Origin of the sequence: Bacillus sp. EKM202B (assembly GCF_011066025.1) — a bacterium.
GTDB classification, from domain to species: Bacteria; Bacillota; Bacilli; order Bacillales; family Bacillaceae_G; genus Bacillus_A; species Bacillus_A toyonensis.
In genome coordinates, this window is sequence record NZ_JAAMNK010000026.1 from 1 (window position 1) to 57671 (window position 57671).

Here is a 57671-nt window from a genome sequence, read left to right on the forward strand (position 1 = left end):
GCAAAATGGTACGGCAAACAAATCATTGTTGTGTCGAAAACATTTGCTTCCAGCCAATTATGTTCTTGTTGTGGATATCAAAACAAAGACGTTAAAAATCTAAACTTACGTAAATGGGACTGCCCTTCTTGTCTTACACACCATGATAGGGATATTAACGCAAGTATTAATCTAAAGAATGAAGCGATAAGGCTTCTAACCGTAAGGACTGTGGAGCTAGCCTAATAAATTAGAGTTCGATAGCACTCTTTACTTAGGAATCCCCCTCTTCTAAACGAAGTGAAAGTGGGGGTAGTTCAATTAGAGTATATTCTCGTTAAAATGTAGGTGATACGGCTTGTGTACTACCCAACACTTAGTATCCCTTACGAACTAACCCCCTTGTTCCAAAGGTTATTTCTTACGATTTATATCAATACTAATAACCGCATTGCTTCCTTTTTGATAGCTGCGTTATAGTCACGACTGACTGTGAGTCCACAGAAACACTCATTCGTGCGTTCAGATAATGACATTTCTTTTTTGTTTCCACAACGACAACACATCTTTGTAAAAGGAAACCATTTATATATCTTTACAAGCTGTTTTCCTTGTTCTTGTGGCTTATATGCTAAAAATGTCGTAAACATATCCTCCAACCGTTATCCGCTATACTCTTACCAAAGGGAAGTGCTCGTGACATTCCTTTCATATGCAAGTCTTCTATGGCTACAACGTCAAAATTCGCAGCTAATTCTCTTGACTTGTGATGAAGGAAATTTTTACGTTGATTGGCGACCTTTTCATGCAAATTCGCTACACGAATGCGTTGTTTATTCCAGCGCTCCTTCCTTTCACACGTTCAAGGAAGGAGGCTTCTTTCGGATAATACGTTAAATATGTAATAGCAAGGTTACGAATGGTTCCACCTGTTTCTCCCCTTTTTATACTGTCATAAAGTTTATTGAACTTTAAAGATACAACTTATTACTCAGAAAACCCCAAATACGAAAACTAAAATAAAAGATCATAAAGTGTATATATCATTAACAAAATTGTATTTTATGTAAATCCAAATTGTGCGGTTATATTATTACTATCGGCTTATTCTTAAATAAGAAAAAAATCATCTCGTTTTGTTTGTTTTTATCATTAACTTTAGATTTTACAATAATTTTTCTATTTTATTATATTTTATATTAATATTGTTATATATTTATATTCGAAATTATTATATATTGCATTTTAAAGGAGAATTTCGATGGATAACCTACTATTGAAAAAAGATTTAACAACAGATCAAATGGTTCTTGTTACTTCAGAGTTTGAGAAAAAGAAAAAATCAAAAGGACTTGCTTACCTAATTTGGTTTTTCCTAGGCGGACTTGGTGGACACCGCTACTACGCGCGTGATTTTGGTATGGCAATCGCTATGACACTGACTCTAGGCGGACTTGGTATTTGGGCTTTAATCGATGTTTTCTTTATTGGAAGCCGAATTGGTAAGAAAAATGAAATGTTAGAACGTGAAATTATTATGAAAGTTAAAAAGATGACTGCTTCAAAACGTTTATCTTCATAAAAAATCCTCCTTTGGGAGGTTTTTTTATACAAACACTTCAGTATATCCCTTAATTCCTTAGACTAATTTAACGTTTTTATTATCTAAATTTAAAAATAAAAGGTTGGGGGGATTAAATTTATATATATTTTTACTTTAAGTATATAAATTTCCTTAACCAAAACTAAGAAAGTATTAAATCATACTTGATTAAATAGAAAAACCACACTTATGAATAGAAATTTCATTCGTTACATTTGTACACTCGCGTTTTGATAACTATCCGTTGCATTTAGCTTTGTCCCTATTTTGGAATAAGTAAAAAAGTACCCATCCAATTGTGATACACATAAAAATTGGATGGGTACTTCATTACACATTCTCTATTCTGTTTTTATTGATATAGACGAATTTTATACATTTCATGGTGATACAAACTATAGTACCGAATTAAATAATTTTAGAATATTACTACGTAATTCACTCAATTTAAGAAAATAAAATTCCACAAACCTTTGATGATAGCTTCTTGGTTTATCGGATAGAACATATGTATGAAAAAACGCAGCATAATATCAGTTTTTCTAACCTTGTAAATGACTTAATATATATCTTTGCGTATTTATGTCTTGGCTTTTTAATGCCGTTACTAATTCTCGATTAACATCTGATACAGGTAATGGTTCTCCATATGTATCAAATAATCTTATACCCAACTTACTTAAAATCCGTATATTATTAAGATTCCTACTCTCTTGTGTATAACTAATAATATTGCGTAAATTAATCCCAAAACTTATCATAAACTAACGCTCCTTCTTCAATGTAAATAGATATGGATATACTTCTATTTATTTTCGAGGAATCCCTTGAAGCTTAATAAGCCCTACGTATTTCTCAATACCATAACAGTATAAGCTCTCTCTTTTTCTACTATAGTGCTACGCCACCTTTTATAAGAAGTATTCAATAGACAACAGTTAATAAATCAAAATCAAAAAAAGTATTAACAAAACTTGTACTGGCTTAACTATACTTTTTCAAATTTAAAAGCATGTACATTATTATAATTCAGAATATTCTGTATATTAGTGAAAAAAATCGTAGTTAAATTTAATTTATCTAATTCCTGTTATTATCAGAATAAGCCTTTACAGAGAAATGGGGGATATTATGACTGTTCAAGAAAAAAGTAATAAGCAATTGATGGAATTATTACATGAATGGTATGAAGAAATTCGTTTATATCATGTAAAAGAAGCAAAACAGACATATCTACAAGTAAAAGAACGTTTAAAGGAAATAGAAACAGACCAATATGTATCATTCTATTATTCCCTACTGAATTTTAGATATAAAGTCTTGGTAGATGGAATGAGTATTACAAAAGATTCTTTTAATCAAATAGAAAAACTCCCTAATATTAAAGAGGAATTTTCATTTTTAGCTTACTATTATTATTTCTTTAAGGCAATCCACTCTACAATTTTAGCAAATTATACTGAAGCGAAAACACACTATGAAAAGGCAAAAGAACTTTTAATTGATATACCTGATGAAGTAGAAAAAGCCGAGTTTGAGTATAGATTTTCAACTTACTGTTATCAATCTTATCAACCATTTGAAGCGATTCAACATGTAGTAAAATCCAAAGAAATATACCGGAATCATGTAGGCTATGAAATTAATATTGCTTTATGCGACAATGTATATGGACTGGCTTGTATAGATCTAAGAGAATTTGAAAGAGCGGAAGAATGTCTCAATACGGTTATTGATGTTTGTAAGAAGTATGATGAAGAACAATTATTATTACGAGTACGATCCAATTTAGGCTGGTTATATAATATTCAAGATTTATATCCATTGGCGATTAGACAGAGTTCTGAAATTATAAATATCATACCGAACCATTTTAAAGCATTATTTGTCTTAGCAAGAGCATATTATAAATTAGAAGGCGTTGAAACAGCAAAAGCATATATCGAGCAAGGAATAAAGTATACAAATGAATCAGGAAATGAGGAATATAAGCATCGTTTCGCAGTTTTAAATGAACTAATCACAGAACTACCTAGAATTAAACTAGAAAAAGTTGTTACTGATGCAATTTCTTATTTTGAAAAAGAGGACATGTGGGATTGTGTAAAAGAATATGCAGAGATTTTAGCACTCCAATTTTACGAGGCAAATAATCATGTTAAAGCGAGCAAATATTTCTATATTAGTAATAATGCTGATAAGAAACATTTGAGAAAAGGAGCGTTAAAGTAATGAAAAAAATAAAAAAAGTGTTATTGAGTATGGTAGTAGTAAGTGCATTAGCATGTAGCATGATTAGTTTAAATGTATCACAAAACTCTTCGTTTAATGGTGGAGATACGCCAGCACCAACAAAACCGATTGTCTCTAGCGGGGTATCTATTGATTAACGAAATACATTTTTCTCGCTTCGGAAATCAGAAAATTCAGCCTCTTAATCCTTAAAAAATGTTGAATAAAATGGATAAAATATCGAACCCCTAGTCCGAAACACATTTGTTTCGGACTATTCACGTTCTTCTATCAACTTTTCTATATAATTGTGAGCAGAATGAAAAATATCAAAAAGTTGATTGAGAAAAAGCATTGCTAAAATCTTCAGCAATGCTTTACGATTAGACGTACCATGATAATGAGGATCTACTTTCTTTTATTCATGAGTACTATAGGTTCATATATATTTACTTTAATTTCAAGATACGTTCTATTTCCTCTACACTCAACTTACTTGCTTTTGCAATAGTTTCAAGTGGTACGCCAATTTCATGCATTCCTCGGATCATTTGCATCTTACCTTGCTCAATGCCTTTTTCCATGCCCTTTTGTTCTGCATGCGCTAGCTTAGCCTGTTCATCTAGAAGTAATTTCTCTCGAGCTTCATATGCTGTTCGGAAAGAAGAGTCATGGCTCATATTTTCCCATTTATTTATTGCCTTTTGTAAGATTGGATCTTGATTCATTGCAATCTCCTCCAACGTTTGAGTTAAATGTTCATCTTCATGTGCTGGTAATAATAACATCCAACGAACAAATGTATTTTCCCAAAACTTTATTTTCGTTTATTCTTTTTCTGGCCAAATTTTCGTGTTTGGTTCTAATAACCACTTGTGGTCTTCCTCCATGATACGATCATTCCATGGGTTATTCTCAAGATGTCGAATCATCCAACAAAAATACATTGCATATCCAGGCGCAGTTGCTTGCGGATGGTCTAGTTCACCTGGAATTGTAATAAAACTATTATGTACAACGCGATAAGCATCCTCACCTACCATCGCACATCCAAATCCCTGTGGCTTGTTAAAGCGATAATAATATACCTCCGGTTGATCATGGTGATGCGGTGGATAACTGGACCATCTGCCTGGATAAGAAATAACTTCTCCTACAACCATGTTAGAATATGCTGCATTATTATAATCAAAAATTGTCCGAATAACACGCTGGGCTGTTCCCTCCCATACGCCTTCTCCAGCTACAACACTTTGACACTCATTTGGAGTATACAACTTAGACTCAAATTCTTGATTATTATCTGTTTTTTGAACAAGCACTTCACTATCTGAAAGAGCAGTAATTGTAACTTTCACATTTTTAGCCACATGTAAACACCAAGGGTTTTCTTCAAAAACAGACTGTCTTTGAATAACTTGTTCCATTCCTTCCCACTCTAGACGTATTGTCCCTTCTAGTAAAAGTACTGCCGTTTCATTCTTATTATCAAATAACAGCTCTTCTTTTCCATTAGACATCTTATATATGCCTATATCCATTAACATATCACTGCAATGACCGTTCATTTCTGTTAATACATTATATCCTTCATTTAATTCACCTAATTTACCTAACATGATGTTCTCCTCCTTTTTTAACGTATTCCCCGAAAGAATTCTCCTTCCTCAAGCGTGTGAAGGGCGTAGCCCTACGATAGGTGGGAGATGACTTTCGGTTTGGCATAGCCAAAAACTTTTGATAAACTTGCTATATGAAGTTCTTTGATAACTTGATATAGAAGGTTGCAGGAAGAAAATAGAGTGCGAAAACCAAGCCATTCGGTTCCTGTGTAAAATATCAACCGTACCAAAAGAGCATCCATGCGTTGGACATCTAGGGGTGGAACACCCCGAAGTAACGCTCAGGGAGACGAAAGGTTACTTTCGTCGTGGAACTGAGAAGCTCCCACTTCAAGCTTTGCTAAGTGGCGAGTAGTTCACTGGCTACTCTATCATTCTCTACCTTTGTCAGCTAACTAAATTATGAGTTCCTTCTATTATTTAATGAAGAAAGCTTTTCTGGTTGTGCTTTGTTTTCACTTCCGAAAATGAGCATATGATTTTTAACGTTTTCGTATGCGGCCTCAATTACATCTTGATGATACGTAAAGTAATCTGAATAAGGAGTATTTAGGACAGCAGTGTTAACCGTAGAAACTATATTCTGAAACGTCGCTGTTGCTACATTAATTTTTCGAACACCATGTTGAATACATTGCTTGAAATCCTCTGGGCTAATGCCAGACCCACCATGTAATACTAAAGGAATATCGACTATCCCATTAATCTCCTGCAAGCGGTCTAATCGTAAATCAGGGTCTCCATTGTACATCCCGTGCGCATTTCCAATCGCAACAGCTAACGCATCAACATCTGTTTCTTCTGCAAATCTTTTTGCTTCTTTAGTACTTGTCAGCATCATTTCAATATCTTCTGATCCGTCCTCACTACCACCTACTCTGCCAATCTCAGCCTCTACTGTCGCTCCGTACTGTTTCGCAAGCTCCACAACTTCTTTTGTCCTTTGGATATTCTCTTCTAACGGATAGTGAGAGCCATCAAACATAACCGAACTAAAACCAATTTCTAATGTCTCTTTAATTTTTTCAAACGTCATACCGTGATCAAAGTGAACTGCTACTGGAACAGTTGCTTTTTTCGCTGCAGCTACCATCAAAGGACCAATCATATGAATGGGCGAATGATTCAAACGAACTTCCGCAATTTGTAGAATGAGCGGGGAACGTAACTCTTCAGCTGCTTGAATAGCTCCCATTACCATTTCCATATTAGCGACACTAAAAGCTCCAACCCCATAATTCTCTTGATTTGCTTTAATTAAAATATCTTTCATTTGAACTAATGGCATTACATACTCCCCTATTTCAATATTATTTATTAAATGTAAAACCAACCGTCACGTCTTTTTACCCCTTTTGTAAGAAGACATGTTGATTACCGTACCATTTACTTAGGGATAATCTTAAAATGCTTAAATTACAAACCTGCTTTTTCTTGTATAAATTTTCGAGCTTTTAATGCGTATTCAAAAGGATTCGCTAAAGCTGGATCTTGCTCTGCTTCTACCACAAACCATCCTTTATAATCAGAGTTTGCAAGGATAGTAAACACTTCATCAAATCCAATTACGCCATCCCCAGGGACTGTAAATGCCCCATTCTTCACTGCCTGTAAGAAGCTCAATTCGTTTTCCTTTACAGCATCTACTACTTCCTGGCGAATATCTTTTAAATGTACATGTTTAATACGAGGTAAATATTTTTTCAAAACATAAAGCGGCTCTTCTCCTGAAAAAACAAGATGACCTGTATCAAAAAGTAGGGATACAAGATCTGGATTCGTCATATCCATTAACTTTTCAATTTCTGCCGTTGTTTGAACACCCGTACCCATATGGTGATGGTATACAATATGTAGCCCCTTTTCCTGAGCTAATTTACCGAGGTGATGTAACCCATCCGCTAGCTTTTCCCACTCTTCTTCTGTAAAAACAGGCTTATTTTTAAATAGTGGTACATCCATTAAACCTTGAATACTATGCCCTTGCTCTGAAACAACGATGACTTTTGCACCCATGTCATGCAAGAAATCCCTATGCTTAATAAATTCTTCTACCGTCTCTTCAATCGGCTTCGTTGTTAAAAACGTACTAAACCATGCACTAGCAATCTCCAAGTTTCGTAATTCCAAAGATTTTTTTAATACAACTGTATTTCTCGGGTATTTATTCCCTACTTCACTTCCATTAAATCCAGCTAGTGCCATCTCACTAATACATTGTTCAAACGTATTTTCTGCTCCTAGCTCCGGCATATCATCATTTGTCCAAGCAATTGGTGCAATTCCAAGCTTAATTGTATTTTCTTTGAACATCCCCTTGTCTCTCCTCTTTACAAAATGTTATAGAATCTTGCCAACTTCTCTTATCTGTTCGTTAAAAAGAGAGCTTCCTAGACAATATGCATGTAGATAAAAAGCTCTCTTTGTATCCTAATCTAATATGATCTTGCTTTTTGCAAGTTACTTACTTTACTCTCATACGAAGCTTGTACACTTGGACTATTAGATACTTCTGCAACACCTACATGCCACCATGAATCGTATCCATTTGTCATTGTTTTTGGTAATACTTTAATATCAAATAATGTAGAAACCGTTTGTTTTTTTGCATCCTTAAGTGCTTCCCGTAATTGTTCTATCGATGTAACGCGATATGTTTTTACACCATATCCAGCCGCACTTGCTGCAAAATCAATTTTCATAATAGCCCCGTTTAATTTACGAGTTTCCTGGTTTCGGTAGCGAAACTCTGTTCCAAAGCTCCCCATTCCATTGCCCATTTGTAAGTTATTAATGCAGCCAAATCCGGAGTTATCAAACAATAAGACGTTAATTTTTTTGTTTTCTTGAAGACTTGTGACAAGCTCAGAATGAAGCATTTGGTAACTGCCATCCCCTACCATTGCATATACTTCTTTCGATGGTTCAGCGAGCTTTGCACCCAGTGCGCCGGCAACCTCATAACCCATGCAAGAGTAACCATACTCCATGTGATATGTATTAGATTTATTTGTTGCCCACATTCTTTGTAAATCACCCGGAAGACTTCCTGCCGCACCAACAATAATTGCATCTTCATCAAGTAATGTATTGATTTGTCCAATGACTGCGGTCTGTGTTAATTGTGTACCAAGTGCGTCTACATACTCATTTAAATTCTCATCGAAATGACCTTCAACTTCTGGTTTAAAATCTTGATCTGTAAAGCGAACATTATGTAGACGTGCTAATTCTTTTTCCCAAGCCTCTTTTGCATCAGCGATTTCTACTGTGTAACTAGATTGATAATCAATTGCTTGCAGTTCATCTATTAGAGCAAGAAGCGCTTCTTTTGCATCTGCTATCACCTTCAATGCATCGAGCTTGTTCGCATGGAATTCCGAAATATTGATGTTTAAAAACTCAACCTCTTCATTCTGGAATAATTGCTTAGATGCCGTTGTAAAATCGGTAAATCTCGTCCCAATTCCAATAACAAGATCCGCTTCCTTTGCAATTGTATTGGCTGCTAAATTGCCAGTTACCCCAATGCCGCCAAGATTATATGGATGATTGCTTTCTATCGCGCTTTTCCCAGCTTGTGTTTCCCCAAATGGAATGCGGAATGCCTCAGCAAACTGTTTCAGTTCCTCTGCAGCTTCTGCGTACCTTACACCACCACCGCAAATGATAATTGGCTTTTTCTTTCTCTTAATCATTTCAACGGCTTCCGCTAAGCTGGCTTTTGTAGGTAGACGACGTTCAATTCGGTGAACACGTTTTTGGAAGAAGTAACTTGGAAAATCCCACGCTTCCCCTTGGACATCTTGTGGTAAACAAATTGTTACAGCTCCTGTATCTGCCGGATTCGTTAAAACACGCATGGCTTGAATCATAGCTGTCATCAATTGTTCCGGACGGTTCACCCGATCCCAATACTTACTTACCGCACGAAAAGCATCATTAGTAGAAATAGATAAGTCATGCGTTTGTTCAATTTGTTGAAGAACAGGATCAGGTTGTCTCGTTGCAAATACATCACCTGGAAGTAGTAAAACGGGAATATTATTTGCAGAAGCAGTTGCAGCAGAAGTAATCATATTTGCTGATCCAGGACCAACAGAAGAAGTACATGCCATAATTTGTTTTCTATGTCTTTGTTTTGCAAAGGCCATCGCAGCATTTGCCATTCCTTGTTCATTTCTCCCTTGATATACTTCTAATTCCCCTGCGTCTTCTTCTAAAGCTTGACCTAGGCCAACTACATTTCCATGACCAAAAATCGTAAAGATTCCTTTAATAAACTTTTGTTGCTTTCCATCAAACTCTACGTATTGCTGATTCAAAAATTTCACCAAAGCTTGCGCCGTCGTCATTCTAACAGTTTGCATATTGTTTGCTCCTTTCTAGTTCTATCAGTCATTCTGCATATGAAAAAGGAGTATCAGGAATTTGATAGACTCCTAATACTTCCTTCTTATGTTTTACTACTTCCGTTACTTTCGCTTACAAGCAACTAGAGAGATTCTACTTCTCTCTTAATGATTACTTTTCCCAACGAGATGTAAGCATTTTCTTTCTTGTATAAAACTCAACGCCGTCCGTACCGTTCGCATGAAGATCACCATAGAAAGAGTCTTTCCAGCCAGAAAACGGGAAGAATGCCATTGGCGCTGGTACCCCAACATTTACACCTAACATACCTGATTCAATTGTTTCACGGAATTGACGTACACTTGCCCCGCTATCTGTATAAATGCAAGCTCCATTTGCAAAGCGAGACTCATTCGCAATTTCAATCGCTTCATCTAATGATTTCACACGAACAATTGATAAAACAGGAGCAAAAATCTCATCTTGCCAGATTTTCATTTCTTTTGTAACATGGTCAAAAATTGTTGGGCCAACGAAGTAACCAGCTCCTTTTACAGCTTTATCTTCGCGTCCATCACGAACTAATGTAGCGCCCTGTTCTACACCTGAATCGATGTAACCAATTGTACGCTCTTTATGGTTATCACGAATAACTGGTCCTAAGAATACATCTTCATCAAGACCATTACCAATCACAATTTTATTTGCTTCTTCTACTAGTCTTCCAACTAGTTGATCAGCAATTTCTTCTTCTACTGTTACAACAGAAGCAGCCATACAACGCTCACCAGCTGAACCGAACGCAGCACTAATAATTTGCTTTGTTGCTAGTTCAAGATTCGCATCATGTAATACAATGGAATGGTTTTTTGCACCCGCTAATGCTTGAACGCGTTTTAAGTTTTCTGTTCCGTTTTTGTATACATATTCTGCAACTGGCTGAGAACCTACAAATGAAATTGCCTTCACTAATTTATGTTCCAGAAGACCGTTTACTACATCGTGTGCGCCATTTACGATATTTAATACGCCTTTAGGTACACCAGCCTCTTCAGCTAATTCCGCTAATTTCGCCGCTAGAAGTGGTGTACGCTCTGAAGGTTTTAACACAAATGTATTACCGCAAGCAATCGCAAGTGGGAACATCCAGCACGGAACCATCATCGGGAAGTTAAAAGGTGTAATTCCGCCTATAACACCAATTGGGTAACGATACATACCAGATTCTATACCTGTCGCAATATCAGGAAGCTGTTTTCCCATCATTAATGTAGGAGCACCCGCTGCAAACTCCACACACTCAATACCACGAAGAACTTCACCGTAAGCTTCGTTATAGCTTTTTCCGTTTTCAATCGTAATAAGTTTCGCTAACTCTTCCCAGTTATCTACTAATAATTGTTGATATTTAAATAGAATACGAGCACGTTTTGGCACAGCTGTTTTGGACCAAGATTTGAATGCTTCATTTGCTGCTAATACAGCTTGTTCAACATCTACTTTTGTTGAAAGTGGTACCTGGGCGATTACTTCTCCTGTTGCAGGATTATATACGGCTTCCATCTTCGTTGAAGAAGATTCTACCCATTCGCCGCCAATGTAGTTTTTTACAATTTGTGCTGTTTGTACTGTCATATTCATTCTCTCCCTTTTATGTAATGTAGAAGCGTACATAAGATACGCACTTACTTGATTACTCATTTATGATGTTTCTATACAATTTCCTCAGCCGTTTCCATGAATGCAGAAATCTCTGTCCTTGTTGGCATTGCATCCGAACAGCTATGTTTAGAAATAACGATTGAAGCAGAAGCGCCACCTAGTCGCATCGCTTGAGGAATCTCAAGCCCTTGCATTAGGCCATAAATAAACGCAGAAGCATACGAGTCACCAGCGCCAAACGTCTTTAATACCTTTGTTTTAAAGATACCGCCTCGGTGTGATTGACCGTCTCTCGTATAAGCGATTGAACCATCCCCGCCGTGCTTAATTACGACGATTTTCGCATGATGAGAAAACCATCTTTCAGCCGTAACTTGGTCATTAGATTGTTCATAGTTTAATAGTTTTTCCATCATATCGAATTCTTCACGCGTTCCAATAATGACATCAGATTTTTCAGCCGCTAGATTGTAATACACAGCCGTTTCAGCTTCTGACTGCCATGTATAAGGGCGGTAATCCACATCAAAAAATACGACTACATCGTGCTTACGCGCATATTCTAGCGCTAAAAATACTGCCTCGCGAGAAGGACTTTTCGCTAAAGCTGTTCCTGAAATTAAGAGAGCTTTTGATTGTTTAATATAGTCCTCAGATACTTCTGTTGGATCAAGATTTAAGTCTGCGACATTGTCGCGGTACATTAAAATGCTGCAATCTTCCGGGCTTTTAATTTCTGTAAAAGCTAGACCTGTCACTGCACCAGTGCGATCAATACATATCTGACCTGTATTAATATTGTTGTCCTTTAAGTACCCTGTAATAAAGCGGCCCATTTGATCATCGGACACTTTACCGATAAATCCTGTTTGTAAACCAAGACGTGCCGCACCAATCGCGATATTTGCAGGAGATCCCCCCACATATTTAGTAAATGTTCTCGTTTCTTCCATAGGACGTTGTGTTTCATTGGCATTTAAATCAACGCATAAACGTCCAACTGCAATTAGGTCTAATGGACAATCTTCTTTAAAAATAAGTGGATTCATTGTTTCTACCTCCCATGCTTTATGAAAGAGTGAATGATATGGTACATATTTTTATAAACCTACTATTCATTACTCTTTATCTACCTATAAGTAAGCGCTCTCTTTATTGATTTAATGCAGGCTGTTTATGTTCAATTTGAACAGGTTTTCCTGTTAGTAATGATTCCTTCGCAGCTTTCGCAATTCTTTCTGCCTGTAACCCATCATTACCACTGCAAATAACAGCTTGTCCTTCTATAATTGACTTTGTAAATTGTGTTACTTCCTCAATGTAAGCCTGCGTGTAGCGCTCTAAGAAGAAATAAAGTGGCTTATCTTTTACAACACCTTCTGTTTTTGACACTTGCACAGTTGTTGGGCAGCAATTATCCGCAGCGACCGCCCCTTTTTCACCAAACACTTCAACACGCTGGTCATATCCATAAACCGCTTGGCGGCTATTATCAATTACCCCTAAAGCTCCATTCGCAAATTTCAATGTGACAATTGCTGTATCAACATCATTTACTTCCTGAATGGACGGATCAATTAATGTTGTTCCATATGCAAATACTTCAACAACTTCACTATTCATCACATACCTAGCCATATCAAAATCATGAATCATCATATCCATAAACAAGCCACCTGAAGAACTAACATATTTTATACTCGGCGGTTGTGGATCTCTAGACGTAATTTTTAAAATATGTGGGTGTCCCACTTCTCCTTGTTGAATAAGATCATAGACTTTCCTGAAGTTAGGATCAAAACGGCGATTAAAACCTACTTGAAGAGATACCCCTTGTTCTTTTACCACTTCTAATGCATCTAATGTTTCTTCTACTGAGAAACTAACAGGCTTTTCGCAGAAAATATGTTTTTTCGCAAGTGCCGCTTCTTTAATAATTTGCGCATGTGTATTTGTTGGTGAACAAATGAATACAGCATCAATTTCTGGATCTTCTAATAAATCCTGATAGTTAGTTGTCAAAGTGGAAATTCCTTTGTCTGCAGCCCACTTTTCTAGATGACTTATCACTACATCTGAAACCGCTTTAATTTTTACTTGTGGCATAAGCTGCAAATTATCAACATGCAGTTTCCCTATTCGTCCAGCACCAATAATCCCAATCGTTAAAACATTCATATGATTTCTCCCTCTTTATTTAAATTTAAGAAACAAAATGAAAGTCTATAAGGTTTAGCACACCAAATTTAGTTAAGCGCTTTCCCTATTTTTCTTCATTATACACACTTGATTCTAAATTGAAAACATTTTTATTTTTTTGAATACTTTTCTTTTCATCCGAATTTCAAATTTCGTGAGTAATCGTAATCCATGCATCAACAAAGTAATAATAAGAAACAAATAATCTAAACAGCTACAAAAATACTCTTTTAAAATACTGATATAACAAAGGAAATTAAGCCTTTTAAATAGTAAACTCCCATCTATAATTTATTTCTTTCTTTTCATACTCACAATTATTTTAGTGTCCGATAAGTAAATAGATTGCACCCTATGAAAGAAAGTTGTAAATTGTCAAAAAATTTCATTGACGACCTCATAATGTAAGCGTATACTTTTTTTATCAAAAAGAATTAAGCGCTTAACCAAAAATAATTTATCGGTGGTGGGAGAATGAACGCAATTGGTTCAAACAAAACATTTATGGACAAGATTGGTATCCCTTCTAATTTAACTTGGGGATACATAGGGATTATTGTTTTTATGATTGGGGATGGTTTAGAACAAGGATGGTTATCCCCTTATCTCGTTGAGAATGGCTTAACGCTAGAACACGCTGCTTTTCTGTTTACGATTTACGGAATTACTGTATCTGCTTCTTCCTGGTTTTCGGGGGTATTTGTACAAATGTGGGGACCAAGAAAAGTAATGACGTTTGGTTTAGTCTCATTCATTTTAGGTTCCATTGGGTTCATCGGTATAGGAATTCAACATATGAATTATCCCGTAATATTACTTTGCTACGCTCTACGAGGATTTGGTTATCCCTTATTTGCTTATTCTTTCTTAGTTTGGGTATCTTACAGTACTCCGCAGCAAATGCTTTCAAGAGCAGTTGGCTGGTTCTGGTTCGTCTTCCAGCTTGGGCTTAGTGTTATTGGAGCCTTTTATTCTAGCTATATGGTTCCTAAGATTGGGGAAATCGCTACTTTATGGAGCGCCTTAATTTTTGTTGTCGTCGGGGGATTATTCTCAATTGTTGTAAATAAGGACAGATTTAAAGCACAAACCGTAAGCGCTAACAAATCAAGCGAACTACTAAAGGGCATTACCATCGCATTTGAAAATCCTAAAGTTGGGATAGGTGGTATTGTTAAAATTATAAATTCAGCCGCTCAGTTTGGATTTGTTGTTTTCCTGCCTACCTATATGATGAAATATAATTTTACGATGACTGAATGGCTTCAGATTTGGGGTACTCTATTCTTTGTAAATATGGTGTTTAATATTATTTTTGGTATTGTTGGGGACAAGTTTGGTTGGGTAAATACAATTAAATGGTTCGGAGGAGTTGGTTGCGGGATTGTAACTCTTGCACTCTATTATGTACCACAAATGGTAGGACATAATTATTGGGCAATATTATTTGTTGCCTGTTGCTACGGAGCAACTCTTGCCGGTTATGTACCTCTTACAGCATTAGTCCCATCTTTATCTCCTGAAAACAAAGGAGCGGCAATGTCTGTCTTAAATTTAGGTTCAGGATTATCGGCATTCGTTGGTCCATTAGTAGTAACTGCATTCATCGGTCCATTAGGGGTAGGCGGCGTGATGTGGATCTTTGCTGGCTTGTACTTCTTTGGCGCATTTTTAACTCATTTCCTTACTATTCCAAAGGAAAATGAGATGAAGCAGGATTTAAATACGAAAAGTGGAGAGCAATTCTCAGTATAAATTCTAAATAAAAAGAAGGTCATCATAACTGCACATGGTTACGATGACCTTCTTTTCTTTACATTCAAGTGGGCTATTAAAAAAGTTTTCATGTAATATCCTTTACTGAGGATCTCTCTACTAACTGAGGAATAATAGTAATTTTTTGCTTAGCATGCTCCTTCATTTCCATCGTTTTTAGCAGTTGTTCAAACGTACAGGTCGCCATTTGTGTAATTGGCTGTTCAATTGTTGTTAACCCTGGATCTGCAATCTCGGCATAGATTGTATTATCAAATCCGATAATTGATAAATCTTCCGGAATTGAAAACCCTTGTTTTCTTGCTTCATTCATAAGACATATAGCAATTAAATCTGTACACGCAAAAACCGCTGTAGGTCTGTTAGGCAAATTAAGTAGTTCTTTACTTGCACGTTTGCTATCTTCAACCGTCGAATAGCAGCTAATGATAGCATCATCAGCTAATGAAATCCCTGAATCCGTAAGAGCTTGTTTGAAACCATTCAGTCTCCCTAAGCTACTTTTTCTATCCTTCTCCATCATAATCGTTAATGATGTATGGCCTTTCTGCGTCAGATAATTCCCAGCTAAATAGCCTCCCCTCATATCATCCGTTGTTACAACATGAGTTGTGATGGAAGGATGATCTACAGTGAATAAAACAAGTGGCAAATCTCGGTTCACGATTTTTTTAACTAGTTTATAATCATTTAGCTCCGTCGCAATAATAATGCCATCTACTTGCTTTTTAAATAATAAATCAATGTATTCGTGCTCACGTTTTGTTTGATGGTCTGTACTACATAAAATGAGTGTATACCCTGATTCTCGCGCACTATTTTCAAAAGCTCTTGCTACTTCTGCAAAAAATGGGTTTGAGATATCTGGGACTAGTACCCCAATCGTATATGTTTTTTTACCTGTTAACGCTGCTGCTACACTACTTGGCTGGTAATCTAATTCATCCATTACTTTATTTACCTTGTTTATTGTTTTTTCACTAATACGCCCAGTTTGATTAATTACTTTGGATACAGTTGCTATTGATACACCTGCTTTTTCCGCAACATCATAAATTGTTGGTTTCACTTTGATTGTCCCTTCTTAATCATCTTTTTCTATATTTTATCATAAATATATTTTGCTTCTTGGTACACACAAGGAAATCTTTTAAAATTTGTAAGTACTTCTTTCGTTAGGCGTAGTTTCTCTCATTTACATAACTACTTGATCCAAGTGGATATGTAAATGAGAGAAACATCATAATGAATGAGAAAAATAAAAAAGCCTTAGAACCCTCTATCTAAGTCGGGATCCAAGGCTTTCTTTTGAAATGATATTGGATTTCTATTTATTTCTGCTCAGATGATAATTTCTATAAATGAATACTAACTAAAACGTTAATGATTATATAGTTTAGAGATAATCTTTTGTATCATTTAAGAGTTTTATATATTCTTTCATTTCAAATCGCTGTAATTCATAATTTATATGTTCATGTCCATGTTCAATGAAGTTCTTAGATTCAAAAAGATTTATTTCACCTAATATTTGATTTAAATCTTTTGTAAATTGCAAAGCTCCATTCAAATTTTTGGGGACATCTCTAGATGATACAATAATAAAATCATCGAATCTATAATGTGTAAACCTAATATTTTTATTGCACCTTTTCCAATTTACATTTGCTTCTGGGATATTTGTTAGTAGTAATGAAAAAGCAGTATACCAAATTTCTGTATTTCCACAATAATCGGTAATTTCGATATAACGATGATAACGTAACAACTTTTTTTCATATTTTCTCTTTTCTTCATCAAATTTCCCATTTGCAGAAAAATATGAATACCATGCTGTAGATGAAAAGTCGAGAGTGTTTTGATTAGCATATTTTTTGGGATGCTTATATTTATATTTAAATTTTTTAATAACAGGACCACTTCTATTTGTTCCTATGTATTCTCGTTTTCCAATATCATCAAAAATTTGGGACCGATATATCCCTCCTAACAAAGGAACTATTTTAAAATCATAATCTAATTTAATTTCTTCAGAAGATGCGGAGTTGTCTACTTTAACTGATATTCTGGAAGTAAACATATATCTTTTTAGTATATTTTTCTCTTGATAAAAAACATTATAATTTCCTCTTTGATTATAACTATTTAATCTTGAAATTCTTCTGTTCAAAAAAAGTGTTATTGTTGCGATAAATAAAGATACAATTGCAATCCCATTTTTCATCAAAAATCCACTGATCATCTTTATACTCATTCGTAGCCTCCTTAATGCTATAAAAACAATGATATTCTACCTTATCTATTTCTCAATATAAAAGTGATATCGTCACCTTATTAAAATGGTTTAATACTATTTTTTTCTATCATTAAATGTCCACTACATAGATAATGGATATTTTAATTATATCAATTTTTTATAAACAAAAAACGCTAAATATATTAGTATTCCATTTCTCCGATTTCTTCGTTTTTCGATACTTAATTTTGGGGGTTATGAGACATTAATTATATTTATGAAAACATGAATTAAAGAAAATAACCTATTTATCTGTTAAATGCTTGTCTAGATTTTTATATAGTTATTAATTATTTTTACAAATAAAAAAAATAAGAAGATCCATACGTGTAAACACTTTAGAATCTTCTTATTCCTCCATTGACACTCTTCACTATAGTTGGCTTATAACCTTTTATTATATAATCCCCTTTTTCATTAGACTTACATAGCTGTTATCTCCAATAAAACAAAATAAACATTCATACTTTTCAAAATGATAGTTGATATCTAAAATAAAAGACACCCATATTCAATTGGATGTCTTTAAAAAATTATTTAACTTGTTTTTGTAGAATTTCTTTTAATTCTCGCACAGTCTCGGAAAATTCATCAATTCTTATCGTGCACATTTCGATAGTTTTTTCAGTATCGATAACTTCCCACACAGGATGAATAGCTTTTTCCTCCTGTTTCGGATACAGCAATATACACCTTTGAACTTCATTATACGCAGTTACATACGCATACATTTGATAAATGTCACTCTGTATATAACTGCTTCTTCCATTATTTGTTGCACTTTTCCACTTCGTATCCATGATTATCATATTATCAATCACAAAATCTGGTTTTAATAAAATATTCTGGCGTCCACTCTTCTTGTTACGTAATAACCTCTTCTCCGCATGTTGACTGATTATTTTATTATTACCAACAGCCTCTTGTAATGCTACTTCAATATATTTTTCAAACAATATATTCATTTGAAATAAGAAAGAGAACGATGATGCTCCTCGCCCTTTACTATAAATCGTTGCCCGCTCAACAATTAGCTTAGCAAATAAAGCAGCTTGACGAAAACGTTCATTCTGTCGGTTAAATGTAATACTTTTTAATTCCTTCTCTGTGAAATACACTACATCCACAGGTTCTAAGTAGCCTAAACAGCGCTCAAGATAAAGTTTTAAAGTATGTATTTTTGTATGCTTTTTTACAATGAGCAATGCACATTTAAATAGCTGATTTAAAGAGTTATTTTCCGTATATTCATCAAATGCACAATATGCTTTTGTTTTTTGAAATACATTCTTATAAATGTGTTTACTAAGCTCGAGTTTGCCACGCAGAGTATTTAAATTTTCTTCATGGCGCTCGTATGTTTTAAAAGTCCCTTTTCTGAGTTCACTCAGCAAACGAGTAAGAAATGTAGCAAGAAATGCCGTAAGCAGTTCCCCTCTATCTTCACCATTTAGTACTTCTTCATAAAATGAAACCGGCAAAAATCCTGTAACCGAAAGCATTCTTAGCAATGCCTTTCGATCGTCAATAGGTGCGAGTTTTATTTTCGGAATAATTTCGTATCTCACATCTGAACATTGTATCACGCCAACATAATTAATAAAGCGAAGTCGTTTATACCTCTGATCAATCACCTGTTCATTAGGATATTTTTCTTCAATATACCGTATAAGCTCATCAAATTGGTCTACTGTAATGTCATTTTCTGTAATCCACTCATACGCCTCACGCACCATAATTGTCTTATTCATAAATCGCTATTAGCTCTTGTGCTGTTAATTTTCGTTTTACTCGGTACAGTGTGGGAATATAAATAGATGGATTTTGTTTAAACAGTTCATTTACATTAACTTCTTCTTTATAAACAATATATTGATCTTCTTTTGAACTCCCAATTCCACCCAAAACAAGGCCGATCTTTTCCCAATCATCATAAAAATACTCTTGTAATAGTGGAATGATTTTCGTTTGAAAAATAGCTATAACTTCATTATCAGTTTTCGCGTTGATAAAATACGCATGCCCAATCATATGATCGCGGTCATACAGTACTTCAATCCGCTTATTAATAACAGAAAGCATTTCAGCAAGATCAATTTCTTCGCCAATCGATTCAAGAAGATCAGTATTTGGCATGATTTCTTCAAACACAAAGCGACGGCGTAACGCTGTATCAAGCAGTGCAATGGAACGATCTGCCGTATTCATTGTCCCTATTACATATAAGTTGGGTGGTAATGTAAACTTTTCTTTTGAATAAGGTAGCTCAACAATCAATTCATTACTTTGTGTTAAACGCTTATCCTCTTCAAGTAACGTTAACAGCTCACCAAAAATCTTAGAAATATTACCTCGGTTCATTTCATCAATAATTACAACATGATTTTTCGCATTCGAATAATCAAAGGAACCGTTTTCCAGCAATGCCTTTTGAATAATTACCTTTTTCTCTTCTCCCTCAACCTCAATTTTTTCTTCTTCTGTTGTATCTTCCATTTTTTCTAATATCCAGTTTAGTACAGACCAATATCTCGTCTGATTACACCCACCAATCGCCTCACAAACAAACATAATATTATTCTTCCAATCAATATCATGCTCCTGAACATAGCGATACAGATTTAGTAAACGATTCTTTGAAACTATTGAACTAGTTTTTACATCTTCACTCGTTACAACGATATTGTTTTGCTCTGATATGTATGAAATGAAATTTGTCGTTCCTGTTTTTGATTCAAATTGAATATTATTCTTCAATCCGTTTTCAACTAGGTAATCATAAAGTTGCTCAAAACGAACTTCATTCGAAAAGTCCTGACTTGTACTTTGAATCCCTTCATACATAGCTTCAAGCGCTGCTTCTTTCAAAATACCATCCGTTGGCACAAAATTCCCTTTTCCATCAGATTTCAAGCCTTCTATAAAATCTTCATATCCATAGGACTGATGGAATGTCACGAGATGAATGTTCCCTTCTTTAGTTAAACGTGAAAATTCTTGTTGCAATGCCTCTCGTCCATTTGCTTTCAGTTCCTCATATGTTCTTTTATCAATTAATTCAAGAGCACGTTCAACAATTTGATATGTTTTCCCCGTTCCAGGTGGACCAAAAAATACATAGTTTCTTGGATCTATATCTAATATTTCACTAGATTCTTGGGGCGTATTGCTAATTTCCTTTCCCTGCATAAATACTAAGTTAATTACATTCTTATTTTTCACTTCATTTAATGTACTACGATAACCTCCGTAACCTATGAACTCTCTCTCTTCAGTATTAATCCACTCAACAGGAAGTAGATGTCCGTACTCTTCAGAGAATTCATAACCATCAATAGTATCTTTGGTAATTTTTCCAACAGCACTAACTCGTAACACCGATCTTGTCTTCCCATCAACCTTACGAGTAAATGATGTTTTTAGGGCAACTAGGTCCCCTTCTTTCATTTTTAAAAATTGCTTTAATGCTTTTTGTCCTGCTGATGTTTCTTCCTTCTCATCTATGATATCTTCAATATTTTCTTCTTCTAAAAGAGAAGATAAATCCTCATGTAAAAAGCCTATCGCTATGCAATTGTTTTTCAATAAAAAATCTTGAATGGAACGATCTTTTCCATATGTATGTCCAGCTAGCCAATAGCTTAAATTCTTATCAAGCGCTTTATCTCGTTCTGAAAATGTATCCCAAATAAATCTTGAAATTTTTTCATTAGACCAACCTAAAAAAACATTGTCTTTCTTAATAGCATGCAACACTGCATGATTCAACTCAATTGCATTTTGAGGAGTAAGCAATTCATCTTTTATATGTAATTCCTTCCCAAGCTCAATCAATATTGGTGGTGAATAAATATTAAAAAATTTCTCTGGAACATAAATATTTAAAATTTTTAGCAGTACCATATTATAAATTGGTAAATTTAATTTAAGAATTTCAGAGATTTGGCTTTCCTTTGCAAGTCGTATTGCCTCACAAACCCCTTCTTTTAGCACTCTAAATTCTTCTTGTAACTGTTCATCTTTTAATACCACTTTTTGTTTACCATAACTTTTACAGTACTCACCAGTTTTAGCAAGATAAATACCGAATTTAGCAGAATTGGCTCCGCCAATGCCGCCTAAAATATTTTTTCGCTCAAGCCAGTAATTGAAACAATCTTTTGTTTTAGTATTGGCATATTCTTCTATGGTTAGATTTCTTAAGGATTCTAACGGAAAACGTTTTACGAATTCTTGGCGCCCCGATTCTTTTTCAGCAAGTAATGAAATATCGGGTTCAAATTGAGTAACTTTTTGGGTCACGATTTGAAGCTTCATCTTGGAAATTACCCCCATTTAATTTTATAGATTAATTATAGAATATGAGGAAAAAAGAAGGAAGTAATTGGGTGAAGATTAATAGATTTTGTGGATTAGGTTTGAAGAATGAAAAGTAGTTACTTTCCATAACTTAGCTAGGAGAGCGCCACCTTGACAGGGTGGAGGTCGTGAGTTCGAGCCTCTCCGGGGTCATACTGATAGAAACCGTGTCAAATTAACGTTTGATGCGGTTTTTATTTGTTTACTTTCATACTCCAAAATACCAGTGGTCACAGAATTGGTCACATTACCTACAAAATCTCTTCTATTTTGTTAACTGCATCTTCTTGCATCGTTGGCAATACATGTGAGTAAGTGTCTAATGTAATTTTGATATTACTATGTCCTAAGCGTTCAGAAATCACCTTCACATTCACACCTTTCGCTAATAGCAAAGTTGCATGTGTATGACGTAAATCATGAAAGCGAATCTTTGGCACAGCTGCTTTCTTAATCAAAGCGTTTAGACTTCTTCTAACATTAGCAGGATTAATTGGCGTTCCAGAAGGAGTACACATCACCAAGTCATTGTCTTGGTATTCTTCACCTTGACTTAGCTTCTCTTTTAATACGGCTGCTCTGTGTCTCTTTAGCTTTGCTACTGTGGATACAGGTAATAGTATCTTTCTTAAACTTGATTTCGTCTTTCCTCCAACCAAGAACGTCTTCCCGTCATGACTTAACGTTTGACTAATAGTTAAATACCCTTTTTCTAAATCAACATCTTTCCATCGTAATCCTAGCAATTCACCTTGTCTCATTCCAGTTACAAGAGCCATATGAAAGACGATAGAATACCTGCTATCCTGCGCAGCTTTCAAAAACAACTGCACTTCCTGTTCATTCCATACAGTTAACTGTTCCTTATCACTTTTAGGCAACTTAGTTTTAGCTGCGACATTTTTGGTAATCAGCTCCAAATCTATTGCATGCTCAAGAGAGTTCCGAATGATTTTGATTATCTTCTCGATTGTTCCTCTCTTTAAACTTTCGTTCCGCAGCGAATTGACGTAGTTTTGCATATGTAATGATGTTAACTTAGCTAGTTTGATATTACCTAAAGAAGGAATGATACGACTGTTTAAATACCCTTTCAACACTTTCGCTGTTTGGATACCCACACTGTGCTTCTTCGTATTAAACCAACTCTCAAGATATTCACCATAAAGTAGCTTACTAGGCTCTACATATGTCCCAGTATGAACTTCTGAAAGTATCATTGTTAATGCATTTTCTGCTTCTTTTTTGGTAGTAAATCCTCTCTTCTTCTTTTGTTTTCTTTTACTTGTTAAAGGGTCAATACCAATGTCTACAATATAAAAATACTTTCCTGTTTTCTTATCTTTTTTGACGCTTCCTGTCATTGTTAAGAACCTCCTTGGAGTCCTTAACTGTGCTGTATATGGTAATTTAATTATAACAGATAACTCTTCTTATGGCTTGAAGAGCATTGATACTACTACATTTACCACCATTTTAGTGACCAATATTGTAACTGGAAAATATGCTCTTGAGGCTGTGAATAAGGTTTCCTTTAATTGTATCTTCAATTTTCAAATCAAAAAGACAGCAGGTAGCAAAAAACCTGCTGTCTTCTATTTTATAATAGGATAAATACTGCACCCTTTGGAATCAAATTTAATCCTTTATGAAAGTTTTATGTAACCTTTCGATTTTTGTCCAATCTTTCGTATATTTAGACAACTCATCTAACAGTTCATATTTAATAAATAGTTTAAAAGCTTCCTCATCTTTACAATCCTTTGGCATAGGGTCAAGAGATACGACTACAGCAAGCATTTCTAAAAAAGAAAACAGTCTATAAAAGTTTATAGGAATAAAATACTCCTTATTTATCCCATGAAGTATACTATGACGGTTTAATGTATGGTCTGAATCCGATTTATAAAGATAATCAAGTCCATAAGTCTCGAAAGAAATGAACATGTCCATAGCTTCATCTATTCGTCTCACAAGGTTGTCTAACACATAGTCTGATGGAATAATTAATTTCTTCCGCTCTTTGTAGTTGTAAAGTAAAACGTTATCTCTCCATTGCTTTTTTCCATGCTTTAATACGGTTTCAAATGGGCTTGATGACCCTTTTTTGGCATAAGATAAGTTGTTTTGATTGCAGTATTCCCTAGCTATACCCTCAATTATTGTTAAAAGTAAGGTTATCGCTGCCGCAATATGTTTATTAAAGAAGCACTCTATAGCTTCATTAATCAAAGAAAGATGATTATTAAAAAGGGTGATGTTCTTATATGTACTTGTTAGCTGTGAAGCAAAATATGCTGGCGTATAGGTTTCTTTGAAAAGTCCTGCTACATCATTTTGTTGTTTTTTCTTTAATAAATCATATATTATTCTTTTTTGAATGTATGGTGGTATAACCCAGTTATGTTCACGCAGTAAATTTTCTCCTAATGTTTCATCTACCATAGATATAATTTCTGCAGAAGTTTTAAGTGGAATAATATAACTATGAGTTTCATCTTTTGGAATCAGAATCCCCTTTAATTCCCAAGTTCTTCCCCATTCAGCAATTTTAATGTCTTGCAAATTGTTAAACCTATCTTTCATTTCAGACAATACCTGTTCTTCAGATAAACTTTTCTCCTTAAGAACCCCTTTGTAATAACCATAGTAACTGTTTAATACTTTGTCGTTATTCACTAATAATCCCCATTCTTTCTTAATTTACAGGACGAATCTTAACTTCCTTGATTAACTCTTACTACGTGAGGATTTCATTTATCTCAATATACTTCTCTTTCTTCCTCACTCCATAAATATAATTCCAAAAACCTCTAACTCATTCACCATAATTCACAAAAATTGTTTCATTGTACCTCTTGCCTATTTTAATGCTTCTTCAGTAAGAGGGAACATAATTAGATTTACATTCCACGATTAGAACAGGAACGAGAAAATCTTCATTATCTTCTGCTTAAACCACAATATATAGTAATATGTAATATAAACGTTTTAACCACTCGGATATTCAACAACTTCTGTATAGACTTTATAAAATCAAAATTTTTTTAGTTGTCTTTATGAGAACAACTAAAAGATAGTATGTTTCTATTCTTATAAAAACCTTTAATGATTTTAACTGTGAGAGTGTTAAATGTTTATTTTCTTATATTTTTAAAACAAACACTTTTTAACTGAGCCAGTTTATGTATCCCATTTTAAATCTGATTTAAATCCTTAATTACTTTAGGAACAGTTTTAATAAATTTCTCTTCAAATTCTTTATTCAATTTATTCCAATCCTCTAGTGTCCCTTCAAAAAAGTAATTTGTTGTTAATCTTCCATATAAAGTAGAATCCTTCAAGTTAATACATGCCGACACAGAGAAGCCCTCAAAGCTTGCCATCCACTTAAAAAAATTTGCACTTAAAATTCCCTTTGGATTGCTAATGCTAGCCCTGTTATTCAAATCTTCACCTTGTTTTCCTCTTCTTTTTAAAGATACTTCTTCCAAGGATTGTTTAAATCCATGTAAACGACCTCTTATCTCAAATAACTGTAAGCCTAAGGGTAATAAAATAAAGGTTATTGTTTCTTCTGGTTCTTCTTTAAAGCTTAATTCTCCTAATTTATTTTGAAAAACATTATTTTTAGTGGCATATTGGCTATTAAACTGTTTATCTAGTTCTTGTAGATAATAATCTATATTATCCTTTATTTCTTTCAAAAAAGGTGTCTCTTGTACTCGAGAAATAAGTTCACTACTCTTCTTAAAAGCTTCTTTACTCCTTTCTTTGTCACCAACCCATAACTCCAATTGTCCTTCTTGCATGTAATGATAAATCTTATCTTTATTATTTTCAATTTTAGAATCCATATAAGTATTTCCCCAAATCTTTCTGTATTAGTTTCTTTATTTTAGTACCTTCATACTTTTTTAAATTGAGCATTTTATTTAAATCTTTTCGATTTTCTTCTCTACGTATCAATAATGTAAAGGTTATTTTGGGCTCAGAAATGTTCCTAAATGCTAAGTTCGAAACTAGCCCAAATCCAAAATCATCAGAGTTTTCTCCTACTATTCTCCAATACGATGCTATTTGTCTAATTGCTTCAATATATTGTGTATTCTTGCACTCTCCAGGCATGTAATTTGGAAGTTCGGCAGGAGGTCTATCTTTAGGTTTGCATTTTTTCGATAATCACCATAAATAGAAATAAAAGCGTCTGAGTTTAAAAATAAATCTGGTGTTTTTGTATCAGTTCCACTCTTTAAGTGGCAAATGTTATACCTTACTGAAGGTGAAAGTAATTTTAATGCTTGAATCGTTAAGACCTCTCCAAAGTTTCCAGAAATTGAGCTTCCGTAATCCTTTTCTATATTAATAGTAAAAGGATTGACTAAAATTGGAGCAGTTAAATGGCTACTAGCGGTTGTTAGAGTATTGCTGAGTGCCCACTCTGATGCAATCTGATTTCTGTAAACATTAAAATGTTGACCTAGGTTTAAAACCATTCTCTCGCCCCATTGTGAACCAAGAGCATCTAATTCCCAATCATCTGTATAATAATAAAAATTTTCTAAATCAATTTTACTTCCAATTCTTATATGTATTTGTATCCTATGATTCATCAATTTTGTTCCCCCCAAAAGACAATAGAATTAAACTTATACAAATTATAAAATATACTACTCAACTTAGACTTGCTACTCGAAAATTTAACAAACTTCTTAAACAAAGACGGCCCTTGATAAATACCTCTTGCACTATAAAGATAATTAGTTTTTAATTTTGTGCAACTCGCTATTACAATTTTTATTACAGTCTACTCCTTGAAATTCATTTATAAGGAAATAATACCAGATTGATACAAAAAGAGCAGTCCCCCCTTTACACGCTACTCTTGTAAAAACTTTGTAACATATGTCTATACCCACACTTTCTATTGCATTGTATAATATTGAATACTACAGAACCTCTCCCTTACATTGCACATTGAGAATGTTGTAGCTGACTATATAAAAGACGGGTTTTATTAATTTTTTATAACAATGTCTTAAATTTCAATAACCTTTTCAATTATCCGTTCCAACATACAAAAAAGATTACATACTAAGTAAAACGCTACGTTTGATTAACTATCATATTGGTAATAATGATTATTGCGATTTACTCTTTGATAGGAATGGATAATTATGTATAAAAGAAATTATAAAAAGTGGACTGATGAAGAAGTTTTGTTTCTTAGAAAAAATGCCGATATGTTTACTGTTAAAATATTAGGAGAGAAGTTAGGAAGAGCAAAAACTAGCGTTCAAAATAAGCTAACATCTCTTAAGATAAAAAAGAAACCTTTAATACACACAACATATTCATATAACAGAGACTTCTTTCAAAACATTGATTGCGAGGAGAAGGGGTACTGGTTAGGCTTTATAGCAGCTGATGGTTGTATACTAGGTGGAGGTAGAACAGGAAAACGACTCAAAATATCACTTCACAAAGATGAAAAAAAGCATCTAGAGAGGTTTGTCAAAAGCCTAAATGGTAATATAGAGATTAAAGATTATAGGTATAAGATTAAGGAAGGCTATTATGAATATGTTGAGGTTAGTGTCGGTTCTAATAAGCTTTGCTATGATTTAGAAAAATTAAACATAACAAAGGCTAAATCCCGAACTCTTAGAATGAGCAACATACCAAAAGATTTAATAAGACATTATCTCAGAGGTTATATTGATGGTGATGGACATTATTACCTTAGTAAGGATAATAAGAAATCCTACATTGAGATATACTTTGGCTCAAAACACATGTTAGTTTTCTTTAAAGTTTACCTGAGTAATCATGGAATTACTAATTATATCTATCATTATAAAAAAAAGAATCTCTATAAAATCAGTATCCATGATATTAGTTCAAAATTAAGACTTCTAGAACTCCTTTATGGAGATACTACAATTTATCTAGAAAGAAAAAAAGAAAAAGCTTTGAAAATTTATCGCAACATAGGTGGTCACAATCTGTAAGCGTAAACCAATAACCCCTAATTATAATGTTGTATAAATATTAGCAATTCTATTTTTTATGTAAGAGAACAAAAAAATAAATCGTTATCATACAACGATGGTCCATTCAGGATAGCATAGTATTCATTAATGAAAAATCTTGAGGATGTAATAAACTATCCTCAAGATTTAAATTTAATAGAGCGCCTCATTAGAGGAACAGTTTCTCAGGTAAGCTATAATTCGATGTAAATTCAAAAAATATTTCATGAAAATTTTCTTATTCTTATAAAATCTAATAAGACTTTAGATTTTACCAATTCTCTATATCCACAAAAGGATTATAATTAATAATATTCTCTAGTATTTGATTAATATATTTGTCTATTTCTTCCTTTGTGTTGCAACGATAGTATACAAGAGCATAGTCACTTGCAGTTGGGTTCTTCTTAGAGGGCGGTAAAAACCACTTTATCTCTTTTAAACTATTGTTTGTTAATTCTGTATGACGAGAGGCTAGTTTTTCAAATACATCTTTGTATGTTTCAAATGCATATTGAACTAAAGTAATTTTTTCTTTGTTTTTTATTTTTAAATAATCTTCTAAAGAATACGAACCTTGAGCAACAAGGAAAGGAATTTTATACATATCCCATTCGTAGTTAATTTCTACTAACAATTTTCTTGTGACATCATTACTATCCTTAAATACCTTAAATGTTTGAAGATTGAGCATTAGCCTTTCAATAAACTCATTATATTTTTCAAAATAATCATGTTGTGATAGATTCCGTATATCATCAGCCAACGCTTCTTTGTTATCTTCTATAAATCTATAAGCAATCTCTGCTTTTGCTTCAACAAATATACTTCGAGCAAATGCTTTTTTCTCTATAACACGTTCTTCCAACTCTTTTTCTAATTCCAATTCCTGTTTTCTTCTTAATTTCATCAAAATTCTCGATAAACTTGTTTCCATCTGTTTTTCAATATCATTATATAGTAAAACGCCATATCTAAATTCTTCATTCATTCTAACCCTAATCTCGTTAATATGACCAGAATGTTTGATAGGATGATGATAAATATATTCTGTATAGACTTCCTTTCTATTTATTATTTTCCTGTCCCAAGAACTAGTGAATTCAAAATCAATAGTTAACTCCATAGCCTCTAAATCTAAAAAATAACAAAGATTTGTTTCATTAAAAATTGCCTTTTCTAAGTCTCTTCTCAAACGAGCATCTGTTATACCTTGTGCTGTTGAGTATCTCAAATATTTACTCTTATCTAAAACCCAGAAGTCTTGAATTCCTGCGGATTCATATAAGTTATGTCTCTTTTGCCAATCCGCAGATGAAAGGGGACTATGTTGGAACTCAAACGCCCAGCGCAAACCTTCTAATTCCTGTTCAGTATGTACTATAAAAACATCTGCTATCTGACCTGTCTCTGGAATATAGACTTCATACTCAATCTCAGCAGTTGGATATTTTAGTTTAAGCCAGTTAAATAGAATTTCTTTTCCTTTTATATGTGAATTTGTTTCTGGTTCTGAATGACTTACTACACATTCAGAATCATGATGAGCGAAATGTGCGCTCATTATCTTTCCTTTTTTAAAGATGACATTCGTTTGACAATTTGGACAGTATAATTTCTTAGCTTTTGCCAATTTTCTAGTAGCAACTTCTTCACAGTTTGGAGCATATAAAGTATTATTATCTGCTGTAATACATCTTAACATATTAATTATTCCTTTCTTTTTAGCTAAATTTAAATAAAGAATACATCACTGAGTAAAAGTATTCAGTTACTTCTAGGCGTGTTAGTGTTCTTCCTCCTCACTAACCCTGTTTAATCCAAAATTTTTTAAAATGCTCTTTTTGCAAGAGTACCCCAGATTCTCTAATATGAGAACCTTTAATTCACCGTAAAAGAGTTATTGAGATATCCTTACAAATCCAATCTTTGGATACTTTATATTTTATTATATAGCCGATACTATAAAAGACGAGTTTTATTAGTTTTGTGTAACCGATGTGATTAATTTCAACACTATTTTCAATTGCATACTCAATATACACAAAAATGAGAGCCTCAATTGCGAGACCCTCCTGTGATTCTTACTAATTCCTTATCCATTTCAGCAATCAATGGTTCTCTTTGATTCTTTAGCAACCTCAAACTCAACTCCATCACGTTCGATTGTAATTAATGCTGTTTGTTCAACTGCATTAGGATTTGATTTCATACTGCTCGTGCATCTAAAGTACTTCAATAGTAGTTCCCACATTGGAGCATATTGCTTCATTATCTTAAAGCATTTAATTCTATCTGAATCAGACTTATTAGTGGTGTTTTTCTGCCTACCTTCAGCAAGTTTCAATGAATGCCTACTGTGCTTATCTTTAAACATCTCAGTCATAATAATCGCAGACTGCTCAGTTAACCTGTGTGTAAATTCCAATTCGTCTTTCTCTTGCAATTCATCAAGGTAGTATCGAAGTCCTAAGTCACTCTCCTGTAATACACAAAAGTGAGCGTCATAATAAAATTTGAGCCCCAACTGTTCCTCTAATTGCTCATCGAAGTTCTTTTTAAAGGCTTTAACTTCCTTCATGTTCTTCTTGAATAAATCTCTACTTTCAATTCCATGGAAAAGGAGCAATGTATGTCTGATATCTTCTATTGACTTACTTTCTTGGCGTTTTAGCTTTCTGTATTTACCCTTAGTTGTACAGCACCACTGCTCTTTTCGATGAATAATGACTTCTCCTTTAGACAGCTTGTTAAAGACAGAGACCAAGCTACTCTTTAAATGCCTAAGAACTGTTTGCAAGAACTCCTCTAACATATCAATATCTGAATCAGCCTTATTGTAATCTTTAATCACTTTGCTAAACCGCTCTTGATTTTTTCCGAGATACATGCCTCTATCACTATATAATGCACCAGTAAGTTTACCATCAACTATGCCTAGTTCAGTAAGCCATTTAGTCGCACTCATAGGACTTACTTTATTATTATTCTGAATCAAATAGTGTACCACTAGTGAACTCAACTCAAACTCACCAATTAATTGCCCTTTACCATTATTAGAGCGCTTATCAACTCGTTCAGCCTTTTTAGACAGTTTCCCAGTGCAGGTAATAATACGTTTTGAGCCTCTACCTTCAACTGTATAAGATTCCCACTCTTGTTCAACCGATTTAATTAGAATACTAAATTCCTTTCCTGAAAGATTACCTTTTTTCTTCAGTGATTCCTTCTGGGCATTGCTTCCGTATTTCTTAACCAACTCTTTTAATGTAAAAACTTGTTTCAATGTAATTCCCTTTTCTTATGACTAAGATTCGCTATTATTAGCAGTCATATAATTCACTCCTTTTAGTTTAATTCTTCAGAAATGAACCCTTCGATTCTCTTGTATTCCATACTTTCATTGATGATTCTAGTTATAAATTTCTGTACCGAATCGACCTACTAATATATAAAAGTATTAATACCTCGATTCGGTACAGTTTTTTCACTCTTTATTCGATAGGCTTTTATTGATAATTAGAGGCACTCGATGCTACAAAAATGAGCCTCAAAACTCAACACTCACTTTTTAGAGTTGATGCCAAAAGGTCAAGAACATTGGGCTTGAGCGCCCCGTTACTCGCTACGCTCATTCCTCCTGGCCCAGTTGTACCCTCGAAAAACCACCGAGGGCGACAACTTACATAATCATCCCTTTTGCTTGCGCTATTTAATTCCCCTTGGGATTGAGTGTTTTTTTCCTTTGATACTGTTTGCAATGATTAGCTAGGTTCTTATAATCCGCAATTGCCTCATCAATCCGCTCTCTTAACACATTCCTTCACTTTCTATAATTGAATTTAACTTAGTATTGTTTTAGCCGCTCTTTATACAACGCAAAAAAGGAGCGAATCTACACACAATCTGCTCATTAGAAGACACACTTACCCCTGTCAAATATAGGCGAAAAATCAGCCTACTCCTACGATTACATCATAGGCATACAGAAATATATAAGTGTGCCTCCTTAAGAGGCGATTGCATGTAAATTCAACTCCTTTATAGTTTATTTATTTAATTATTAATATTTAAGTTAAAATATTATAACACTATTAATACTGTAATGCAATAGATTCTTTCACATTTCTTATCTACTAGGAATGTGTAGTAGGATATTCTATGGGATATGTGTATATTCGTTTCGGGCTTTACTTTAGAAATACTTACTATCAAGGTATTTTTACTAGATAAAGACCATCAAAAATCCGTCTCGTATCGAGAACTTTATAGCTGTTCCTGGTGTAGATTGAGGTGCTTATAGCATTTCAATCCACAGAACGAGCATAAAATGTGGAAAACACCCCCTCCTCTGTTCAACTCTTTTATGACACACCTATCTTCTCATAACTATTTATAACGCACTTAATTATGCTGTGGCATAGACAACAATGCCTAGCAAAAATTACAATTGCAATTACAGTTGCCACAATGTACTCCTATCCGTAAAATAATGATATACATGGGAAGGAGTTATAGCATGCCGACTTTTCAATATGGAACTACAGCTATTGAGTATGCCATTGAGTATGTCGATGATAAAAAAGACGTATCTATTATTGTTGAATGGATGGAAAGCACTCGACTCATAGTCCCTACAGGTATTACCGACGAACAAATTGAGGAGATTGTGCGAAAGAAAGCACCTACTATCTTCCAGAAACTAAAAGAAGTGAATGAGATAACTGAACCTCCTTTTCCAAAGGAATTTGTTAGCGGTGAAAAATTTGCTTATTTAGGACGAAACTATCGATTAAAAGTATATAAAGAAGAAGGACTACAGAAAGCGCAGTTAAACTTTGTAAGAGGAAGATTCATCGCAACTGTTCCATATGGAATAGACGAAGATGAGAAGAGGCAGCAATTATTGGAGTTGTTCAAAACTTGGTATCTTGAACACGGTAAAGCGAAGGTACAGTCACGTTTAAAGCTATATTGTGCTAAGATGGGTGTTACACCTAATGATGTGCAGCTAAAGGAGCAAAGAATGCGTTGGGGTACTTGCACACTTGAGGGCAATATCTATTTAAATTGGCGAATTGTCATGTCACCAATGTCCATTGTAGACTATGTACTCGTGCATGAATTGGCACATTTAAGATATATGAATCACGGTAATGACTACTGGAACTTTGTACATTCTATCCTACCCGACTATGAACAACGTAAAGAGTGGCTACGTGTACACGGACCTACATTAACACTAGAATAGAGGAGAAGCCATCTCAAGCAAGATGGCTTTTTTTCATTATCATTTTTATTTCTTATAATGCACTGTTGCTAAGTCAATCAATTGCTGTGTTAAACTCTCCAACTTTTCTTTTGGACAAGGACTTACACGGAGTTGCTTCTTAATCTTCTTTCGCATTTCACGTTTTACATCTTCTTTAGTCGTCCATTCCACTATATCTGCTTCCTGCTGAATAATGTCCGTTATAAGATGCGTTAATGCTTTCAAATCCTCTACATCATCATATAGAGGCATTTCTTTCTCCAACATTTGATAAAACGGATATTGCTCACGAGTAAAGCCTTCTTCTTCACCCTTTTGCGCCGCATTCCGCATATCATTCATCATATTACGATATTCTTCTAACAACTCGTCGATATCCATCTGGCGGTCTCTGCGCCGTTGAAGGAGTTCTTCAAGCCGTTCCTTTAAAGATGTATAGTAGACTGGATTCTCTTCCAACTTAACTCGTATTTCATGACGAATGGCATGTTCCATTTCAGCTGCTTTACCTTCAGGTGTCTTTGTTTCCTCTATCTGTTTTTCAAATCGCTTCGAAAGAATATCAATTGGCTCATGAACAACATTAATACCTACTGCTGCAAGATGCTCCTCTATAAGCTGTTTTACTTTTTCTCCGCAGTCACTAATATCCATCCCATCTACACGATATCGAGACTTTGCTGCTTGCCGTACTTTACCTAAAAATTTCAAATCCGCTTTGTAATCGTGTGCTTTAGGACTAGGCATTATCATATCCATGCTTTCTGAAAAACGTTTAAATGCTGTATCAAATTCATTTCGTACGTCTTCTGGCTCTAACACCTGTAAGCATGCTTCTAGACTATCTTTCGAAATCTTGTCGAAAAAGCGCATAGCAGAACGATGACGAGACTGTAATTTTGGTATCTCAGTATCAATATTTTTTAATGCACCTTGTACATCTTCTTTATTGAAAATAGCAAGTGCTTGCTCTAGGAATCTAGAAACACCATAGTAATCGACTATCAAACCATAAGTCTTTTTATCATATGTACGATTTGTACGAGCGATGGCTTGTAGAAGATTATGTTCTTTAATTGGCTTGTCTAAATACATAACCTGTTCGATTGGAGCATCAAAGCCTGTCAGCAACTTGTCACACACGATTAAAAAACATAACTTATCCTCTGACATCGGCTTCTTGAAACGAGCAATCACATCTTTTTCTTCATCTTTTGACAAATGATGTGTTTGAAGGTGTTCCTTATCGTTATGACCCGCTGACATAATAACCTTGGATTCATAATTACTCAACTCATCCAACATCTCTTTATACATAACTGCTGCTTCACGGCTAATCGCTACAATTTGTGCCTTGAACCCGTTTGGCTGAATATGTGTTTCATAATGTTCAATTATATCTAGGACAATACGTTTAATTCGTTTTTGAGACGAAATAATCGCTTGTTCTGTCGCATACTTCTTCTTAATACGTTCTCGGTCTTCTTCACTGTACTCACGGAATTGTCGCTCAAACAGTTCGTCTAACGAATCTCCTTGTACATGCAAGTCAGCCATTCTTGCTTCATAAAAAATAGGTACTGTTGCCCCATCTTCTACTGCTTGTTCAATGGTGTATTTGTCAATGTATGGTCCGAATGTACGCTTCGTACTCTTATCTTCTTTATCAATTGGTGTACCTGTAAATGCTAAATAACAAGCATTGGGCATGGCACTTTTCATTGTAGTAGCTAATCCACCGTATTGAGAACGGTGAGATTCATCAATCATGACAAAAATATTCTCAGCAGTAGATAGGTTCTTGAATTCCTTTGTCTCTGCGTCCTCTTGGAACTTCTGTACCAATGTCATAATAGTAGAACCTGCACCTTGTTGAAGCAGCTGTCTTAGCTGGACAACTGACTCTGCCTGTTGTGGATTTGGGAAGCCACATCGACGGAATGTGTTTGTAATTTGGTCATCTAAGTCTTTACGGTCCGTCACAACAACGATAGTAGGGTTCTTAAGTTCTTTAATTCGTCGCAGCTTAACAGCAAGGTATATCATCGTTAAAGATTTTCCACTTCCCTGTGTATGCCATACAACACCACCACATTGCGTTTTATCCTCTGCACGTAAAATACGGCCAATCGCTTTGTTTACCGCACGGAACTGCTGATAACGAGCCAGTTTTTTAATTGTACGACCTTCTACTGGCTCGTATACTATGAAGTTACGAACTAAATCTAATAGATTCTCTTTTGTTAACATTCCTGCAGTTAAAATATCTTGTGGTGTTGGAGAAACTCCTAGTTCTGCGACTGTTTTGGGATATGGGTCTTTCCATTCACCGTAATGTTGCGCTTTTGCTCCAATTGCTCCTACTTTGGCACGGTCATTACTCGTAACAATCATAAATTGGTTGTAATGGAATAGCTGCTCATGTGTGTTTTGATATCTGTGTAACTGGCGTACACCTTCACCTATTTGTTCATCTGATGGCAACATGGGACTTTTGCATTCAACAATGACAAGGGGCAATCCATTTATGAAAATGATAATATCAGGACGAATTTTACCTTGTGCATTGCTAATAGTAAATTGGTCTACCACAAGGAATTCATTATTCTCGGGTCTTTCGAAATCAATGAGTTTTACTGTTTGGTTCTTCTTTCCTTTGCCGAGGTCTTGTTGAATAGAAATCATGTTTACTATCATTTCATGTAACTTTTGATTTGCCTCCATTAAGCTGGTCGATTCAATATGTGTAATTGAACGCATAACTTTTGCTAGATTGGTATCAGAAAGCCAAGGGTTTAATCGTAAAATGGCTTTTCGCATGCGCTCTTTTAGTATGATTTCTCCTCTTGATTCTCTTTCTGAATCAAGAGAAGGACCATGAAGATGTTCATAGTCCAGTTCCTTTAATTGTTCAATCATGGGATTTTCTACAAGTTGTTTCTCGTTCCATTTTAAGGAGGAGGTCATACTTGTTTCACCTCAGCTTCGTCGACTTTTACACGGATTTTTCCTGTAAGAAGAGATTGCATAAGACCTTTTTTTAGAATTTGAAATTGTTCTAGCTTTGCAACCTCATTCCCTAACTTTTCATCAAACACCTCTAGATTTCTCACAATTTGTTCTTGTTCTTCTAATGTAGGCATTGCCATTAATAGATTCTTTTGATTTGTAATACCGATGTAACTGCGGGTTGACTGCGCAGACAACTTTTCTAACCTGTTTTGAAAATACTCTCCCTCAAAGAAGTACTTTAAGAATTTATTAGATAACCTACTACCATCTACCCTATAGTACGTTACCTGAGGGGTTAACATAACATAACTTTCAACCCTTGGAACTATAGCTGCTTTCCCAATAGTTCCTTTATGTGTCAAAAGGACATCTCCCTCTATAGAAAATCCAATTCTTAACTTATCTGTTTGCTCCTTCTTTAAAAATTTACAATTTACTAAGTCTAAAGTTCCATTTACCAAGTTATTTGCCATAATAAATGGTATACCTCGTGTGACATAATCATTGGCTTTCGGATGAGAATTCCCATGATTTCCATCTTGGATATCAATAATATAACCTTCTCGTAAAAGGTCATTAAATGTTTTTACTTCCCATTCCCTAGGAATCTCCCCAACTTTTGTTTTCTTAAACTTTGTGTGTCCAATCCCTTTTGTAAGAAGCTGCTGCATCAATCCTTTTTTCACTTTTTCTGTTTGCTCAATAATCGCTTCTGTTTTTCCAATTGCTTCATTAACAACTGAAAGGATTTCTGCAATTTTAGACTGTTCAGCTCGAGGAGGAATTGGTATAAGAAAATCCTTAATTCTCGTTAAAGCTAACTTAGGTTGAGCATTACTTGTTTGTTCCTTCTTTATTGCTTTCTGTATTAATTCACTCCTTAAAACCCATAGAAGGTACTTTCTATCACAATGTATTTCACTAATTTTATCAGCATTTTCCGTTAAATTTGCTCCATCCAACTCTTTGGGTACTTCACCAACTAAGCCTAAAGTACCTGCGACTGATATATATAAATCACCCGTTTTTACCCTATATCTTTTAATAGCGTCAACTATATCTAAAGGAACATACATAATACTTTGTAAGGAAATCCCTTTCTCCCCCATATCCGAAACCCTTATATATGGATGTCCCGTATTATACTGCGATAAGCTGTTTCCCTTTGGAAGACGTTTTCCTCCAGTCACTTTAGCTATTTCTTGAAGTTGCTTTACTTCCCACTCATCAGGGATAATTCCAATATCCGTATTTGCAAATTCTCTTTTAAAAGATTTACTCACCATATCCCAGCTCCTTTAAGTACCCATACACTAATACCTCAATTTCTCCCCGCTCCTTTTCCAAATTACGAAGTTCACTCAATGCAGCTGCTATATCAATTTGTTCTTCTTCCTCTGTTGTATCAATATAACGAGCAATGTTTAAGTTGTAATCATTTTCACAAATTTCATCAATACTAACAGAACGACAATACTTCTCTACTCCCTCAGATTTTTCATAAGCTGTTACAATCTTTTCAATGTCTTGGTCCCGCAATGTATTCTGGTTCTTTCCTTCTTGATAATCCTGAGAACCATCTAAGAAGAAAATTTTGTTCTTTTGCTCTTCTGATTTGTTTCGATTAATAACTAGGATACACGCTGGGATACCTGTACCATAGAATAGGTTCGATGGCAAGCCAATCACTGCTTCAAGTAAGTCCTCTTCAATAATCCCTTTACGAATCTTCCCCTCTGCTCCACCACGGAACAGAACGCCATGAGGCATTACTACTCCTGCTTTTCCTTCATGGTTTAATGTAGCAATCATATGCTGAATAAATCCGTAATCTCCTGCCGTTTTTGGTGGCAATCCAAAACGGAAGCGTCCATATTCATCGCTTTCTGCTTCTTCACGTCCCCAGTTCTTTAAACTGAAAGGTGGATTAGCGATAACACGGTCATACAGGATTAGTTCACCTTCTTCTAGCAATTTTGGCTCACGAATTGTATCTCCCTTTTCAATACGATGGTCACTTAGTCCGTGCAGTAATAAGTTCATCTTACAAATTGCCCATGTATTAAGATTTCTTTCCTGTCCATGCAATACAAGATTGCGTGAATTTCCACCATTTTCTTTAATGTAGTCTACAGACTGTATAAGCATACCGCCAGAGCCAGCAGTTGGGTCACATACACGCATTTCTTCTTCTGGCTTAATTAGTTTTACAATAAGTTCTACCACTTTGCTTGGCGTATAGAACTCCCCACCTTTTTTTCCTGCATCGTCTGCAAACTGCTTAATAAGATATTCGTACGCACGTCCAAGCATATCTGGCTCAGATAGGCTTGCATTGCTTAAGTCAATCTTAGAGAAATGCTGAATCAACTGCAGTAAAAGGGTATCAGGCAACTTTTCCTTATCATTAAAGTCTATGTTTGCTAATACCCCTTGTAACGATACATTCTCTTCTTCTAGTTTTTCAAATGCTTTGTTAATGGCATCACCAATGTCTTGCGTTTTGGAACGAATATCTTCCCACCTTGCACCTTCCGGCACGAAGAATTGATGCTCATCACGGTCATACCAACCATAATCATCTTGTTCTTCTTCCTCAATGCGTTTTGCTGTTTCCACAAATACATCATTTAGGCGCTTTAAGAATAATAAACCAAATATGTAGTTTTTATAATCAGAGGAATCAATGCTCCCTCTCATTATGTTCGCAGATTCCCATAAATGGGATTCCAGTTGTTGTAATGTTAATTTCTCCATGTTCTTTCCTCCATCTGAATTACATCTATATCCATGCATGTTATTGAATAAGGTTGTCTATCTTCTACTATATCAAAATAAACCTCTTACAACTAGCTTCTTCCTGTCTATACCCAAGCATATGGCTACTGAACCAGATACTAAAAAGTGCTGTGAGATTTCCTAATCCCAGTAACCAATAAAATCTATATTTCATTAAATATTTTGTTATAAGAGCCTCCCTCTTTTCACAAATAAGAGAGACGCAATATACAGAAATATATTCTCCTATATCAACAAAGAAGATTGATTTTCCTCATCTTCTTTTAAGAATAGTATATTAATGGTTCAATACGTATATAATAAAAAGAAATCGATGCGCTAACATCGAGCCTTCGTACAACTAATCACCAGAGTGGTTAGTTACCTAATTCAATTATTTGGAATCTGAAGAAGCAGAACCATCGGCTTGGTCGGCAGAGTGGTTCTTTTTCTTTTCTCAAGTTCTACTGTGACAATCCTTACTAAAGCAAAAGTTTCACCGAAAATCAGTATAATTCTCAATAGCAACAAGACTATCTCTTACCATTATACAGACAGCTAAGCACATAATTTTATGGTCACAAATGGTCACAGAATTTACAATAGCCATTGCTTTTTTAATAGAATTTCATTTATACAAACTTGTAAGAATGCCTTTAAATCAACGTTTCTCCCATAACTTAGTTAGGAGAGCGCCACCTTGACAGGGTGGCGGTCGTGAGTTCGATCCTCTCCGTGGTCATACACGCTATGCAATCAAAGAACCACTTACTTCTAGTTTACAAACTGGAAAGGAAGTGGTTTTTTTGTTGCTTAAATTTGCTATTCAAGATTTCAAAGACGATAGAGAATTTGAAAATTTGTCCTCTCGTACAATTGGTTCCTATCTCCTTACTCTTAACGAGTTTCAAGGTTTTTGTTCTGAACGTAAACTTATTGACGTTAATGATATTACACCTTATGCAGTCAAAAGCTACCTACTATATTGTCACAAGCAACGTAAGAACAATCCTACTACAAGAAATACTAAATAAACAGTACAATGAAAAACAACATTTTAAGCGATAGCTATTTGAATTACTTTGATAATATTATATCCTTATATTTAAGATGATTGGTTATAGAGGGGGATTATAATGATTACAGAAAATCCAATATTAACTGAATATAAAAAACAAAAGGATCTTCATGAAGAATTTTGTAAAGAAGTACAAGGATTATTAAAAACTATTTTAAAACAAAATCAAATTAATTGTCATTCTATTGATTCAAGGGTAAAAGAAGAAGATAGTTTGGCTGCCAAGGTTGAAAAAGGTGGAAATAAATACAGTACTTTAAACGATATTACAGATGTTTCTGGGATCAGGGTAATTACATACTTTTCAGATGACGTAGATAAAGTAGCAAGCATTATACAAAATGAATTTGAAATTGATGAAACTAATTCCGTAGATAAGAGAATAATACTAGATCCCGACAGGTTTGGTTATCTATCATTGCACTATGTTATTAAATTAAATACCGTGAGAACTTCTCTAGTTGAATACCAAAGATTCAAAGATTTAAAAGTTGAAGTTCAGATCAGATCAATTCTACAACACGCTTGGGCTGAAATAGAACATGACTTAGGATATAAGAATAAGAATTCTGTACCTAAAGTAGTAAAAAGGGATTTTTCAAGGTTAGCTGGTTTGCTAGAATTAGCTGATCAAGAATTCGTTAAAATAAAAGAAGAGTTAGTAAAGTATAATGAAAATGTTAAAGCAGAGATACAAAACACCCCTTCAGATGTGTTAATTGATAAAATATCAATTAAACAGTTGTTAAATAATGAAAATAGCATCGTAAGCATCCTAGATCAGGAGATATGTGAGATTGCTAATGCATCAAGAATTGTAGGTACCGATCTTGAGAAAGAGATAAAAAGGTTAAAGTATTTAGGCTTTAATACTATTGGGGAGATTCAAACTGCACTTAATCAACATAAAGAAAAAATTATAGAACTGGCAACCGCTTGGCTTACTAAACCTGATAATAATAATGTCGTAAGGGCTGGTATTAGCATGTTTTATTTAGCCTATATTGTTATAAGTATAGATGGTTCTTCAGAGATAGTTGAAAATTACCTCAACGAATTTAATATTGATGAAAAAGAGAATCGTGAAGAAATAGCTATAGAAATCCTAGAATTTTGCAATTAAATACTAAATGATATTTTGTATATGTTATCTCAAATCAATTAGGTTAGGATTTCTTGTTCTTAATACTATATTGGTGTTTTTTATAAAAATCAGACAGAATAATAAAAAGCTAGCCATATTTGGTTAGCTTTTTTACAATCCCATTTTATTGATCAAGTTAATATAAAAGTTTGTCCAAACATACAATTCCAGCTAATTGTTTTACTATATCAGGTTCTATTTTACTCATAAATTCTTGATATTGGTTGCTATCACGGAGTATTACTGTAACAATACCATATGGGAATTTAAAATAGTTTGCCTTTATTCTCCATTCCCTTTCATGTGTCCAATCGGTAATACCATTACCCCCAGTTAATTCAAAGTCTACAATACGCCAATATTCATTTTCAGGTAAAAATCCTTTTGCTATCTCCGTTTTTTCATATATAACCGGTCGAACCCCCATGTTAGGTATAACCTGTCGAGTAACACTATCCACAAGTTGATAGAGAACTTGTTTTGGAAGAGAGAGACCGCATGGGTAGTATCGTAATTTCATATAAGGATTGGTTGTACTTTGAACATACCTTTCATACTCTTCAATATGATTAATTGCATTTTCAGCTATGGAATAAATTGGTGCTTCTTGAAAACAAATTACCTTCTCATTACCTACGATGTACCCTTTTGTACTTCCTTGAAGCGTTCATTCTCTTAAAATTTTTATCAGTACATCCGTTGCCTCAAGATTATTCTCAGGTTGCGGACGAGTTAAATGTGTTAAAAACCCCGTTAAGTCTGTACGTTCCTTGTAAGTTTGTTTCCATGTAGTAGGAGTGTACGCCACATAGATCCCTCCTATTATTAATATTAGCAACCATAATAACTAAATAATTTCTTCAACGGGATATGTATCCCATAATCATCTAATTCATTAGCTTTTTTATCATACAAATTCTTAACAACTGCCTTTTTTTCTTTTTTGCTAGCATAATGTATCTTACTATGACAATTTGGACATAAAGACATGATATTTCCTGGAACATCTAAACTCCAAGGAAATTCACCTTGCTGATTCATTGGTATTAAATGATGTGCCTCAACAAAATTTTCATTGGTTACTTTAGACTTAAAAGTTAAATGTGCGAGGTCCAACTCGCATAGGAAATTAGCTTCTTGTAAAGCTTCTTTAGCAATACTAGAGTTCCTTTTCCATACTTTTTTCCCTCTCTTAATCGACGCCTCTGGAATTGGTTGGGGGCCTTTAGTTATTTCGGTCTCCCTTGGCCTTGCAACTAATATATCAGACTGATATTGTATATCTTCTATTTCTTCCTCTTGAAGATAAAAATCATGCATTTCTTCTATACTTTTACCCATCATTAAACTCTTTAATTGTGAATAAACAGCAAGTAATTCATCCAAATCTGAGAATAGCTTTTGATCACTAGGAATATTAGAGGCATCATAATACTTTCCGCAAATATGTGCCGCCATATAATTTTTAGGGTTTGGGTTATCAGCAGCTAAATTAATTTCTTCTAGAGGAAATTGTTCTTTATTATAGATCAAATCTCCCCTTAAACTTTCTGCTATTTTCCTCATTTTCCCCCTTGGTTTTTGGCCATTATACTTTTTCTCAATATGCTTTGTTCCTTGATTTAATGATAAATAAAAACCCTTTAAATCCTTTCTAAACAAGTAAACTACGTAGAATCCCTTCTGGGCTGTTTGAGTAATTTCTTTATCAAAAATACTTATCCAGGGTGTATAGGCCCATTTGGTCTTACCTACCGATCCTTCAACTGAATAGCTTTCTTCATCAAGATGTAACCCCTTATCAATCGCTTCTGGTACTTTTGTTAAAACTAATTCTGTTTCCTTATATTTTTTTGGTTCAAATGGTGATCTTAAGCACTCCCCATATCCTTCTAATATATCTTTGAAATATTCCCTCATTTCATCATCCCTCTCCTTATTTACAATAATACGCCATTTATCATTTTTTTATATAATCAAAAAAAGAAACATCCTTATTCGGCTGTTTCTTTACTATAGTTCTTTAATTTTAGCGTATATAGTAGAACGCGGTACGCCAGTAGCTTTCACTATGTCATTCACTCAATCCATTTGTTTCCCTTTCTGCATACAGCTTTAAAGCTTGCTTAACGGTCTTCTCGTCCTTCCCTTTGCGGCCTAAGTGTTTACCTTGCTGCTTTGCCCTTTCTCTTCCTTCTGCTGTACGTTCATTGATTAGATCCCGTTCAAACTCTGCAATAGCACCTAACATAGTACACATAAGTTTTCCAGCTGGTGTTGTAAAATCAATATTCTCCTTTATGAAAACTAAACCGATTCCTTTTGCTTCTAAATCCCTAGCGATCTTATTTAGGTCAAACGTAGATCGTGCCAAACAATCAATCAATCTTATAAACTACAAGTGTATCCTCTTCCTTTAAATACTCCATTGCCTTTGCTAATTCTTCACGTTCACTATTTGTCCCAATTTGTTTCTCTTTAAAGCTCTTCTCGCATCCGTACGCTGTTAACTTATCTATTTGTCTATCTAATTCCTGGTTTTTTGTTGAAACACGTGCATATCCGATTTGTGTCATTACATGTATCCCCTTTTTATCTTAGAGATTTATATCTTCTGTATACATAATTCTTGACTAACTTTTAGACATAATCAAGGGACACTTTTATTTATATGCATATGTTCTCCAAAGAATTAAAAAAGTAATTAGGTTTACATCCTTTGAATAAGCTATTATTTATTACGGTTAATTTATGTTACTTGGTTTACTACATATATAGAAATTTTTCTCTAATACGTTTCAAGGCATACTTTCTCAATTTGCTATCATATCATCGATTGATGTTACTGTATGAATACATACCTATTGTGTTTATTCACTAATGTACAAATAACTAAAATTAACCCACCTAAATACTTATTCCATAACTTACATCCCCTTAATTCCTAGCCACCTCTCCATCTTTTCTTTAACACCATATACTTTACTATTTTTTTGGAACAAATACTTCTCAGGATTATTAGGTCTAGGATGCTTTGGAAAATTATCTTTTGCCCCAAATCCAAAAGCAAATGTTGCATCCATTTTATCTTGAAAAACCCATTTTACTTCCTCATTCTCTTTGATTAGATATTTGAAATATTTATGTCCTAAGCCTCCCCAACCAAGGATTATTTCATCAGCATTTTTAATGGTTCTTTTAATGTATTGGATAGACTTTTTATCCAATACATGCATTTCAAGTTTCTCTTTCTCTATTTTGCTAACAATCGTGCTATTCCCGTTTATGACCGGTATAATATTTATTACATGTAGCGCTGCAAACCCCTTAAATCTCGCATATTCCATCAAAAACTCAACCGTTTTATCACTACCAAGAGCAGTTGCACTGCTAGGATTTGTCATTACTACTGCTAATACTCCTCCTTCATCCTTCCATTGCTTTTCTAAAAAATACCTTTTAGTTGGATTATCCTTACTATCAAATATCGCATACCCTCTACCCTTATCGATAAATATGTCCTCATTCAACTGTTCTTTACCCTTCAAACCAATTCGTCCCCCTTATAAATTTAACTAGCTCAATTTTTTTGTATTGTACTTATCAAACCAGTTTTGACGTCCCTTATCGTATTAGACCTTTTGAAATCAATACTGTGTTATTTGATTCCTTATATCTCCATTCCATATACAAAATTTAAAAATGAGAAAAACACCTTCAATTCTTGTTCTGATGATTGAAGTGCTTTCCTCATTCTCTTTATGCTTTAACCGCTCAATATGATGTTGCTTGACTTACATTTATTATGCCACTAATCTGAGAAAGAGTTACCTTGTTCTCATCTCTGTTATTTTATAGTTCAATCATACATCATAATTCTTTATACTTCTCAGCGAAATACTTGGGTCTCCCCTTATATACGACATGATTTTTCGCCATCACAATTCCTTCAAACTGGCTTTTTATAACCATATCCGCTTCAACTTCTGCTATATCATCTAGTATAGTAATCATTAACTTTTTAATCGCTGTAGACTACCTATCTTCTTACCATTCACGCTCAATACAATAAGATTCACCTATTTCTCATTTTGTAGCTCAATTGCCACGAAAACATCTTTTGTACTTGTGGCAAAACGTTCTAACTTTGTTACAACAATCGTGTTTTTTTGTCAGTATAAAACATAAAATAACAATTAATTTAAAACAGATTAACTCAATTATACTTTTTACAAGTCATTAGATTAGAATCAATATTTTGAAAGTATACCTCTATTAACTATTTTATAGAGTTGCCGTTGAAATCTAATCATTAAATTATAAAATGTTTTTATGATTTAATGGGCTTTGTTTTACTATAATGTTCTCAATAATGTGTGCTGAAGTCTCCATAAACTCAAAATCTTCTTCATTAAAGAAAACATAATTATCTCCATCTGCAAGAGAACTTCTAAACTTAAAACCGTCAAAATTTTCAATTTTTATTAACTCAGCTATATATTGAGTAGGTAAATAATCTATATCTCCATCAAAAGGACTTACTGGTTTAGAAAACTCGTTACTTAGAGATTCTAATAATCTTATTAACTCCATATCCATTCTAAGATTATTAGAATGAAATGGAGATGATAAATTTGTTAATGTAAGATCAATAACACTTAACGACCGTTTTGGGATCAATTTAATCACTGACACAATTGCACTTTTCCAGGGTCTAACTTCAGAAATAGCAGTATCTTCGTCTGATGCAGAATATAAGTAAGAAATTCCTCTTGGATTCGCTCGTCCATTACTACTAAGTTGGGCTGAAGGCTTACCCATCTTATCTTTTCCATAAGGAAAAATTTTATTGTCCTCTTCTTCATATCCAATTCTAGCCCTAAAAAATTTCCTATCTTCATGAATAATAATTTCCTTTTGTTTAATTAAATCGACTATTTCTCCCTGTAATGAATTTTGCATAAAAAATCTATTTACATTTTTAATTTCCTTACTAAACCTCGACCAAATATCCTTCTTATCCTCATAATACATTTCATTTTCATAAAAACGACCAAATTTAATTGAAGAAGAAAACATCCTATCTAAGTAAGGTATTTTATATCCCTTTAGAATATCTTCCACAAGTTCTTTAATTACATTTTCTGTAAGTGAAGCAGAGAATATATTCCAATCTTCTTGCAATAAGTAATGTAACGGAAAACAATCATTCAATACTATTTCTTCTAAAAAGTCTTCTCCAAAAACTAAATAACCTGGATTATAATGAGCAAAATGAACACCCTCCTGTTCAAATTCATAAATTTGAAAGAAACGCTCAAAATATGGTTTTAATTTATTTACCTGAACTACACTTTGTGATCTTCTCTTACAATAACAACAGTCTCCTACGCTACTATTCTCAATAATTATACCTTTTATAAAATCATCATTAAAACATTTCGGACAACACCATTTCACTATATACAGACATCCTTTCTTATACTATAGTAATTCGTAACCATATTCATTCATACTTAATACAAATAGATTATTGATATACATAATTATTATTTTATGCATCTTATTGCAATATATCTACTATTGAATGTTACACCTAAGATTCGTCAATACTATATTCTCCTCGGGCTGAGCAATTAGTTCATTCTAAACTACTCTATTTATTATCACCTTTCCATAGCATCTCCATATGTTGTATCGGGATATCTCCTTCTAAATTGTCACTGAAGCCTCTTTCAAGTCCTAATGCAAATCTTAAAAAGAGCACTTTTCAAAAGTGCTCTTTTTAATTTTTAAGCCACTGACTCTATAATGCAGTGATCTTATACTATAGAAATAATGATAATTTCTATGATAGTATTGAACAGTAAAAATATACCTTTTTAAAATTCAAGGGGGCACCAATAATAATGCTAACAGATTTTAACATTACTTTTGCAGATTACTTTAATAAAAATCAAGAGGCACTTGCTAGAAAACTTAAAAATGACAAAATTAAAGATGATGCTATCCACCAAATTCTAGATTCTGGATACTTCCTATGGGGAGATACTGTACATGATGGATATTATGGACCAACTGGCCAAATGCACTATAGTTATTTTTTGTCCATATTAAAAGGGGCTACCGTACATAAATCATTTCTGAGGAACATCCCTATTTATGAGATTAATTCCTATAAAGATGCAAAAGAAGTTTTGGAATTACCTATTTACAAAAGAATAACCGATGACATTTGCTTCCGGGGCCAAAATCAACATTTTTCATCCCAAAGACCTTTCCCGCATCCTTTCTTTTCTGATAAAAAAGGACATGAAACTTTATTACTTCCAGGGTTTTGGAGAAAATTCCTAATAGAGAGTAATTATGTTTCTATAAAACGGCCAATGGATAAACCAACTAGCTTTTTAGAAAATTCGTGTATCAGTGATAGACTACACTTTCACGGTATTGATGTACCAGAATTAAGAAAAAGAAATTTTGAACGGTATGGTCTCCACTTTGATTCAAACTTAGAGGATTTCCCAGATTCTGAAAGCCAAGAATTTGCAAGTCGATACAACCAAAAATTAAGCATCGGAAATGAACAACCTCTAATCGAACAACACTACGGTCTTCAAACTGTTGGATTAGATGTTACTTTTGATTTGAAAACTGCTCTTTTTTTTGCTACAAATAAATACACACAAATAGATGATGAAAAGTCTACTTATACAAGCATTGCAAATGAAAATAAGGGCATTATTTACTTACTCAGGTTCAAATCTCCAAAACTCATGAAAACCAGAGATTTAATTTCATCGATTAATGCATTTAAGCATATGACTCCCGTTAGACCGATAAAACAATCTTGTGCTCTACCCTTTTTCTTATCACATTATGTAAATGAGGCTGCTGCGCATATTATTGGCATTTTAAAAATCGGAGAGAATTTTACTAATTCGGAACTTTACAATCCTACTGATTTGTTCCCTCCTAAAGAACAAGACCCATTTTATAAGGCTTTACTTGAGCTAAAAAAAGAATTTCCAGAAGCATTAAAGGACATAGCTGATTATGATTTTTCATAAAACTCACAAATTATAGTTTTTAAATTTTATAGTAATCCGCCAAATTTATTTTATTATGCGTTATTTAAAACCTATTTTTTAAGTATTAGTTTCAACAGAAAACATTACGTCACCCCTATATATCTGATCATCAATAAAGGGAAGCATAAACCTGCATTTAGTGCAAATGTATGCCTCCCTTTATAAATCATTACAGAAGAACGGAAAATATATTACCTGATCTGTTTTGCAGAATTCTACCGAATACGTTTTGTGTTATCTTCTAGAACATAAATTAATTTCAAAATAATAAACTTTATTAGAGAATCAACAGGTGTGTTTTTTATTTAGTATTTATAACATTATTTATTTCTTCTATTTCAATTTGGACACAAAAGCTATAAATTATTTTTTAATATGTAGTTTTACCGTAAAAAGCACGTATCCACTACCAGAACCACATTAGAACTTTTCAAAATCACTTACTCTAAACTGATAAGCAATATATTCTTAATACCTTAATCCCCAGAATTAACCTTTGTTGAGCCCTGTTCTTCTTTAAGATTAGACCACGTAATCACATCTTCGTTACAGATATTCTGAAGTTTTTCTTTGTAACTAATAAGTTCTTCTATTGAAAGACCCTCACTCACTTCGCCTGCCGCAAAGAATTCAATTTCCCTCTTTAATTCTCTTAACCTAGAAAGTGTTATTACATCTTTTGTCCAAAGCTCTTTATGATTATAGAATCCATCTATGCCATTGAATACTGTAATCAAAACAGATAACAATAGAGTGAAATCTGTTATATAACTATTTTGGAAAGTTTTTAATCCCAAAAGAAGAGTAATAAGAGCCGATGCAAAAATTGAAAACATTTTAAGTCTAAATGCTTTCTTTTTATTTTTCACTCTTCTCTCTTCAAAGAAATCAATATTACTGTTTATTTCTTTAGTTAAAAAATCTAATTTTCTTTGTTTATCCATAAAATGTTAATCCTCTCTCTAATTCTATAATTGTTATATCTTTAATTATAATTATTCTTTATTTCTATTTCACTAATTTCTTTTTATAAATTAAATGAAAAAAGACACCTTTTATTATATCTTTAGTTGTTGCATTAATACCTTTAAATAAAGTATTCTCTTTAAAAGGGTAAGTCATCAAAATTCCAAATGTATTCCTCTTCTTCCTTAGGATTATAAGTTATAACCTGTGGTTGCTCTAAGTGAATTATATGTTGTTTTTCTATTAAAAACTGTGGATCAAATACTACTAAATTTTCACCAGTTTTCTTAGTAGAATTATATCTAATACCAGAATAACCAGCATACCTTGCACAATCCCCAATAAATTGAGTTATGAAATACTCTGGTTTCCATGTACTCCCTCTTTGCAGAACTTTCTTCTCTAAGATCTCACTACTAAGTAATGCAATGAAAATGGAATTCAAGGTTGTGTTTAAGCTTGTCCACTCATGTTTTAAATCTAGAATATTTTCAAGGCTTTTTATCAAAAACTTCTGTCTCCAGATTATGCAAGACTTATCTTCCCCGATAACTTCCCTAACAGCCGTTTCTTCATCTATTGCTAAATACAGGTTACTCTGTCCAGCATGATTATACCTTCCATCTGATGACAGGCCTAAAGGGGGTGCTTTCATATCTTCTTCACCTAAAATTTTAGAACTTGTTACATCTCTAACTCTTATCCACTCTTTATTTTTCACTGCAATTACAGGTAACTGCCCAGCATTTATTTCTTTAAATAATTTTCTTCCCAATACTGTACTTTGTCCTAAGGATGGATATTGTTCAAGGAAATGATAAAAATCAAGCAATTCTTTTCCATATTCCTTCAAAGATTTTTTTACAAAATCTTGTAATTCTATTTCATACCGGTCCTCCTTTCCAACGGTATCATACCTTGAAGTTATGTCAGCACTACAATTGTCACAAACTAAATGTTCTGCGATCTCATCTCTATATCTTTCCGGGCAATTTATTTCGTCAAATATTTCATCGACTGTTGTTTCTTCTCCTAATACCCATATGTAATCTCCACCTTCATAAGGCTGACAAGTTACACAGTATTTTAATAAATCCTGTGCTTTTTCTAAATATTTTTGTTTCGTTTTATTCATTAACAACCCACTCCTTTCCACATGAATATTCAATACCTATTTATAAATAATCCGACTAAATATACATTTTCAATTAATTGACAATAATTAATAATATACATAGTTTTTAATAACAATGTAAGGGGATATTAATAAGTTTAAAATCAAACTGAATGTAGTAAAACCTGCTTTATTTCAATGGTTTTACTTCCCATAAGGCAATATTCAAGGTTATGGAAAAGTCCCTATGTCCACATTTTTTTATGGCATTCTAAATCTTAGTATTTGCTATATACAAGATAGGACTAAATAAGATTTATGCATAAAAATAGCCCCTTAGATAGTATATGAATTTTCTAGAAGCTTATAAATATTAATATTTAGCATATTTTATTTTTAAAATGTTATATACTTTCGTTAATTCGTAAACCTTTAAATTAATTATACATTGGTTAAAATTTATCTTTTTAAGATTTACATTATTATACTTCTACTATATTTTCTAGTAGACAAATTGTTTTTATCTTAGTAGTTCATTTAATGAATCACCTGAACTACTAAGAGATATGCTTGCAATTAATAGAAGATATATTGAGGTTAGAAGTACATGGAAAAGCAAGTAGAAATTTATGAAGTTAAATAAATGAGAGCTACATTGTAGCTCCCCTCTCACCAAGCTAAATCTGAGTATCAAATTATAAAATAATATGATACTCAGTCACGTACTCTTCAATATTTGATTTAATTCTTCCAAAAAACCCTTTGCTTCAGCATAATTGTGTCTAATTTCGTCCGATGGGAAAGCTACAGTGTCTTCATCTTGGTTTTTATCTTCTTCGAAATCGTAACATTCGTATGAATTATTATTCAGACTCAAAAACGCTTCTCGCGCTTCAAGATAATAGTTCATCTGGAAATTAAACTGTTCTTCAGGTTCTCCTTCGGCTAAATCAGTATAGAATTTTACAATATCATCCCGAGTAACTTTCTTGATTTTTTCTTCTATTTCATGAGCTAGCTCCATAAAATCTGCTCTTTTTTCTACTATTTTGATTTTCTCTTCTAAATACTCATTCCATATTTTAAATTTCTTATTTTCCTCCAGCATTATATCCAATTTTTGTTTTGAATTTTGAATATCATTGTACATATCTTGTGATTCTGAGAATTTTTTATCATTCTCTCTTTTTATTTGTTTTATTTCTCTTAAATCACTTTTCACCCTAGTTTCAATGGCTTCTACGTTTTTTAATTTTTCATTAAATAAACGGTTCAGCCACCAAGAGATAACAACAATTAATACAGCAAAAAAAATTGCGCCAATGGCTAAAACCATTGAGAAAAAGCTGATGGTATTTGAAAGTGAATTACCCAACTCTGAAACCTGTTGTTCCAGCATCATTTTTTTTACCTGGTCTAATATTTGTTCATTTTGATTGACAGAATTGTTCAAACCCTTGCCCCCTTAATAATAATAATATTTCTTTAATATATTAACACAATATCACTATAGACGGAGTATACGTTCGATAGTTTTCAACTATAATGAAGAATGTTTCTCCACTAAAAAATACTAAAAACTACAATATACCTTTTTATGCAGTTCAAGTCTTTATTTTCTATAACACTGTAATCTTAATCTGTTTTCGTTTGAAGAGAAATCCAAAAGCATAAAGTGAAAATCCGCCTATTTTTACATCAAATAAAATTTTAATTGATAATCCTGTTTATCTTATATTGTATATCATTAACTTGAAATACTTCCGTACCCTCAACTTCAACACAATCTTTATCGAAAAATACATAATTATCATTTTGGCCTAAGGAACTTTTAAAAAAGAATCCATCATAACCAAGATGCTTTATTAATTCCGCAAGATATTGAGTAGGAAGGTAGTCTAGCTCCCAGATATCTGGGTTTACAGGTTTTGCAAGGTCCCTTACTAAAATTTGATATAGGATATAAGCTCTGACTCCCTCAAATAAATCACCTTCAAATTGGAACGGAGAAATAAAAATTTTAGCTACATTTAATCGAATTAAATGTAATGGCCTTTTTGTTCTTAAAGTAGCTATAGTAATTTGAGCGTCTTTGTATGGCCTTAACTCTGCTATACATGTATCTCTATCAATAGCAGTATATAAATAAGATATTCCTCTAGGATTGGCACGTCCAGAAGTTGCCAATTGAGCAGGTGGAGCACTCATCCTATCGATAGAATGTGCTCCAAATCTACCACGATAAAATATGTTTCCTATGAATAATGAATACTTATTACTATGAATTATTCTAGAAAGTTGTTCTTTTAAATCTTGTTTTATAAAAAATCGATTATCATGCTTTAATTCATTCTTAAACTCTTCCCAAATATCAATATCTTGAATCTCTTCGCTCATTTCAACAGCTCTTTTGTATAAGGTTTGATTATTCCATTCAGGATTTAGGGATTTCATTATGTCATTAAATAGACAAAGTTTTTTATCCCCTGGTAATACTTCAAGAAATATTCTTTTCCATTCAGCAGTAATTAAATGAAAAAGTGGATCTCCATTATCCATCGATTCAACATAATATTTACCAAAGAAAATCTTAAATTTAGATGCTATATTGGATATTTCTGTAACAAGAACATTTTCATTTTCACAATAACTACATATCCCAGTTTGATTACCACTTCTAATAATTTGTTTTAAAAATGGATCTTGAATACAAGTTAAACAACAGTAATTCATTTTAATTTCCTCCTGTATATTCTCTATGTATATACAACCCTTTAAAATTTTAATTTTGGGTTACACACGGATTTAGTGTAAATTTATTTTTGATTATTAACAATTCCTAAAGACTTTATATGGGCTTTCGCCTCTATTCTTTCAATATAAGTTTCCTCTCACATATAACAGTCACAATTACGTTTATACTATGAATGTGTTTCATCAATTCTATGATTACATATGTGAAATTTAATCTATATTCAAAAGAGGTTAGCTAAAAAAGGCTAACCTTTTTATTTATATAATAACTTAAGAATAGACCCATGCAAATAGCACTCAAAGCCCTTAAATTTTGACCACAATTTAACTAAAGAATATTTTATACAATTTGATTTAAAGTCTCTGGACCAATGGATAAGCTAGTAAATGTTTCATTTGTTTTTGTATATCCCTTGCATTTTGAAAATTATTTATGAATTTATCCATTTTTATAATTATATTTTCCTCTTCTAATAGTTTTCTGTCTTCTGCTTTAAATTTTGATATCTCTTTATCATAAACAACCTTTATAAATTTCTTTTTTGCCTCGATAAACAAAGAGAAGTATTTAATAAGATTAACAAATCTCGAAAAGATTGTGCTGCGTACTTATCCCTCCTAACAAGCAATATTAAATATTTAATTTCAAGTTAAAAAGAAACACCATCTTTCCACTACAATAATTCATTTTCCTGCACTCTAACTAAAAGACCTATGTGAAAAACAATAAAAATCTAATATCTTTTAAAAGTTCAAATTAAATATTTTTATTAATACAATATACAAATCATCGGTTTTAACTATATAGTTGAGAAGGAAAGCGTTAAAAAAGGAGAAGAATAATGATGAAATATCAAGCAATTACTCTATCATAAAAAAAGTCTTGTTTTATCTTGATGCTTTCATTAAGTATGTTAATTTTTACACTTCCAGCACCAGCTTTTGCACAATCCAATAACAATATTACATCTGGAACTGATTACTATGTATCTCCGACAGGAAGTGACCTCAATCCCGGCACATTAGATCAACAGTTTGCTACTATTCAAAAAGCTGCAAACGTCGCCAAAGAAGGAAGCACAATCTACATAAGAGGCGGAGTTTATAACCAAAAAGTACGTGTAACTCATTCTGGAGCCTCAGGAGCACCGATTACTTTTCAAAATTACCAGGATGAAAAGGTAATTCTTGATGGTTCTACTGTCAAGTTAGAGGATGATGGGTTATTTACAATAGAAGACAAAATTATATTCATGTAAAAGGGGTAGAACTTCGCGATTTAAAATCAACGAAAGCTAACGAAACCCCTATCGGCATTTATATTACTGGAATGGGGGGCTATATCGAGATTAGAAATAATTATATCCAGCACATTGAAACGAATGTAAAGAATGGAAACGCACACGGTATTGCTGTGAATGGGAATGTAGATTCTTTTGAGGTTACCAATAACAAAGTACATGATAATAACAACATCGGGATTGTTCTGATTGGACATGAAGGAGTATCTCCAGTAGCGGCTTTAGATCAAGTACGGAATGGAATTGTTCGTAAGAAAATCGTTCATCACAATTCACCTTTCAATAATACTAGTTATAATGAATATTCACCTGATGGTATTTACGTGGATGGGGGAAGGAAATTATCATTGAGCAAAATCAAAGCTACGAAAATGACCTCGGTATTAAAGTAGCAAGCGAACATACAGGAAAAAGTGCAAGCCAAATTACTGTTAGGGACGATACTATCTCCAATAATATAATGAGCGGAATTGCAATTGGTGGATATGACAACCAGCAAGGATATGCCGAAAATAACACGATCACGAACAATATTATTTATAAAAATCACACAAAAGATTAAGAGATTGGACAAATCGAATTAAATTACGATACCCGCAACAATGTAATTACCAATAACCACATCTATGCAAGTAATAGCCGTATTTTTATTAGCAATAATTTTAATAAAAACACCAGAAATAAACTTGATTACAATCATTACTATGGTGAATTCGATCAAAGTAATGGTTTGTGGCAATGGAAAAGAAAAACGTATAAAGTATTTTTCTCTTATCAAGCAAGTATAAATCAAGAAGGAGATGAACAACATAGTATATTTAGCAAATTACTCCTTCCTTCACAGTAAATATAAATAAGAATTGAGTTAGGAGAAAGCGTACATGAGTACAAAACAGTAGAGATTTAAGTTAATAATGTTTGCTTTGTAAGTAATCAATACACAAATGCAACAAACAAAAGGACTCATAATCGAGTCCTTTTTGTTATCAAAAAATATTAAATGTCTTATGGTTAAACTACTTATAGCTTTTGACATTCCCACGGCTAAAACCGCAAATCCTACGCTTTACGGTGTAACGGATCAGATTCTTGAATGACTAACCGTTCACAGTCCATTTCTGTTATAATTCAACTTTATATGATTTATTTATAATACCATCTAACTCTTGTAAATCTTTTAATTCCCCTATATTTCCTCTTGCATCATAACAGATAAAAATATTTAAATGTATATCTGAAAAATGATTTTTAGCTGCATTCCAATAATGCCTGTCTATCCCTACTACATCTAAGTTATGAGAATCTGAATTTTTTTTAAGTAAAGATTTTTTATAATTCAAAGCATCACTTTTATTATAGAAGAAAATTATTGTCTTTTCATTTATTGCTTTAAAAGCTCCTGTATTATCTTCGTTATCAAATTCCATCAAAGCATAATACGGTTCCCCAACAGTTTTTTTTGTTGGAAGAGCTGCCCACTTATTATAATAATCTGGGATTCTGATTTTCATAACAACATTAATTAACAATCTAGTTAAATCAAAGCTCATTTTAGTTACGGGATCTTCTAATGCTGTAAATCTACAGCTACTTTTCATAATAAAGCTAAATATCCATTTAGCAAATTTCAATACTTCCACTTCTTTTCCAAATACTGACATAACTTTTATGAATTGCTCATTCTTTGAATATGCTAACCCATTCTCTATCCCTAATTCCTTTATTAACCTAATCGATAATTTTTTTAACGTAGGAAAAATAAAAATGATTTTTGGTTCAGTTCTTTCCCTAAAAAACAAAAATGTAGAAAAATTGTTCATGCTTTGATCATAAAGATCCCCTATGTATAACTCACCTTCTATTAAAATCTTATTAATTATCTCTTTAGCATCTGTATAACTTTCTACTAACACAACAACTGGAGTGTCCTTAACATCTATATAGCTAGGTTTCATATTAATTACATCAAATTCATTACTTGAAATACCAATAACTTTAATTTCAGGATTGTTCAAAAAATGATACGGAGCTTCGTCACTTACATATGATGGGATGGTACCTATGAACGTTTCCGTAATAAAATAAAAGTTCTCTTTATTAGTGAGATCTTCACAATTTTTAATAGCAAAAACACCAAAATCTAGATGATTAGATATGTCATCAACCTTATCGACCTGCAGATTGTAAAAGTCAAATAATTTTATTTTCTCATCCATTCTTTTTTGGGTTAACTCACTAAATTCTTTTATATTTATTTGATTTAAGATATCTTTATTGTTCATGATAGTTGCTATTTGATCCCATCCGGGTAGCTTTAAATTAAAATGCTTTATTATACCTAACTCTTTTATTTTAGAAAAAAATTTATGAAGATTTATTTCAACAGCTTCCTCAAAATTTTCATTTCTCGAGTATTTCTCCAAAGCGTTATGAAGTCTATTATTTGGATGATTTTCTTCAGAAAAATATTCTTTCAACTTCTGCCTAGACTTTAAAGCATTAAGAAACTCGTCTGAAGAGATTTGGGTATTCAATGCATGTAGACATATTTTCTCAATCCAATAACTTTTTTCTCTGTTATTTAAAATTTCATGATTTGTGATAACACTCATTTCATTGCAGTAGTCTTGATATTTTTTTGGCTTAAGCTCAAAAGATTTTCTTTTAAAATGCGAATCAAATTTATCTTCAATCCAAAGTAATTCCTGATTATTCGCATATACCTCTTGAACATCTATTGTTCGATTAAAAATCATTTCCGATAACTCTCGAATCTTATTATAATGTAATTCATCTTGAGCCTCTAACGCGAAGCTACACTCTCTTTCAAATAAGAGTAGTAAGAAGCCCAAGTTTGAGCAGTTGGTAAGATGCATATGAAACAATTCATGTATATAAGTGTTTATTTCTGTACCTAACTCTAAATTTTTACCCATAGAAAAATTTATATAACCACCATCTCTTACGCTATAACTACCTAAAACTTCGAAGTTTTCATACTTCATTTATCTTCCTCCAAAATATACATCCATGTAGAACTTTTAGTAT

General features: G+C 33.4%; 43 protein-coding genes, 2 tRNA genes and 4 pseudogenes (1 of these 49 running past the window's edge). 13 read left to right on the forward strand and 36 right to left on the reverse strand.

What is annotated here, in order from left to right:
• Window positions 1-225, forward strand: a 225-nt coding sequence (locus G9F74_RS23295) for a zinc ribbon domain-containing protein (protein ID WP_165406247.1), incomplete at its 5' end; no start/stop codon positions are given.
• A 182-nt stretch (window positions 226-407) separates the two neighbouring features.
• Here G9F74_RS23295 and G9F74_RS23300 read toward each other — a convergent pair.
• A pseudogene (locus G9F74_RS23300) lies at window positions 408-823 on the reverse strand (RNA-guided endonuclease InsQ/TnpB family protein); the annotation flags it as partial.
• A 417-nt stretch (window positions 824-1240) separates the two neighbouring features.
• Here G9F74_RS23300 and G9F74_RS23305 point away from each other — a divergent pair.
• Window positions 1241-1561, forward strand: a complete 321-nt coding sequence (locus G9F74_RS23305) for a TM2 domain-containing protein (protein ID WP_016107667.1) — start codon at window positions 1241-1243, stop codon at window positions 1559-1561.
• A gap of 563 nt (window positions 1562-2124) precedes the next feature.
• Here G9F74_RS23305 and G9F74_RS23310 read toward each other — a convergent pair.
• Entirely contained in the window at window positions 2125-2343 is a 219-nt protein-coding gene (locus tag G9F74_RS23310) for a hypothetical protein (RefSeq protein ID WP_016107666.1), read from the reverse strand.
• Window positions 2344-2713: 370 nt separating this feature from the next.
• Between G9F74_RS23310 and G9F74_RS23315 the strand changes: the two genes are divergently transcribed.
• Both G9F74_RS23315 and G9F74_RS23320 read left to right on the forward strand, forming a co-directional pair.
• Window positions 2714-3814 carry a response regulator aspartate phosphatase gene (locus tag G9F74_RS23315; protein WP_016107665.1) on the forward strand — a complete coding sequence of 367 codons (1101 nt, stop codon included), beginning with the start codon at window positions 2714-2716 and terminating at the stop codon, window positions 3812-3814.
• The gene (locus G9F74_RS23320; protein WP_000721407.1) at window positions 3814-3972 is read left to right on the forward strand and encodes a Phr family secreted Rap phosphatase inhibitor; all 159 of its coding nucleotides are present in this window, start codon (window positions 3814-3816) and stop codon (window positions 3970-3972) included. The genes G9F74_RS23315 and G9F74_RS23320 overlap by 1 nt, the downstream gene beginning before the upstream one ends.
• Window positions 3973-4263: 291 nt before the next feature.
• Here G9F74_RS23320 and G9F74_RS23325 read toward each other — a convergent pair.
• The 8 genes and pseudogenes from G9F74_RS23325 to iolG all read right to left on the reverse strand — a co-directional run.
• Window positions 4264-4638 (reverse strand): annotated as a pseudogene (locus G9F74_RS23325) (Rpn family recombination-promoting nuclease/putative transposase); the annotation flags it as partial.
• A 3-nt stretch (window positions 4639-4641) separates the two neighbouring features.
• Window positions 4642-5433, reverse strand: a complete 792-nt coding sequence (locus tag G9F74_RS23330; protein WP_016107662.1) for a 5-deoxy-glucuronate isomerase — start codon at window positions 5431-5433, stop codon at window positions 4642-4644.
• Between the two features lie 403 nt (window positions 5434-5836).
• Window positions 5837-6724, reverse strand: a complete 888-nt coding sequence (locus G9F74_RS23335; RefSeq protein ID WP_016107661.1) for a class II fructose-bisphosphate aldolase — start codon at window positions 6722-6724, stop codon at window positions 5837-5839.
• 128 nt (window positions 6725-6852) lie between these two features.
• The gene (gene iolE / locus G9F74_RS23340) at window positions 6853-7749 is read right to left on the reverse strand and encodes a myo-inosose-2 dehydratase (protein WP_016107660.1); all 897 of its coding nucleotides are present in this window, start codon (window positions 7747-7749) and stop codon (window positions 6853-6855) included.
• A gap of 122 nt (window positions 7750-7871) precedes the next feature.
• Complete coding sequence (gene iolD / locus G9F74_RS23345) at window positions 7872-9806, reverse strand: 3D-(3,5/4)-trihydroxycyclohexane-1,2-dione acylhydrolase (decyclizing) (protein WP_165406248.1); 1935 nt, start codon at window positions 9804-9806, stop codon at window positions 7872-7874.
• Window positions 9807-9960: 154 nt separating this feature from the next.
• Entirely contained in the window at window positions 9961-11424 is a 1464-nt protein-coding gene (locus G9F74_RS23350) for a CoA-acylating methylmalonate-semialdehyde dehydrogenase (protein WP_165406249.1), read from the reverse strand.
• A gap of 77 nt (window positions 11425-11501) precedes the next feature.
• Entirely contained in the window at window positions 11502-12500 is a 999-nt protein-coding gene (iolC, locus tag G9F74_RS23355) for a 5-dehydro-2-deoxygluconokinase (RefSeq protein ID WP_165406250.1), read from the reverse strand.
• Window positions 12501-12603: 103 nt separating this feature from the next.
• Entirely contained in the window at window positions 12604-13629 is a 1026-nt protein-coding gene (gene iolG / locus G9F74_RS23360; protein WP_165406251.1) for an inositol 2-dehydrogenase, read from the reverse strand.
• 495 nt (window positions 13630-14124) lie between these two features.
• Here iolG and G9F74_RS23365 point away from each other — a divergent pair, with 495 nt between their 5' ends.
• Entirely contained in the window at window positions 14125-15405 is a 1281-nt protein-coding gene (locus tag G9F74_RS23365; protein WP_165406252.1) for an MFS transporter, read from the forward strand.
• An 88-nt stretch (window positions 15406-15493) separates the two neighbouring features.
• Here the strand turns inward: G9F74_RS23365 and G9F74_RS23370 are convergent, their stop codons facing one another.
• The 4 genes from G9F74_RS23370 to G9F74_RS23385 all read right to left on the reverse strand — a co-directional run bounded on the left by G9F74_RS23370 (window position 15494) and on the right by G9F74_RS23385 (window position 22039).
• On the reverse strand, window positions 15494-16495 hold the full coding sequence (locus G9F74_RS23370; protein ID WP_165406253.1) for a LacI family DNA-binding transcriptional regulator: 1002 nt from the start codon (window positions 16493-16495) through the stop codon (window positions 15494-15496).
• 327 nt (window positions 16496-16822) lie between these two features.
• Complete coding sequence (locus tag G9F74_RS23375) at window positions 16823-17680, reverse strand: hypothetical protein (RefSeq protein WP_165406254.1); 858 nt, start codon at window positions 17678-17680, stop codon at window positions 16823-16825.
• 575 nt (window positions 17681-18255) lie between these two features.
• Window positions 18256-19473 (reverse strand): McrC family protein, encoded by a 1218-nt coding sequence (locus G9F74_RS23380; protein ID WP_165406255.1) that lies wholly within the window; start codon window positions 19471-19473, stop codon window positions 18256-18258.
• On the reverse strand, window positions 19466-22039 hold the full coding sequence (locus tag G9F74_RS23385) for an McrB family protein (protein ID WP_165406256.1): 2574 nt from the start codon (window positions 22037-22039) through the stop codon (window positions 19466-19468). The genes G9F74_RS23380 and G9F74_RS23385 overlap by 8 nt, the downstream gene beginning before the upstream one ends.
• 130 nt (window positions 22040-22169) lie before the next feature.
• Between G9F74_RS23385 and G9F74_RS23390 the strand changes: the two genes are divergently transcribed.
• Window positions 22170-22231: transfer RNA gene (locus G9F74_RS23390), tRNA-Val, on the forward strand.
• Between the two features lie 101 nt (window positions 22232-22332).
• Here G9F74_RS23390 and G9F74_RS23395 read toward each other — a convergent pair.
• The 4 genes from G9F74_RS23395 to G9F74_RS23410 all read right to left on the reverse strand — a co-directional run bounded on the left by G9F74_RS23395 (window position 22333) and on the right by G9F74_RS23410 (window position 26694).
• Window positions 22333-23445, reverse strand: a complete 1113-nt coding sequence (locus G9F74_RS23395) for a site-specific integrase (RefSeq protein ID WP_165406257.1) — start codon at window positions 23443-23445, stop codon at window positions 22333-22335.
• A 274-nt stretch (window positions 23446-23719) separates the two neighbouring features.
• On the reverse strand, window positions 23720-24760 hold the full coding sequence (locus tag G9F74_RS23400; RefSeq protein WP_165406258.1) for a hypothetical protein: 1041 nt from the start codon (window positions 24758-24760) through the stop codon (window positions 23720-23722).
• Window positions 24761-25278: 518 nt separating this feature from the next.
• Window positions 25279-25938, reverse strand: a complete 660-nt coding sequence (locus G9F74_RS23405; RefSeq protein ID WP_000377470.1) for a hypothetical protein — start codon at window positions 25936-25938, stop codon at window positions 25279-25281.
• A 219-nt stretch (window positions 25939-26157) separates the two neighbouring features.
• Window positions 26158-26694: a hypothetical protein gene (locus tag G9F74_RS23410; RefSeq protein WP_165406259.1), complete on the reverse strand. Its 537-nt coding sequence runs from the start codon at window positions 26692-26694 to the stop codon at window positions 26158-26160.
• 564 nt (window positions 26695-27258) lie between these two features.
• On the opposite strand from G9F74_RS23410, the gene G9F74_RS23415 reads away from it, so the two are divergent.
• Entirely contained in the window at window positions 27259-28092 is an 834-nt protein-coding gene (locus tag G9F74_RS23415; RefSeq protein ID WP_165406260.1) for an LAGLIDADG family homing endonuclease, read from the forward strand.
• A 292-nt stretch (window positions 28093-28384) separates the two neighbouring features.
• On the opposite strand, the gene G9F74_RS23420 is transcribed toward G9F74_RS23415, so the two are convergent.
• Entirely contained in the window at window positions 28385-29818 is a 1434-nt protein-coding gene (locus G9F74_RS23420; RefSeq protein ID WP_165406261.1) for a competence protein CoiA, read from the reverse strand.
• Between the two features lie 399 nt (window positions 29819-30217).
• Window positions 30218-31399 carry a hypothetical protein gene (locus tag G9F74_RS23425; RefSeq protein WP_000815634.1) on the reverse strand — a complete coding sequence of 394 codons (1182 nt, stop codon included), beginning with the start codon at window positions 31397-31399 and terminating at the stop codon, window positions 30218-30220.
• A 1233-nt stretch (window positions 31400-32632) separates the two neighbouring features.
• On the opposite strand from G9F74_RS23425, the gene G9F74_RS23430 reads away from it, so the two are divergent.
• Window positions 32633-33364, forward strand: coding sequence for a M48 family metallopeptidase (locus tag G9F74_RS23430; RefSeq protein WP_001141935.1), 732 nt, complete (start codon window positions 32633-32635; stop codon window positions 33362-33364).
• A gap of 45 nt (window positions 33365-33409) precedes the next feature.
• Here the strand turns inward: G9F74_RS23430 and G9F74_RS23435 are convergent, their stop codons facing one another.
• The 3 genes from G9F74_RS23435 to G9F74_RS23445 are packed head-to-tail and all read right to left on the reverse strand — an operon-like array spanning window position 33410 to window position 39154.
• Window positions 33410-36352 carry a type I restriction endonuclease subunit R gene (locus G9F74_RS23435; protein ID WP_165406262.1) on the reverse strand — a complete coding sequence of 981 codons (2943 nt, stop codon included), beginning with the start codon at window positions 36350-36352 and terminating at the stop codon, window positions 33410-33412.
• Window positions 36349-37683 (reverse strand): restriction endonuclease subunit S, encoded by a 1335-nt coding sequence (locus tag G9F74_RS23440; RefSeq protein ID WP_165406263.1) that lies wholly within the window; start codon window positions 37681-37683, stop codon window positions 36349-36351. The genes G9F74_RS23435 and G9F74_RS23440 overlap by 4 nt, the downstream gene beginning before the upstream one ends.
• The gene (locus G9F74_RS23445) at window positions 37673-39154 is read right to left on the reverse strand and encodes a type I restriction-modification system subunit M (RefSeq protein ID WP_165406264.1); all 1482 of its coding nucleotides are present in this window, start codon (window positions 39152-39154) and stop codon (window positions 37673-37675) included. The genes G9F74_RS23440 and G9F74_RS23445 overlap by 11 nt, the downstream gene beginning before the upstream one ends.
• 698 nt (window positions 39155-39852) lie before the next feature.
• Between G9F74_RS23445 and G9F74_RS23450 the strand changes: the two genes are divergently transcribed.
• The 3 genes from G9F74_RS23450 (at window position 39853) to G9F74_RS23460 (ending at window position 41376) form a co-directional block, all read left to right on the forward strand.
• Window positions 39853-39914, forward strand: a tRNA-Val gene (locus tag G9F74_RS23450).
• A 58-nt stretch (window positions 39915-39972) separates the two neighbouring features.
• On the forward strand, window positions 39973-40209 hold the full coding sequence (locus G9F74_RS23455) for a phage integrase N-terminal SAM-like domain-containing protein (protein WP_257144757.1): 237 nt from the start codon (window positions 39973-39975) through the stop codon (window positions 40207-40209).
• Between the two features lie 102 nt (window positions 40210-40311).
• Entirely contained in the window at window positions 40312-41376 is a 1065-nt protein-coding gene (locus G9F74_RS23460; RefSeq protein ID WP_098164957.1) for a GTP pyrophosphokinase, read from the forward strand.
• Window positions 41377-41533: 157 nt separating this feature from the next.
• On the opposite strand, the gene G9F74_RS23465 is transcribed toward G9F74_RS23460, so the two are convergent.
• The 7 genes and pseudogenes from G9F74_RS23465 to G9F74_RS23495 all read right to left on the reverse strand — a co-directional run bounded on the left by G9F74_RS23465 (window position 41534) and on the right by G9F74_RS23495 (window position 46857).
• Entirely contained in the window at window positions 41534-41824 is a 291-nt protein-coding gene (locus G9F74_RS23465) for a hypothetical protein (protein WP_165406265.1), read from the reverse strand.
• 240 nt (window positions 41825-42064) lie between these two features.
• Window positions 42065-42205 carry a hypothetical protein gene (locus G9F74_RS23470; protein ID WP_165406266.1) on the reverse strand — a complete coding sequence of 47 codons (141 nt, stop codon included), beginning with the start codon at window positions 42203-42205 and terminating at the stop codon, window positions 42065-42067.
• Window positions 42206-42228: 23 nt separating this feature from the next.
• The gene (locus tag G9F74_RS23475; RefSeq protein WP_165406267.1) at window positions 42229-43317 is read right to left on the reverse strand and encodes an MrcB family domain-containing protein; all 1089 of its coding nucleotides are present in this window, start codon (window positions 43315-43317) and stop codon (window positions 42229-42231) included.
• Window positions 43318-43410: 93 nt separating this feature from the next.
• Window positions 43411-43973, reverse strand: a pseudogene (locus G9F74_RS23480) (recombinase family protein).
• A gap of 351 nt (window positions 43974-44324) precedes the next feature.
• Window positions 44325-44945, reverse strand: coding sequence for a DUF1643 domain-containing protein (locus tag G9F74_RS23485; RefSeq protein WP_165406268.1), 621 nt, complete (start codon window positions 44943-44945; stop codon window positions 44325-44327).
• Between the two features lie 322 nt (window positions 44946-45267).
• Window positions 45268-45411: a hypothetical protein gene (locus tag G9F74_RS23490; RefSeq protein WP_165406269.1), complete on the reverse strand. Its 144-nt coding sequence runs from the start codon at window positions 45409-45411 to the stop codon at window positions 45268-45270.
• Window positions 45412-45714: 303 nt separating this feature from the next.
• Window positions 45715-46857: an RES family NAD+ phosphorylase gene (locus tag G9F74_RS23495; RefSeq protein ID WP_098164961.1), complete on the reverse strand. Its 1143-nt coding sequence runs from the start codon at window positions 46855-46857 to the stop codon at window positions 45715-45717.
• 449 nt (window positions 46858-47306) lie between these two features.
• On the opposite strand from G9F74_RS23495, the gene G9F74_RS23500 reads away from it, so the two are divergent.
• Window positions 47307-48467, forward strand: coding sequence for an FRG domain-containing protein (locus tag G9F74_RS23500; protein WP_165406270.1), 1161 nt, complete (start codon window positions 47307-47309; stop codon window positions 48465-48467).
• A gap of 497 nt (window positions 48468-48964) precedes the next feature.
• On the opposite strand, the gene G9F74_RS23505 is transcribed toward G9F74_RS23500, so the two are convergent.
• The 4 genes from G9F74_RS23505 to G9F74_RS23520 form a co-directional block, all read right to left on the reverse strand.
• Window positions 48965-49432: an SLATT domain-containing protein gene (locus tag G9F74_RS23505; RefSeq protein WP_098164963.1), complete on the reverse strand. Its 468-nt coding sequence runs from the start codon at window positions 49430-49432 to the stop codon at window positions 48965-48967.
• Between the two features lie 161 nt (window positions 49433-49593).
• Window positions 49594-50589 (reverse strand): RES family NAD+ phosphorylase, encoded by a 996-nt coding sequence (locus G9F74_RS23510; RefSeq protein WP_098164964.1) that lies wholly within the window; start codon window positions 50587-50589, stop codon window positions 49594-49596.
• Between the two features lie 697 nt (window positions 50590-51286).
• Window positions 51287-52021 carry an ABC transporter ATP-binding protein gene (locus G9F74_RS23515; RefSeq protein WP_165406271.1) on the reverse strand — a complete coding sequence of 245 codons (735 nt, stop codon included), beginning with the start codon at window positions 52019-52021 and terminating at the stop codon, window positions 51287-51289.
• Window positions 52022-52278: 257 nt separating this feature from the next.
• Window positions 52279-53301, reverse strand: coding sequence for an RES family NAD+ phosphorylase (locus G9F74_RS23520; protein WP_165406272.1), 1023 nt, complete (start codon window positions 53299-53301; stop codon window positions 52279-52281).
• 917 nt (window positions 53302-54218) lie between these two features.
• Here G9F74_RS23520 and G9F74_RS23525 point away from each other — a divergent pair.
• Window positions 54219-55470: pseudogene (locus G9F74_RS23525) on the forward strand (right-handed parallel beta-helix repeat-containing protein).
• Window positions 55471-55744: 274 nt separating this feature from the next.
• Here the strand turns inward: G9F74_RS23525 and G9F74_RS23530 are convergent.
• Window positions 55745-57628 carry a hypothetical protein gene (locus tag G9F74_RS23530; RefSeq protein ID WP_260408043.1) on the reverse strand — a complete coding sequence of 628 codons (1884 nt, stop codon included), beginning with the start codon at window positions 57626-57628 and terminating at the stop codon, window positions 55745-55747.
• A protein-coding gene (locus G9F74_RS23535; RefSeq protein WP_165406273.1) for a hypothetical protein crosses the window boundary here: on the reverse strand, window positions 57625-57671 show its 3' portion. Its footprint extends 559 nt past the window's final position; the window shows 47 of its 606 coding nt (coding positions 560-606); its start codon lies beyond the right edge, outside the window; the stop codon is at window positions 57625-57627. Before G9F74_RS23535 ends, G9F74_RS23530 begins: the two co-directional genes overlap by 4 nt.

Excerpts from the sequence above, each read along its gene's own strand:
- iolE (WP_016107660.1), bottom strand. The coding sequence starts at position 7,749 with ATGTTCAAAGAAAATACAATTAAGCTTGGAATTGCACCAATTGCTTGG.
- G9F74_RS23330 (WP_016107662.1), bottom strand. The coding sequence starts at position 5,433 with ATGTTAGGTAAATTAGGTGAATTAAATGAAGGATATAATGTATTAACA.
- G9F74_RS23445 (WP_165406264.1), bottom strand. The coding sequence starts at position 39,154 with ATGGAGAAATTAACATTACAACAACTGGAATCCCATTTATGGGAATCT.
- G9F74_RS23320 (WP_000721407.1), top strand. The coding sequence starts at position 3,814 with ATGAAAAAAATAAAAAAAGTGTTATTGAGTATGGTAGTAGTAAGTGCA.
- G9F74_RS23410 (WP_165406259.1), bottom strand. The coding sequence starts at position 26,694 with ATGAATCATAGGATACAAATACATATAAGAATTGGAAGTAAAATTGAT.
- G9F74_RS23375 (WP_165406254.1), bottom strand. The coding sequence starts at position 17,680 with ATGAGTATAAAGATGATCAGTGGATTTTTGATGAAAAATGGGATTGCA.
- G9F74_RS23415 (WP_165406260.1), top strand. The coding sequence starts at position 27,259 with ATGTATAAAAGAAATTATAAAAAGTGGACTGATGAAGAAGTTTTGTTT.
- G9F74_RS23385 (WP_165406256.1), bottom strand. The coding sequence starts at position 22,039 with ATGAAGCTTCAAATCGTGACCCAAAAAGTTACTCAATTTGAACCCGAT.
- G9F74_RS23510 (WP_098164964.1), bottom strand. The coding sequence starts at position 50,589 with ATGAATAAAACGAAACAAAAATATTTAGAAAAAGCACAGGATTTATTA.
- G9F74_RS23310 (WP_016107666.1), bottom strand. The coding sequence starts at position 2,343 with ATGATAAGTTTTGGGATTAATTTACGCAATATTATTAGTTATACACAA.
- G9F74_RS23440 (WP_165406263.1), bottom strand. The coding sequence starts at position 37,683 with ATGGTGAGTAAATCTTTTAAAAGAGAATTTGCAAATACGGATATTGGA.
- iolD (WP_165406248.1), bottom strand. The coding sequence starts at position 9,806 with ATGCAAACTGTTAGAATGACGACGGCGCAAGCTTTGGTGAAATTTTTG.
- iolG (WP_165406251.1), bottom strand. The coding sequence starts at position 13,629 with ATGAATGTTTTAACGATTGGGATTATTGGTGCTGGACGAATAGGGAAA.
- G9F74_RS23500 (WP_165406270.1), top strand. The coding sequence starts at position 47,307 with ATGCTAACAGATTTTAACATTACTTTTGCAGATTACTTTAATAAAAAT.
- G9F74_RS23465 (WP_165406265.1), bottom strand. The coding sequence starts at position 41,824 with ATGGGGGTTCGACCGGTTATATATGAAAAAACGGAGATAGCAAAAGGA.
- G9F74_RS23490 (WP_165406269.1), bottom strand. The coding sequence starts at position 45,411 with ATGATTACTATACTAGATGATATAGCAGAAGTTGAAGCGGATATGGTT.
- G9F74_RS23335 (WP_016107661.1), bottom strand. The coding sequence starts at position 6,724 with ATGCCATTAGTTCAAATGAAAGATATTTTAATTAAAGCAAATCAAGAG.
- G9F74_RS23435 (WP_165406262.1), bottom strand. The coding sequence starts at position 36,352 with ATGACCTCCTCCTTAAAATGGAACGAGAAACAACTTGTAGAAAATCCC.
- G9F74_RS23530 (WP_260408043.1), bottom strand. The coding sequence starts at position 57,628 with ATGAAGTATGAAAACTTCGAAGTTTTAGGTAGTTATAGCGTAAGAGAT.
- G9F74_RS23315 (WP_016107665.1), top strand. The coding sequence starts at position 2,714 with ATGACTGTTCAAGAAAAAAGTAATAAGCAATTGATGGAATTATTACAT.
- G9F74_RS23505 (WP_098164963.1), bottom strand. The coding sequence starts at position 49,432 with ATGGATAAACAAAGAAAATTAGATTTTTTAACTAAAGAAATAAACAGT.
- G9F74_RS23350 (WP_165406249.1), bottom strand. The coding sequence starts at position 11,424 with ATGACAGTACAAACAGCACAAATTGTAAAAAACTACATTGGCGGCGAA.
- G9F74_RS23460 (WP_098164957.1), top strand. The coding sequence starts at position 40,312 with ATGATTACAGAAAATCCAATATTAACTGAATATAAAAAACAAAAGGAT.
- G9F74_RS23405 (WP_000377470.1), bottom strand. The coding sequence starts at position 25,938 with ATGGATTCTAAAATTGAAAATAATAAAGATAAGATTTATCATTACATG.
- G9F74_RS23380 (WP_165406255.1), bottom strand. The coding sequence starts at position 19,473 with ATGAATAAGACAATTATGGTGCGTGAGGCGTATGAGTGGATTACAGAA.
- G9F74_RS23475 (WP_165406267.1), bottom strand. The coding sequence starts at position 43,317 with ATGAGGGAATATTTCAAAGATATATTAGAAGGATATGGGGAGTGCTTA.
- G9F74_RS23395 (WP_165406257.1), bottom strand. The coding sequence starts at position 23,445 with ATGACAGGAAGCGTCAAAAAAGATAAGAAAACAGGAAAGTATTTTTAT.
- G9F74_RS23430 (WP_001141935.1), top strand. The coding sequence starts at position 32,633 with ATGCCGACTTTTCAATATGGAACTACAGCTATTGAGTATGCCATTGAG.
- G9F74_RS23420 (WP_165406261.1), bottom strand. The coding sequence starts at position 29,818 with ATGTTAAGATGTATTACAGCAGATAATAATACTTTATATGCTCCAAAC.
- iolC (WP_165406250.1), bottom strand. The coding sequence starts at position 12,500 with ATGAATCCACTTATTTTTAAAGAAGATTGTCCATTAGACCTAATTGCA.
- G9F74_RS23305 (WP_016107667.1), top strand. The coding sequence starts at position 1,241 with ATGGATAACCTACTATTGAAAAAAGATTTAACAACAGATCAAATGGTT.
- G9F74_RS23520 (WP_165406272.1), bottom strand. The coding sequence starts at position 53,301 with ATGAATTACTGTTGTTTAACTTGTATTCAAGATCCATTTTTAAAACAA.
- G9F74_RS23365 (WP_165406252.1), top strand. The coding sequence starts at position 14,125 with ATGAACGCAATTGGTTCAAACAAAACATTTATGGACAAGATTGGTATC.